Source organism: Acidovorax sp. GW458-11-26-14-TSB4 (genome assembly GCF_059423865.1).
Genome location: NZ_JBWKYR010000010.1, coordinates 166,570 through 224,240, shown reverse-complemented (window position 1 = coordinate 224,240; position 57,671 = coordinate 166,570). Strand labels below are relative to the sequence as shown.

At 68.1% G+C, this 57,671-nt stretch carries 44 protein-coding genes and 1 tRNA gene (2 of these 45 only partly in view); 21 read left to right on the top strand and 24 right to left on the bottom strand.

Annotated features, from left to right (window positions below):
• From orn to AC07X5_RS20715, 3 genes are all read left to right on the top strand, one after another.
• Positions 1–63, top strand: the final stretch of a protein-coding gene (gene orn / locus AC07X5_RS20725; protein WP_409958112.1) for an oligoribonuclease. 525 nt of this gene lie to the left of the window's left edge; only the last 63 of its 588 coding nucleotides appear in the window; its start codon lies beyond the left edge, outside the window; the stop codon is at positions 61–63.
• 336 nt (positions 64–399) lie between these two features.
• A complete protein-coding gene (locus tag AC07X5_RS20720; RefSeq protein WP_494771655.1) occupies positions 400–2,322 on the top strand; it encodes a DEAD/DEAH box helicase in 1,923 nt (640 codons plus the stop codon).
• Positions 2,323–2,475: 153 nt separating this feature from the next.
• Positions 2,476–3,945 (top strand): sensor domain-containing diguanylate cyclase, encoded by a 1,470-nt coding sequence (locus tag AC07X5_RS20715; RefSeq protein WP_494771654.1) that lies wholly within the window; start codon positions 2,476–2,478, stop codon positions 3,943–3,945.
• Positions 3,946–3,975: 30 nt separating this feature from the next.
• On the opposite strand, the gene AC07X5_RS20710 is transcribed toward AC07X5_RS20715, so the two are convergent.
• The 3 genes from AC07X5_RS20710 to AC07X5_RS20700 all read right to left on the bottom strand — a co-directional run bounded on the left by AC07X5_RS20710 (position 3,976) and on the right by AC07X5_RS20700 (position 6,519).
• Positions 3,976–5,208 carry a multidrug effflux MFS transporter gene (locus tag AC07X5_RS20710; protein WP_494771653.1) on the bottom strand — a complete coding sequence of 411 codons (1,233 nt, stop codon included), beginning with the start codon at positions 5,206–5,208 and terminating at the stop codon, positions 3,976–3,978.
• A gap of 236 nt (positions 5,209–5,444) precedes the next feature.
• Positions 5,445–5,520: transfer RNA gene (locus AC07X5_RS20705), tRNA-Lys, on the bottom strand.
• 108 nt (positions 5,521–5,628) lie between these two features.
• Positions 5,629–6,519 carry an NAD(P)-dependent oxidoreductase gene (locus AC07X5_RS20700; protein WP_494771652.1) on the bottom strand — a complete coding sequence of 297 codons (891 nt, stop codon included), beginning with the start codon at positions 6,517–6,519 and terminating at the stop codon, positions 5,629–5,631.
• 125 nt (positions 6,520–6,644) lie between these two features.
• Here AC07X5_RS20700 and AC07X5_RS20695 point away from each other — a divergent pair, with 125 nt between their 5' ends.
• The gene (locus tag AC07X5_RS20695; protein ID WP_494771651.1) at positions 6,645–7,541 is read left to right on the top strand and encodes an alpha/beta hydrolase; all 897 of its coding nucleotides are present in this window, start codon (positions 6,645–6,647) and stop codon (positions 7,539–7,541) included.
• Between the two features lie 23 nt (positions 7,542–7,564).
• On the opposite strand, the gene AC07X5_RS20690 is transcribed toward AC07X5_RS20695, so the two are convergent.
• A complete protein-coding gene (locus AC07X5_RS20690) occupies positions 7,565–8,542 on the bottom strand; it encodes a GMP reductase (RefSeq protein WP_494771650.1) in 978 nt (325 codons plus the stop codon).
• Positions 8,543–8,768: 226 nt separating this feature from the next.
• Positions 8,769–9,485: a hypothetical protein gene (locus tag AC07X5_RS20685; protein ID WP_494771649.1), complete on the bottom strand. Its 717-nt coding sequence runs from the start codon at positions 9,483–9,485 to the stop codon at positions 8,769–8,771.
• Positions 9,486–9,516: 31 nt separating this feature from the next.
• Here AC07X5_RS20685 and AC07X5_RS20680 point away from each other — a divergent pair, with 31 nt between their 5' ends.
• Together AC07X5_RS20680 and AC07X5_RS20675 are read left to right on the top strand one after the other, a co-directional pair.
• A complete protein-coding gene (locus AC07X5_RS20680; RefSeq protein ID WP_494771648.1) occupies positions 9,517–11,973 on the top strand; it encodes a UvrD-helicase domain-containing protein in 2,457 nt (818 codons plus the stop codon).
• Positions 11,974–12,105: 132 nt separating this feature from the next.
• Positions 12,106–12,255 carry a hypothetical protein gene (locus AC07X5_RS20675; RefSeq protein ID WP_494771647.1) on the top strand — a complete coding sequence of 50 codons (150 nt, stop codon included), beginning with the start codon at positions 12,106–12,108 and terminating at the stop codon, positions 12,253–12,255.
• Positions 12,256–12,259: 4 nt separating this feature from the next.
• Here the strand turns inward: AC07X5_RS20675 and AC07X5_RS20670 are convergent, their stop codons facing one another.
• The 5 genes from AC07X5_RS20670 to AC07X5_RS20650 all read right to left on the bottom strand — a co-directional run bounded on the left by AC07X5_RS20670 (position 12,260) and on the right by AC07X5_RS20650 (position 17,338).
• Complete coding sequence (locus AC07X5_RS20670) at positions 12,260–13,243, bottom strand: Bug family tripartite tricarboxylate transporter substrate binding protein (RefSeq protein WP_494771646.1); 984 nt, start codon at positions 13,241–13,243, stop codon at positions 12,260–12,262.
• A 219-nt stretch (positions 13,244–13,462) separates the two neighbouring features.
• The gene (locus AC07X5_RS20665; RefSeq protein WP_494771645.1) at positions 13,463–14,419 is read right to left on the bottom strand and encodes a Bug family tripartite tricarboxylate transporter substrate binding protein; all 957 of its coding nucleotides are present in this window, start codon (positions 14,417–14,419) and stop codon (positions 13,463–13,465) included.
• Complete coding sequence (locus AC07X5_RS20660) at positions 14,416–15,222, bottom strand: citryl-CoA lyase (RefSeq protein ID WP_494771644.1); 807 nt, start codon at positions 15,220–15,222, stop codon at positions 14,416–14,418. Before AC07X5_RS20660 ends, AC07X5_RS20665 begins: the two co-directional genes overlap by 4 nt.
• Positions 15,223–15,253: 31 nt before the next feature.
• Positions 15,254–16,147, bottom strand: coding sequence for a dioxygenase family protein (locus AC07X5_RS20655; protein WP_494771643.1), 894 nt, complete (start codon positions 16,145–16,147; stop codon positions 15,254–15,256).
• A gap of 39 nt (positions 16,148–16,186) precedes the next feature.
• Positions 16,187–17,338, bottom strand: a complete 1,152-nt coding sequence (locus AC07X5_RS20650; protein ID WP_494771642.1) for a CaiB/BaiF CoA transferase family protein — start codon at positions 17,336–17,338, stop codon at positions 16,187–16,189.
• A gap of 120 nt (positions 17,339–17,458) precedes the next feature.
• Between AC07X5_RS20650 and AC07X5_RS20645 the strand changes: the two genes are divergently transcribed.
• Positions 17,459–18,370 (top strand): LysR substrate-binding domain-containing protein, encoded by a 912-nt coding sequence (locus AC07X5_RS20645; RefSeq protein WP_409962964.1) that lies wholly within the window; start codon positions 17,459–17,461, stop codon positions 18,368–18,370.
• On the opposite strand, the gene AC07X5_RS20640 is transcribed toward AC07X5_RS20645, so the two are convergent.
• The 5 genes from AC07X5_RS20640 to AC07X5_RS20620 form a co-directional block, all read right to left on the bottom strand.
• Positions 18,367–19,503: a DUF1513 domain-containing protein gene (locus tag AC07X5_RS20640; protein WP_494771641.1), complete on the bottom strand. Its 1,137-nt coding sequence runs from the start codon at positions 19,501–19,503 to the stop codon at positions 18,367–18,369. The genes AC07X5_RS20645 and AC07X5_RS20640 overlap by 4 nt on opposite strands.
• The gene (locus AC07X5_RS20635; RefSeq protein ID WP_494771640.1) at positions 19,487–20,581 is read right to left on the bottom strand and encodes an imelysin family protein; all 1,095 of its coding nucleotides are present in this window, start codon (positions 20,579–20,581) and stop codon (positions 19,487–19,489) included. The genes AC07X5_RS20640 and AC07X5_RS20635 overlap by 17 nt, the downstream gene beginning before the upstream one ends.
• A complete protein-coding gene (locus AC07X5_RS20630; protein WP_494771639.1) occupies positions 20,578–22,044 on the bottom strand; it encodes a di-heme oxidoreductase family protein in 1,467 nt (488 codons plus the stop codon). The genes AC07X5_RS20635 and AC07X5_RS20630 overlap by 4 nt, the downstream gene beginning before the upstream one ends.
• 26 nt (positions 22,045–22,070) lie before the next feature.
• Positions 22,071–23,273: an imelysin family protein gene (locus AC07X5_RS20625; RefSeq protein WP_494771638.1), complete on the bottom strand. Its 1,203-nt coding sequence runs from the start codon at positions 23,271–23,273 to the stop codon at positions 22,071–22,073.
• Positions 23,274–23,596: 323 nt separating this feature from the next.
• Positions 23,597–25,540 carry a PhoX family protein gene (locus AC07X5_RS20620; protein ID WP_494771637.1) on the bottom strand — a complete coding sequence of 648 codons (1,944 nt, stop codon included), beginning with the start codon at positions 25,538–25,540 and terminating at the stop codon, positions 23,597–23,599.
• A 278-nt stretch (positions 25,541–25,818) separates the two neighbouring features.
• On the opposite strand from AC07X5_RS20620, the gene AC07X5_RS20615 reads away from it, so the two are divergent.
• Complete coding sequence (locus tag AC07X5_RS20615) at positions 25,819–27,849, top strand: PhoX family protein (protein ID WP_494771636.1); 2,031 nt, start codon at positions 25,819–25,821, stop codon at positions 27,847–27,849.
• Between the two features lie 105 nt (positions 27,850–27,954).
• Here AC07X5_RS20615 and AC07X5_RS20610 read toward each other — a convergent pair whose 3' ends face one another.
• From AC07X5_RS20610 to AC07X5_RS20595, 4 genes are all read right to left on the bottom strand, one after another.
• On the bottom strand, positions 27,955–28,803 hold the full coding sequence (locus AC07X5_RS20610; protein WP_494771635.1) for a FecR family protein: 849 nt from the start codon (positions 28,801–28,803) through the stop codon (positions 27,955–27,957).
• Positions 28,766–29,599, bottom strand: a complete 834-nt coding sequence (locus tag AC07X5_RS20605; RefSeq protein WP_494771634.1) for a BPSS1780 family membrane protein — start codon at positions 29,597–29,599, stop codon at positions 28,766–28,768. Before AC07X5_RS20605 ends, AC07X5_RS20610 begins: the two co-directional genes overlap by 38 nt.
• A 178-nt stretch (positions 29,600–29,777) precedes the next feature.
• Positions 29,778–30,731 (bottom strand): homoserine kinase, encoded by a 954-nt coding sequence (locus AC07X5_RS20600; RefSeq protein ID WP_494771633.1) that lies wholly within the window; start codon positions 30,729–30,731, stop codon positions 29,778–29,780.
• Positions 30,732–30,810: 79 nt separating this feature from the next.
• A complete protein-coding gene (locus AC07X5_RS20595; RefSeq protein ID WP_494771632.1) occupies positions 30,811–31,170 on the bottom strand; it encodes a hypothetical protein in 360 nt (119 codons plus the stop codon).
• Positions 31,171–31,245: 75 nt separating this feature from the next.
• Here AC07X5_RS20595 and polA point away from each other — a divergent pair, with 75 nt between their 5' ends.
• Positions 31,246–34,065 carry a DNA polymerase I gene (gene polA / locus AC07X5_RS20590; protein WP_494771631.1) on the top strand — a complete coding sequence of 940 codons (2,820 nt, stop codon included), beginning with the start codon at positions 31,246–31,248 and terminating at the stop codon, positions 34,063–34,065.
• Between the two features lie 41 nt (positions 34,066–34,106).
• Positions 34,107–35,036 (top strand): LysR family transcriptional regulator, encoded by a 930-nt coding sequence (locus tag AC07X5_RS20585; protein WP_494771630.1) that lies wholly within the window; start codon positions 34,107–34,109, stop codon positions 35,034–35,036.
• A 7-nt stretch (positions 35,037–35,043) separates the two neighbouring features.
• On the opposite strand, the gene AC07X5_RS20580 is transcribed toward AC07X5_RS20585, so the two are convergent.
• Positions 35,044–36,255: a D-amino acid dehydrogenase gene (locus AC07X5_RS20580; RefSeq protein WP_409963919.1), complete on the bottom strand. Its 1,212-nt coding sequence runs from the start codon at positions 36,253–36,255 to the stop codon at positions 35,044–35,046.
• A gap of 236 nt (positions 36,256–36,491) precedes the next feature.
• Here AC07X5_RS20580 and AC07X5_RS20575 point away from each other — a divergent pair, with 236 nt between their 5' ends.
• From AC07X5_RS20575 to AC07X5_RS20560, 4 genes are all read left to right on the top strand, one after another.
• Positions 36,492–37,382 (top strand): amino acid ABC transporter substrate-binding protein, encoded by an 891-nt coding sequence (locus AC07X5_RS20575; RefSeq protein WP_494771629.1) that lies wholly within the window; start codon positions 36,492–36,494, stop codon positions 37,380–37,382.
• Between the two features lie 15 nt (positions 37,383–37,397).
• On the top strand, positions 37,398–38,168 hold the full coding sequence (locus AC07X5_RS20570) for an aspartate/glutamate racemase family protein (protein ID WP_494771628.1): 771 nt from the start codon (positions 37,398–37,400) through the stop codon (positions 38,166–38,168).
• 123 nt (positions 38,169–38,291) lie between these two features.
• Entirely contained in the window at positions 38,292–39,188 is an 897-nt protein-coding gene (locus AC07X5_RS20565) for a dienelactone hydrolase family protein (RefSeq protein WP_494771627.1), read from the top strand.
• Positions 39,189–39,356: 168 nt separating this feature from the next.
• A complete protein-coding gene (locus AC07X5_RS20560; protein WP_409963925.1) occupies positions 39,357–40,190 on the top strand; it encodes a ZIP family metal transporter in 834 nt (277 codons plus the stop codon).
• A 56-nt stretch (positions 40,191–40,246) separates the two neighbouring features.
• Here AC07X5_RS20560 and AC07X5_RS20555 read toward each other — a convergent pair whose 3' ends face one another.
• Together AC07X5_RS20555 and AC07X5_RS20550 are read right to left on the bottom strand one after the other, a co-directional pair.
• Positions 40,247–40,996 (bottom strand): LytR/AlgR family response regulator transcription factor, encoded by a 750-nt coding sequence (locus AC07X5_RS20555; protein WP_409963927.1) that lies wholly within the window; start codon positions 40,994–40,996, stop codon positions 40,247–40,249.
• On the bottom strand, positions 40,993–42,168 hold the full coding sequence (locus tag AC07X5_RS20550) for a sensor histidine kinase (protein ID WP_494771626.1): 1,176 nt from the start codon (positions 42,166–42,168) through the stop codon (positions 40,993–40,995). The genes AC07X5_RS20555 and AC07X5_RS20550 overlap by 4 nt, the downstream gene beginning before the upstream one ends.
• 51 nt (positions 42,169–42,219) lie before the next feature.
• Here AC07X5_RS20550 and argH point away from each other — a divergent pair, with 51 nt between their 5' ends.
• The 4 genes from argH (at position 42,220) to AC07X5_RS20530 (ending at position 47,302) form a co-directional block, all read left to right on the top strand.
• Positions 42,220–43,689 (top strand): argininosuccinate lyase, encoded by a 1,470-nt coding sequence (gene argH, locus AC07X5_RS20545; protein WP_494771625.1) that lies wholly within the window; start codon positions 42,220–42,222, stop codon positions 43,687–43,689.
• 121 nt (positions 43,690–43,810) lie between these two features.
• Complete coding sequence (locus tag AC07X5_RS20540) at positions 43,811–44,797, top strand: Bug family tripartite tricarboxylate transporter substrate binding protein (protein WP_494771624.1); 987 nt, start codon at positions 43,811–43,813, stop codon at positions 44,795–44,797.
• A 33-nt stretch (positions 44,798–44,830) separates the two neighbouring features.
• Positions 44,831–46,294, top strand: coding sequence for a diguanylate cyclase domain-containing protein (locus AC07X5_RS20535; protein WP_494771623.1), 1,464 nt, complete (start codon positions 44,831–44,833; stop codon positions 46,292–46,294).
• A 147-nt stretch (positions 46,295–46,441) separates the two neighbouring features.
• Entirely contained in the window at positions 46,442–47,302 is an 861-nt protein-coding gene (locus tag AC07X5_RS20530; protein ID WP_494771622.1) for an SGNH/GDSL hydrolase family protein, read from the top strand.
• A gap of 10 nt (positions 47,303–47,312) precedes the next feature.
• On the opposite strand, the gene opgC is transcribed toward AC07X5_RS20530, so the two are convergent.
• Entirely contained in the window at positions 47,313–48,569 is a 1,257-nt protein-coding gene (gene opgC, locus AC07X5_RS20525; protein ID WP_494771621.1) for an OpgC domain-containing protein, read from the bottom strand.
• 12 nt (positions 48,570–48,581) lie between these two features.
• Positions 48,582–50,690: a catalase gene (locus AC07X5_RS20520; protein WP_494771620.1), complete on the bottom strand. Its 2,109-nt coding sequence runs from the start codon at positions 50,688–50,690 to the stop codon at positions 48,582–48,584.
• A gap of 233 nt (positions 50,691–50,923) precedes the next feature.
• Here AC07X5_RS20520 and AC07X5_RS20515 point away from each other — a divergent pair, with 233 nt between their 5' ends.
• The 3 genes in view from AC07X5_RS20515 to pbpC are tightly spaced (at most 20 nt apart) and all read left to right on the top strand, a layout consistent with a single transcriptional unit that may run on beyond the window.
• On the top strand, positions 50,924–56,893 hold the full coding sequence (locus AC07X5_RS20515) for an alpha-2-macroglobulin family protein (RefSeq protein ID WP_494771659.1): 5,970 nt from the start codon (positions 50,924–50,926) through the stop codon (positions 56,891–56,893).
• A gap of 20 nt (positions 56,894–56,913) precedes the next feature.
• Positions 56,914–57,282 carry a hypothetical protein gene (locus AC07X5_RS20510; protein WP_494771619.1) on the top strand — a complete coding sequence of 123 codons (369 nt, stop codon included), beginning with the start codon at positions 56,914–56,916 and terminating at the stop codon, positions 57,280–57,282.
• Positions 57,275–57,671 carry the 5' portion of a penicillin-binding protein 1C gene (pbpC, locus tag AC07X5_RS20505; protein WP_494771618.1) on the top strand. Its footprint extends 1,904 nt past the window's final position, so 397 of the gene's 2,301 nt are visible here — the first part of the coding sequence; the start codon lies at positions 57,275–57,277; its stop codon lies off the right edge, out of view. Before AC07X5_RS20510 ends, pbpC begins: the two co-directional genes overlap by 8 nt.

The window sequence follows — 57,671 nt, the reverse complement described above, 5'->3', positions numbered from 1 at the left end:
CACGAGTCCATCGACGAATTGGCCCACTACCGTGAGCACCTGCTGTCGGTGGGGGCGAAGTAAGCCACCTGAAGCCGCCCCGCCGCGCCCGGTGACGCCGCCAGGCGGCAGGTGGCAGTGGGCACCACCAGTTTGAAAGTTGAAGGGTATTGCGGGGAAACCCTGATCCGTGCAATAATCGCTGGCTGCGCGGGAATGCCCTCGCAGATTGTGCATCTCCCCTCACACACCGGGCTTGCCAGCCGACTGTCCTTCGACAGTGCAGGACTGGCGAATAACGCCCACCCGCCTTGGCCTCTGACGCCAGCGCAGGTTTCGTTTGATGGTTGATGTTTTTTAACCATTTGACGAAGCCAATCACGGGCAGCGCCCGCGACCGTCTTCGTGAGAGAAAAAATCATGACCGACACCTCTTTGGTGCAGGGCGAATTCGCGCCTGCCGATACTTCCTTTGCTGCCGACATTTCCGTGCAGTCCTCCGCCCTGGACGCTGCAGTGGCCGTTGCCGCTGAAGCCGACGCCGCCGTGACTGCCGAGCCCAATGGCTTCGTGGAACTGGGCCTGACACCCGAACTCGTCCAGGCCGTGGCCGACCTGGGTTACACCCAGCCCACCAGCGTTCAGCTCAAGGCCATTCCCCTGGCCATGGGTGCTGGCGCCGATGCCAAGCATTTCATTGACCTGATGGTCTCCAGCCAGACCGGCTCGGGCAAGACCGCAGCCTTCCTGCTGCCCGTGCTGCACACGCTGATCAACCAGCAGGCCGCAGCCGAAGCCGAAGAGCGCGCTGCTTTCGAGCGCGCCGTGGCCGAGGCCGCCGAGCGTGGCGAGCCCGCCCCCAAGCGCGCCAAGCGCAAGGACCCCACCAGCTCGCGCAACTTCAAGGCCGCCACGCCCGGCGCCCTGATCCTGTGCCCCACGCGTGAACTGGCCCAGCAGGTGGCGCACGACGCCATCGACCTGGTCAAGCACTGCCGTGGCCTGCGCGTGGCCAACGTGGTGGGCGGCATGCCTTACCAACTGCAGATCGCCAAGCTGCAGAACGCAGACCTGGTGGTTGCCACCCCCGGCCGCCTGCTGGACCTGCAGCGCTCGATGCAGATCAAGCTCGACAAGGTGCAGTTCCTGGTTGTCGACGAAGCCGACCGCATGCTCGACCTGGGCTTCTCGGACGACCTGGCCGAACTGAACCAACTGACCGCCCAGCGCAAGCAGACCATGATGTTCAGCGCCACCTTCGCGCCCCGCATCCAGCAACTGGCCATGCGCGTGATGCACGATGGCGGTTCGTCGGTGCAGAAGGTGACCATCGACTCTCCGCAAGAGAAGCACGCCAACATCAAGCAGGTGCTGTACTGGGCCGACAACGCCCAGCACAAGCGCAAGCTGCTGGACCACTGGCTGCGTGACACCACGATCAACCAGGCCATCGTTTTCGCCAGCACCCAGGTGGAGTGCGACGGCCTGGCCAATGACCTGCAGCAGGAAGGCTTCTCGGCCGTGGCACTGCATGGCGCCCTGAGCCAGGGCCTGCGCAACCGCCGCCTGATGGCGCTGCGCGCTGGCCAGGTGCAGATCCTGGTGGCGACCGACGTGGCTGCACGCGGCATCGATGTGCCCACGATCACCCACGTGTTCAACTTCGGCCTGCCCATGAAGGCCGAGGACTACACCCACCGCATCGGCCGCACTGGCCGTGCCGGCCGCGACGGCCTGGCCGTGACGTTCGCCGAGTTCCGTGACCGCCGCAAGATCTACGACATCGAAGCCTACAGCCGCCAGCAGTTCAAGTCGGAAGTCGTTGCCGGCATGGAGCCCACCCAGCGTGCGCCCCAGGCGCCACGTGGTGGCGACTTCGGCGGTGGCCGTGGCGGCCCAGGCCGCTCGTACGACAACCGTGAAAACCCATCGCGCGGCCGCTTCAATGGCCCTGCGCGTGGCAATGACCGCGGTGGTTTCGGTGGCGGCTTTGGTGGCGGTTTCGCCGGCCGTGGCAGTGACAACAACAACCGCGGCGGCTTCCCCGGCGGCGGCCGTGACGGTGGCTACCAGGGTGGCAACGGCGGTGGCGGCTATGGCGCTCCCCGTGAAGACCGTGGTTTCGGTGGTGGCGCTCCGCGCCGCGATGCCGAAGGCTATGGCCGCAAGCCAGGCTTCGGCGATGCCGGCCAGGGCCGCTTCGCCCCCCGTGCCGACGCCGGCGCACCGCGTGGCGACTTCGCTCCGCGCAAGCCCGCGTTCTCCAAGCCAGCCGGCGCTGGCGGCGGCAAGCCCTTTGTGGCCCACGATGCACGCAAGCGTCCCGCCCGTCCCGCACGCTGATTGCAGATCCTCCTGCTGAATGAAACCCGCCCCCGGCGGGCTTCACCAAAGGGCTGGCACCGCAAGGTGCCAGCCCTTTTTTGCGCCGGGATGTCGCGGCGGGCCTGATTTCCGGGGCCGTGTCGTCAATAATTGCCCACGGAGGAATTTGTCGTGGTGTCATCTCTATCCTCGGGGGCCGATTACGAGCACATGTTCGAGCTGACCCCCGTGTCGTTGTGGCTTGAGGACTTCAGCGAGCTCAAGCAACTGTTCGACGGCTGGCGCGCGGAAGGGGTGACCGATATCCGTGCCCACCTGGCCCAGGACCGGGCCCGCCTGCGCCAGTGCAGTGCCTCGCTGCGCGTGCTGCAGGTCAACCGCCGCACGCTGGAGCTGTTCTCCGCCGACAGCCTGGAGCACCTGGTCGCCAACCTCGACAAGGTCTTTCGCGACGACCGGCACGACACGGCATCGCACGAGCTGGCGCAGTTGTGGGATGGGCAACTGGAGTTCTCCAACCAGACGGTGAACTATGCGCTCGATGGCCGGCGCCTGGACGTGCAGGTGCGCGCGCGCATCCTGCCGGGCCACGAGCACGACTGGAGTCGCGTGCTGGTCTCGCTGGAAGACAACACCGCGCAGTTCAACGATGCGCGCCGCATCCAGCGCGGCGAGCAGTACGCGCGCGACCTGTTCGAGCATTCGCCCGTGTCGCTATGGGTCGAGGACTTCAGCGCCGTCAAGAACCTGCTCGATGGCGTGCGTGCCCAGGGCATCGGCGACTTCAAGACCTTCCTCAAGGTGCACCCCGATTTCGTGGGCCGCTGCATGCAGGAGATCCGCGTCATCGACGTGAACCAGCAGACCCTGCGCATGTTCGGCGCCTCCAGCAAGGACATGCTGCTCAACAACATCGGCCGGGTGTTCCGCGGCGAGATGCACGAATCCTTCGGCGAGCAGCTGCAGGACCTGTGGGAGGGCAAGACCTTTCAGCAGCGCGAGGTGACCAACTACTCGCTCTCGGGCGATGCGGTGAACATCCACATGCAGTTCTCGGTGCTCGACAGCCACCGGCACGACTGGGGCCTGGTGCTGCTGTCGCTGGTGGACATCACCGCGCGCAAGAAGGCCGAGGCCTACCTCGAATACCTGGGCAAGCACGACGTGCTGACCCAGCTGCGCAACCGTGCCTTCTATGCCGAAGAGCTCAACCGCCTCACGCGCAAGGGCCCCTGGCCGCTGTCGGTGATCGCCATCGACCTGAACGGCCTCAAGGTGGTCAACGACGAGCAGGGCCACGCAGCCGGCGACTCCATGCTGCGCCGGGTCGGCGAGGTGCTGGCCAAGGCGGTGGATGCGCCAGCCTGCGCCGCGCGCATCGGCGGCGACGAGTTCACCGTGCTGTTGCCGGGCACCGACGAGCGCGGGGCCCTGGCGCTGCAGGAGCGCATCATCTCCATGCTGGAGCTGAACAACCAGTTCTACCCCGGCCAGCACCTGAGCCTGGCCATGGGCATCGCCAGTTGCCAGTCTGGCGATGCGGTGGAGGCCACCATCAACCGCGCCGACCAGGCGATGTATGCGGAAAAGAACCGCTACTACCAGCAAAGGGACCACGACCGCCGGCAATCAGGCTCCTGATGCCGGCGCCGCTGGCCGCGGCGGCGTCGCTCAGAGATTGGCGGGTGTTCTGCCGATGTCGGGCCAACGATGGTGCAGGTAGATCCACGACACCAGGCCGATGCACAGCATCAGCAGTGAAGACAGCGCCAGCCAGAGGGTGGAGTGCATCACCAGCGGGGCGATCACGCCAGCCACCAGCCCGTTTGCCGTGGAGCCCACGAAGGCCTGCATGGACGAGGCCATGCCCCGGCGTTCGGGGTGCAGATCCAGCACCAGCAGCGTCACCACCGGCACCATCAGTGCCCAGCCGAACGAGAAAACGGCGATCGGCAGCAGCGCCCACCAGGCATGGGGCGGGAACAGCAGGTTGGCCGCCAGATTGAGCACGGCCACCGTGAACATGATGAGAAAGCCGTGGCGGATCTGCCGTTTGGGCGGAATGCGCCCGGCCAGGCGGCCGCTGAGCCAGGCACCGCCCATGATGCCCGAGATGGTCAGGATGAAGAACCAGAAGAACTGCGTGGGGGCCAGGCCCAGGTGGTCGCCGAGGAAGGCAGGTGCCGACAGCACGTACAGGAACATGCCATTGAAGGGCACGCCGCTGGCCAGTGCCAGCAGCACGAAGCGTGCGCTCGAACCCAGCTGCACATAGCCCTGCAGCAGGTGGCGCATGTTGAAGGGCTGGCGGTGCTCGATGTGCAGCGTCTCGGGCAGCAGCCGGTAGTTGGCCGTCCACAGCGCCACGCCCACCAGGGTCAGGAACCAGAAGATGCTGTGCCAGCCGGTGTGCACGAACAGCCAGCCGCCGATGATGGGCGCGATCGCCGGGGCCACGCCGAAGTAGATGGTGACCTGGCTCATCACCTTCTGCGCCTGGGCGGGCGGGAACATGTCGCGGATCACGGCGCGCGAGACCACGATGCCGGCACCGGTGGACAGCCCCTGCAGTGCACGGAAGAACACCAGCTGCCCGATGGTCTGCGACAGTGCGCAGCCGGCTGAGGCCAGCGTGAACACCGCGATGCCCCAGAGGATCACCGGCCGGCGCCCGAAGCTGTCGGCCAGGGCGCCGTGGAACAGGCTCATGAAGGCAAAACCGAACAGGTAGGCCGACAGCGTCTGCTGCATCTGCACCGGCGTTGCGCCCAGTGCCGCGGCAATGCCCGAGAACGCGGGGATGTAGGTGTCGATGGAGAACGGCCCCAGCATCCCCAGCACCGCCAGCAGCACCGCCAATGCCCAGCGGGGCGCTTTCCAGAGCAGATGGGCTTGTGGGTTCATGCGAAGAGGGGAGGGCCGGGGGGTCGTGGGGTGCGCCGCAGGTGGGCGGAAATGAGGCCTGGCGTGGTGGGCCCTGCCGTCGATTATGCGGGATGCCGCGCGCCCCGGCGCAACGCCTGCACCAGGTTGGGGCTGATTGGGCATCTGTGGATGGCGCGCACTGCAGGGGGCAAAAACAAGAAAGCCGATGCTCCTGTTCGGATAGCATCGGCGCCTCGTGCCTTGCGGCGTAGATTTGGTGGGTCCTGAGTGACTCGAACACTCGACCTACGGATTAAGAGTCCGCTGCTCTACCAACTGAGCTAAGAACCCAAATCTTTTAGTGATCTGTCTGCATCGCTGCAGAGCCTCGAATTATGCACTAGTTTTTGGGGTGTTGGCAAATCCGGTCAAAAATTTCTTCTTTTTTCATCCGTTCACTCACTGCATCGCGTTGCGACTGGCCAGCTCGATGAACAGCGCGCTGTGGTCCAGCTCGCCCAGGCCATGCTCCACGCCCTCGGCATACAACGCCTCGAACAGGGCGGTGACGGGTGCGTCGAAGCCGATCTCCCCTGCGGTCGCCAGGGCGTTGCGCATGTCCTTGAGCTGCACGGTCATGCGGCCCTGGGGCGCGAAGTTGCGCTCCACCATGCGCTGGCCGTGCAACTGCAGGATGCGGCTGTCGGCAAAGCCGCCGCTGATGGCCTCGCGCACCTTGGCCATGTCGGCGCCACCCTTGGCGGCAAACAGCAGCGCCTCGGCCACGGCGCCGATGGTGATGCCCACGATCATCTGGTTGGCCAGCTTGGCGAGTTGGCCGGCGCCATGCGGGCCCACATGCGTGGCGCGCCCGAAGGCGTCGAAGATGGGCTGGGCGCGCGCGAAGTCCTCCGGCCGGCCCCCGGCCATGATGGCCAGGGTGCCGCTCTCGGCGCCCACGGTACCGCCGGAGACCGGGGCGTCCAGGTGGGCGATGCCCATCTCGCCCAGGCGTGCCGCATGGTCGCGCGCCTCGCGCGGCTGGATGGAGGCCATGTCGATGAACAGCGCGTCCCGGCGCAGGGCCTGCGCCGCGCCCAGTTCGAACAACACATGGCCCACCACGGGGCCGTTGGCCAGCAGGCTGATCACCACGTCCGCACCGGCCACGGCGTCGCGCACGTCGGAATGGACGGTGATGCCGCTGGCGGTGAGTGGTTCGGCCGCCTCGCGCGTGCGGTTCCAGGCATGGACTTCGTGGCCGGCGGTGCGCAGCCGGCGCGCCATGGGGGCGCCCATCATGCCGATGCCCAGGACGGCGGTGCGCAGGGGAGGGGTGTTGTTGTTCATGGGTCTGTCTCCTGGTGCGGATGTCTCGGCCTCCATCATCGGCGCTTTTCGCTGCGCCAGCCTGTCATCGGGCTTGCAGTCGATGCCACTTGCCGGGATGATGTGGCGCGAGAGGAGACATACCCATGGCCCTGGACACCCAAACGCCGCACGACCCCGCCTGGCTCGAGCTGATGTACAACAACCGGGCCCTGGTGCCCGAGCATGTGAACTATTTCGCGCGCTGGGCCAAGGAGTCGGCCCAGGTGCGGGCCGAGCATCCCTGCGTACCCGACCTGGCCTACGGCAAGGGCCCGCGCGAGACCCTGGACGTGTTTCCCACCACCCAGTTGCCGCCCGGGTCGGGCAAGGGGGCTCCGGTGCTGGTCTTCATCCATGGCGGCTACTGGCGCGCGCTCGACAAGTCCGACCACTCCTTCATCGCGCCGGCGTTCAACCGCGAGGGTGTCTGCGTGGTGGTGGTCAACTATGCGCTGTGCCCCGGCACGCCCGAGGCGCCGGTCGGCATCCCCCAGATCATGCGGCAGATGGAAAAGGCCATCGCCTGGATCTGGCAGAACATTGGGCGCTATGGTGGCGATCCGCACCGCATCACGGTGGCGGGCCACTCGGCCGGCGGGCAACTGGCGGCCATGCTGCTCACCAGCGTCTGGCCCCTGATCGGCAACTTGCCCGACGGCGCGGTGCGCAACGCCTTGTCCATCTCGGGCCTGCACGACCTCGATCCGCTGATGCACACGCCCTTCCTGCAGGAAACGCTCAAGCTCACCGAGCAGCAGGTGCTGCAGTACAGCCCGGCGCGACTGCAGGCGCCCGGCCAGGGCATGCTGTACTGCGCGGTGGGCGCCGATGAAAGCCCGGAATTCATCCGCCAGGCGCGCCTGGTGCAGGACGCCTGGGGCTCGCACGCCGTGCCGCGCTGCCAGGTGCAAGAGGGGCTGAACCACTTCAGCATCGTCGATGCGCTGGCCAAACCCGGGCACGATGTGCACCACATGGCCCTCATCCTGCTGAGGGCCTGACGCTCCTTCGGGCCCCTGCGGGCTTACATCAGCAGGTGCTCGCCCGCGTTGTCGCCGCCCAGGATCACGTAGTTCACCTTGCGGATGTCCATCAGCTTCTTGCCGCCGGCGTAGCTGATGGAGCTTTGCACGTCCTGTTCCATCTCGACCAGGGTGCCCGCCAGCTTGCCCTTGATGGGTTCGAGGATGCGCTTGCCTTCCACGTGCTTGTACTCGCCCTTGTTGAAGTCGCTGGCCGAGCCGTAGTACTCCTTGAACAGCGCGCCGTCCACCTCCACGGTGTTGCCGGGCGATTCCTCGTGCCCGGCGAAGAGCGAGCCGATCATGACCATGCTGGCGCCGAAGCGGATGCTCTTGGCGATGTCGCCATGGCTGCGGATGCCGCCATCGGCAATGATGGGCTTGGTGGCCACGCGCGCGCACCACTTGAGCGCCGAGAGCTGCCAGCCACCGGTGCCGAAGCCGGTCTTGAGCTTGGTGATGCAGACCTTGCCCGGGCCCACGCCCACCTTGGTGGCGTCGGCACCCCAGTTTTCCAGGTCGATCACCGCCTCGGGCGTGGCCACGTTGCCGGCGATCACGAAGGCCGTGGGCAGCTTGGACTTGAGGTAGCCGATCATGTTCTTCACGCTGTCGGCATGGCCGTGCGCGATGTCGATGGTCACGTACTCGGGCGTGATGCCCGCGGCGGCCAGTTGGTCCACGGTGTCGTAGTCGGGCTGCTTCACGCCCAGCGAGATCGAGGCATAGCAGCCCTTGGCGTGCATGTCGCGCACGAACTGCACGTTGTCCAGGTCGAAGCGGTGCATGACGTAGAAGTAGCCGTTCTGCGCCATCCAGGTGCAGATGCTCTCGTCCACCACCGTCTTCATGTTGGCGGGCACGACCGGCAGGCGGAAGGTGCGCCCGCCCAGCTCCACGCCGGCATCGCATTCCGAGCGGCTTTCCACCCGGCACTTGCGCGGCAGCAAGAGAACATTGTCGTAGTCGAAGATTTCCATGAGATTTCCAAGCTCCATCAAAGGACGCAGCAAAAGGATTTTTGCTGCGGTGGGCGCTTGGCCTGGAGACCGGCTTCATGGCTGCGACCGTGCTGGCCGCCGCGAACCCTGCAATGCGCAGGCACAAAAAAACCGGGCTTCAAGAAACTTGGGCCCGGTGATTGATTCTACCCGCCCCAGCCAGCGGCGGTATATCCCTACTGTTATCCCTCCAATAGGGCCTGGCCTATGGCACGCAGCGCGATTGCGCCGCGTCGATGATGCGGCCATCCTTGTCCTGCACCCAGCCGACCAGGTGCAGGCGGTCGGTCTTGGTGCCTTCGGGGATGTAGATCGGGCGCGAGTCGCGCCAGCCCGAGCGCTCGCCCTTGGACAGGGTGTGCGGGTTGTCGAGGGAGCGCTGGTAGACGTTGCGCACCAGGTTGCGGGCCACGGGCGAGCCATCGGTGCCCACAGGGATGGACTCCACCAGCAGCAGGTAGAAACCGCCCGCATCGGGCCCGGCGGCAGGAGCCGCCCCGCGCGCAGGCACCGGCGAGAAGGCGATGGACGCGCCCACGTAGTCGTTGAAGGCCGGCCCGTGCGACACGCGCAGCCGGCTGCCCTGCACGCCCTGTACGGGGGCGGTGTTCACGTCGGTCGCCGTCGGGGCGGTGCGGCCCAGCGCGGCCAGCCGTGCCAGGGCATCGCGCGTGGCGGCGGCCGAGAGCGGGGCATCCTCGCCCTGGCTGCCGGGCACGATCCAGTCCAGCACCACGGTGCCGGGCGCCTTGGGGGCGGGCGTGGCCTTGTCGGCCCAGCAGCTTTCGCAGTCGGCACTCACGAAGCGCTCGAACAGGGCAGTGGGGCGGGCCACGCCATCGCTGCTGCAGCTCGACTGGGCTGCGAGGTGGGGGGCGTGCAGGGCCAGCAGCATGGCTGCGGCAAGGGCAATGTTTTTCATGGCAGGTGCTTGCGCTTTCTACAATGCCCCCATGTTCCCACAAGACCTGTTTCCGGGTGCGCCCGAGCCCCTGGTGCCCCCTGCGCCCGCAGCCCCTTCCGCCGCATCGCCCTTGCTGGCGAATCTGAACCCCGAGCAGCTTGCCGCCGTCACCCTGCCGGCAGGGCATGCGCTGATCCTGGCCGGTGCCGGTTCGGGCAAGACACGGGTGCTCACCACGCGCATCGCCTGGCTGCTGCAGAACGGCTATGCCACGCCCGGTGGCATCCTGGCCGTCACCTTCACCAACAAGGCCGCCAAGGAAATGGTGGCCCGCCTGTCGGCCATGCTGCCCGTGAACGTGCGCGGCATGTGGATCGGCACTTTCCACGGCCTGTGCAACCGGCTGCTGCGCGCGCACCACAAGCCCGCCGGCCTGCCGCAGTCGTTCCAGATCCTGGACACACAGGACCAGCTCTCGGCCGTCAAGCGCCTGTGCAAGCAGCACAACGTGGACGAGGAACGTTTTCCGCCCAAGCAACTGGTGTACTTCATCGCCGGATGCAAGGAAGAGGGCATGCGCCCGGGCGACGTGCAGGCCCATGACAGCGATGGCCGCAAGAAGGTCGAGATCTACCAGCTGTATGAAGAGCAGTGCCAGCGCGAGGGCGTGGTCGACTTCGGCGAGCTGATGCTGCGCAGCTACGAGCTGCTGCGCGACCACGACGCCATCCGCGAGCACTACCAGCGCCGCTTTGCGCACATCCTGGTGGACGAGTTCCAGGACACCAACAAGCTGCAGTACGCCTGGCTCAAGCAGCTGGCGGGCAACGACGTGGGCGGGCGCTTCGAGGCGCGCGGCAGCGTGATCGCCGTGGGCGACGACGACCAGAGCATCTACGCCTTCCGCGGCGCGCGCGTGGGCAACATGGCCGACTTCGTGCGCGAATTCGACGTGCGCCAGCAGATCAAGCTGGAGCAGAACTACCGCAGCTACAGCAACATCCTCGACTCGGCCAACGCCCTCATCAGCCACAACAGCCGCCGCCTGGGCAAGAACCTGCGCACCACGCAGGGGCCAGGCGAGCCGGTGCGTGTGTACGAGGCCACCACCGACCTGGCCGAGGCCCAGTGGATGGTGGACGAGATCATGCAACTGGTCAGGAGCGATGGCTTCGAGCGCAAGGAGATCGCCGTGCTCTACCGCAGCAATGCGCAGAGCCGGGTGATCGAGTCGGCCCTGTTCAACGCCAGCGTGCCCTACCGCGTGTACGGCGGCCTGCGCTTTTTCGAGCGCGCGGAAATCAAGCACGCGCTGGCCTACCTGCGCCTCTTGGAGAACCCGCACGACGACACGAGCTTTCTGCGCGTGGTCAACTTCCCGCCGCGCGGCATCGGTGCGCGCAGCATCGAGGTGCTGCAGGACGCCGCACGCGCCGCGGGCTGCTCGCTGCACGACGGCGTGAGCGCCGTGCCCGGCAAGGCGGGGGCCAACCTCTCGGCCTTCGTCGCCATGGTCGACGTGCTGCGCGAGCAGACCGAGGGCATGAACCTGCGCAAGATCATCGAGGCCATGCTGCAGACCTCGGGCCTGGTGGAGCATTTCCGCACCGAGAAGGAAGGCGCCGACCGCATCGAGAACCTGGAGGAACTGGTCAACGCGGCCGAGAGCTTCGTCACGCAGGAGGGCTTTGGCCGCGACGCCGTGGCCCTGCCCGTGGACGAGCTGCGCAACGACCGCCTCACGCAAAGCCCCGCCAGCCAGGGCCTGGACCCGAATGTCCCGGTGACCGACGAAGCCCTGCCCGCCGTGGCCGGCATCGTCGATGCCGACACGGGCGAGACGCTGTCGCCGCTGGCCGCCTTTCTGACCCACGCGGCGCTGGAGGCCGGCGACAACCAGGCCCAGGCCGGGCAGGACGCCGTGCAGCTGATGACCGTGCATGCCAGCAAGGGACTGGAGTTCGACGGCGTCTTCATCGGCGGCATGGAGGAGGGCCTGTTCCCGCACGAGAACTCGGCCAACGAGCGCGAGGGCCTGGAGGAAGAGCGCCGCCTGATGTACGTGGCCATCACCCGCGCGCGCAAGCGCCTGTACCTGAGCCATTCGCAGACGCGCCTGCTGCACGGCCAGACACGCTACAACATCAAGAGCCGCTTCTTCGACGAGCTGCCCGAGGCCGCGCTCAAGTGGATCACGCCCAAGCAGCAGGGCTTTGGCAGCTATGCGCCCAACGCGGGCGGCGGCAACCCGTTTGCCCAGCGCGACCGCAGCGGCTATGGCGCCGTGCGTAGCGAGCACTTCGCCAGCCCGCCGGTGCCGGTGCAGAAGGCGCCGCCATCGCATGGCCTGCGGGTGGGGCTCGCGGTGTTCCACACCAAGTTCGGCGAGGGCAAGGTGCTGGCACTCGAAGGCACGGGCGACGATGCGCGCGCGCAGATCAGCTTCCCGCGCCACGGCACCAAGTGGCTGGCGCTGTCGGTGGCCAAGCTCACCATCGTCGATTGACGGGAGCGCTTTCTTGGCGCCCTTTCTTACAGACAGCGCCGGCCCTGGGGCGCAAGAATGGAGGCCCTAAAGGGCTGCGCCGTGCCGTCCGGCGCATGCCCTCCGTCCCGACGGCCAGGGAGGTCCCCGCCCATGCTGTTCCATCCGTCTCCCCTGTCCCGCGCGGCCGTGGCCGCCGCCTGTGTGCTGGCGCTCGTGGCCCTGGCCGGCTGCGACAAGGTGCCCAAGCCCAAGGCCCAGGAGGCGCCGCCCGCCGCTGCTGCTGTGCCATCCCAGCAGTGAGCGATCAATCGACCTTGATGTTGCGCGCCTTGACCACGCGGCTGTAGATCTCCGCATCGCGGCGCACCATGGCGGCCATCTCGGTGCGCGTCACGCCCAGGGGCTCGCTGTGCAGCTCCTTGATGCGGCGTGACAGGTCCGGGTCCTTGCTGGCCTCCACCATCAGCGCGTTGAAACGGGTGAGGATGGGCTGGGGCGTGGCCGCGGGTGCCCAGATGCCGTGCCAGGACATCATGGAGAAGCCGGGCATCACCTCGGACAGCGTGGGCACATCGGGCAGCGCCGGGTGGCGTGTGGGGCCCGAATAGGCGAGCGCCTGCACCTTGCCGCTGCTGATGAGCTGGTAGCCGGTGGCGATGGGCTCCATCAGCGTGTCCACCTGGCCGCCCACCAGGTCGGCAATCGGGCTGGCGCGGTAGGGAACGTGCAGCATGTCGATGCCCACTTCGTCCTTGAGCGATTCCACGATCAGCTGCGAAGGGCTGCCCGCGCCGTAGGATGCATGCGAGTAGGTACCCGGCTTGGCCTTGGCCGCCGCCACCATGTCCTTGACGGTCTTGGCCGGGAACTTGTTGGTGGCGATCAGCACCAAGCCCTGGCGCATGGTGGTGGCCACGGGCACCAGGTCCTTGTCGGGGTCGAAGGGCAGCTTGCTGTAGATGTAGGGGTTGATGGTGAAGGCCGTGGACAGGTTGTACACGAAGGTGTAGCCATCGGCCGGCGCCTTGGCCACCGTGTCCGAGGCCAGGTTGCCTGCAGAGCCGGGCCGGTTGTCGATCACCACCGGCACGCCCAGCTTCTTGCCCACGTAGTCGCCGTACATGCGGGCAAAGATGTCCGGCGGCGTGCCGGGCGCAAAGCCCACCAGGATCTTGATGGGCTTGTTCGGCCACTCTGCCCCCTGGGCCAGGGCGGTGCCGGCACTGGTGGCCAGCAGCATGCCGCTGGCCAGGCCCAGCAGCGTCTTGATCATCATCGTTCTGCGCATTGCTTGTCTCCTGTTGCGGGTCATTCGTGCCCGCTTGTGTGGTTGCTTGCTTGGAATATCGGCGGTGCCTCGCCGCCATGGCGCGCACTGCGTCGTGTGGATAGCTCCGTCCCTAGGTCAATCGATGGCGTCACTCCTTTCGGACCGGGCATGGCTGCGCCAGAGCCGCCGCCGATCCGGGCGGGCTGTGGGGTCAGTGTTCATGGCTTGCTGCGGGGCTTAATCCACCTGGGCGCCGGAGCGTTTCACGGCCTCGCCCCATTTGGCGATTTCGGCCGTGCCGAAGGTGGCCATTTCCGCCGCGTTCATGGCTGCGGACTCAATGCCCTGTGCCGCGAGCTTGTCGCGCACCTCGGCCTGGGCAAGTACGGCCTGCGTCGCATCGCGCAGTTGGTCGCGCTGCGCGGCCGGCATGGAGGCGGGCGCATACAGCATGAACCAGGCCACCAGGTCGAAGTCCGCCACGCCCTGCTCTGCCAGTGTCGGCACATCCGGGGCCGCAGCGCTGCGCTTGGCGCTCGATGCGCCCAGCGCGCGCAGCTTGCCCGCGCGGATGTGCGGCAGCACGGCGGCCGGGTGGTAGAACATGAACTGCACGTTGCCGCCCATCAGCTCGGTGAGCGCCTGCGCCCCGTCGCGGTAGGGCACGTGCACGAAGTCCTTGGCCAGGCGGATGTTCAGCGTCTCGCCCGCCAGATGGCCCGAGGTGCCGTTGCCCGCCGAAGCGAAGCTCACCGCCTTGCCGCTGGCCTGGCGCAGGTCGGCCACACTTTTCCAGGGCGCGCTGGCCGGCACCACCAGCAGGGTGGGCGTGGCGCCCGCAAAGCCCAGGGGCACGAAGTCGCGCACCGGCTGGTAGGGCAGCTTTTTGTACAGCGTGGGGTTGATGGCGTGCGTGCCCACGGTGCCCATGAGCAGGGTGTTCGCGTCGGCGCCTGCACGGGCCACCATTTCACTGCCGATGGTGCCGCCCGCGCCGGGCCTGTTCTCCACGACCACCGTCTGCCCGAGCTGGCGGCCCAGGGCTTCGGCCAGTACCCGGCCCACGATGTCGGTCGAGGTGCCGGCAGCAAAGGGCACCACCATCTTGATGGGGCGGCCAGCGCTTTGGGCTGCGGCACTGCCCGCCAGCAGGGCCAGGACGGTGGCGGCGAGGATCTGGCGGCGCTTCGTCATGCCGCACCCCCGAAGCCTTCGGGCACCTGGCCGTCGTACTGCAGTTCGCGTGTGGCCTGGTAGGAGAGGGCGAAGCCGCTCGGCGTCTCGGCCTCTTCGGCCAGGTGGGCGATCAGCCCCGCCGTGCGCGCCAGGATGGGCACGCCGCGCAGCGAGGCCACGGGAAAGCCCACGCCCATCAGCACCGCCGGGATGGCGGCCGAGACGTTCAGGCGCAGCTCCTTGCCTACGATGCCCGGGATCACCTTCTCCAGCGCCTGGGCGATCTGCACGTAGCGCAGGTCGGCCCCGGCCTCGGTGGCCACGGCGATGAGCCGGCCCACGCGCGGGTCCACCTCCTTGTGCAGGGGGTGACCGTAGCCGGGGATGGCGCGGCGCGCGGCCTTGAGTTCGGTGATGACCGCCGTGGCAGCCTCATCGAGCGTGGCACCGGCATCGACCCGTGCCGCCACGTCGGCGAACAGGCGACCCGCCGTTTCCGAGGCGCCCAGGATCACCGAGCCGCAGCCCAGGATGCCGGCCGCCACCGCGCCCTGCAATGCGTCGGGCGCCGCCGCAAAGGTCATGCGGCTGGCCTGCACGCTGGGCACCAGGCCGTGCTCGGCAATCGCCACCAGCGTGGCGTTGAGCACCGCGCTGCAGGCCGCGTCGGGCTTGCGCCCTGTGAGCAGCAAAAAGAAATAGTCGGCGAACGACATATGGCCGATCAGGTCCTGGCACAGGTCCTGGCCGCGCACGACGATGGTGTGCTCGTCCGAGGTGCAGATGGCGGTGCGCGGGACGGTGGATTTTCCGATCTTCATTGTGTTGTCTCTTGTTTTTTGTGGTGTGTTGTCAGGCGGGCTGGGGCTCCAGGCGGAAGTCGTAGTGCGCCGACCACCAGGGCGCAGCCTGGGCCGTGCCGTCGGGCGCCTGGCCCGCGGGGTGCTGCTCGAAGTCCACGATCAGGCTGGGCCGTACGCCGAACACCGCGTCCGACTCGATGTAGGGGCTGTTCGCCACGAAGAGGTGGGTCGTCACGCGCGCATGCCCCGGGGCCGAGACCATCATGTGGATATGGCCCGGCCGATTGGGGTGGCGGCCCATGCCGTCGAGCATGCGGCCCACGGGGCCGTCCACCGGCACGGGGTAGAAGCTCGGGCGGATGGACCAGAACCAGTAGCGGCCCTGGTCGTCGGTGCGCACGCGGGCGCGCGCCGCCATGCCCGAGCCCTCGACCTGCATGTCGTACACGCCCTCACCATCGCCCGACCAGATGTCGAGCAGCGCGCCGGCCAGCGGCTGGCCATGCGTGTCGGTCACGCGGCCGCTGTAGAAGGTGGGCTCGCCCTTCACGCCTTCCGACAGGTTGGCGCCCAGCGGCAGCTCGGGCGCGCCCTCCCAGTAGTAGGGGCCCTGCACCGTGGCCTCGGTGGCTTCGGTCATGCGCTGGCTGCCCTGGGCATGGGCGGTGGCGCGCAGCTGGTCGAGCATCACCACCATCATGGATGCACCCAGTGTGTCCGACAGCAGGATGAACTCCTGCCGCTGGCCTGTGCAGGCCTTGCCCACGGCGGTGAGGAACTCGATGCCCTGCATCCATTCCTCGGGCTTCAGGTCCACCTCGCGGATGAAGGCGTGCAGGTGCGTGACCAGCGAGCGCATGATCTCTGCAAAGCGTGGGTCGCTGGCGCCTTCCAGGCGCTGCAGCACGGCCTGGGTCAGTTGGTTCTCGTTCGATGGGGTCATTGTTCTTGTCTCCGGATGGTTTTCTTTTTGAAGTGCTGGTCAGGCGGGTTGCCCCAGCCGCTGGCGTATGGGCCCGAGGATGGCTTCGTTGTCCGCCCCCAGCGTGGGCGGGGCCGTGACTTCCAGTGCGCGTTCGCCGTCGAAGCTCACCGGCGAGCGGATGGTGCGCCAGATGCCGCCCTCGGGATGGTCCGTGCTCACCTCCAGCTGCAGGTGGCGGGCCTGCGGGTCTTCCATGGCCTCGCGGGTGTCGTACATGGGGGCGTGGGGCACGTCCTCGGCTTCGAGGCGCTCGCACCAGGTGGCGCGCGGCTGCTCGCGGAACAGGCCGCCGAGCAGCTCGATCAGGTCTTCCTGGTGCACGATGCGCGCCTCGCGCGTCGCAAAGCGCGGGTCGTCGAACAGGCGCGGGCGCTCGATGGCATTGGCCAGGCCCTGCCAGAACTTTTCGGGCGAGGACATGTGCAGCGCGATCCACAGCCCGTCGGCGCATTCGAGCACGTACGACTGCGAGACGCTGGGCCGGCTGTAGGGCCCCATGACCTCGTCCTCCGAGAAGTAGTGCGTGAACGCATCGAGGTTGAAATGGCACATGGCTTCGAGCATGGACACCTCGACCTTGCGACCCACGCCCGTGCGGCCGCGCTCCACGATGGCGCCGAGCACGCCGTAGGCGGCGTAGAAGCCGGTCATCGCATCGGCCAGCGCCGGGCCCACCACGCGCGGGTTGGCGGGGTTCACCAGCAGCTTGAGGAAGGCGCTCGCGGCCTGGGCCACGGTGTCGTAGGCGGGGCGCCCCGCAGCCGGGCCGGTCTGGCCGAAGCCGCTGATCGCGCAGTACACCAGGCGCGGGTTCAGGCCGCGCAGCCGCGCCTCGCCTGCGCCCAGCCGGTCGGCCGCGCCGGGGCGAAAGTTCTGGATGTAGACGTCCGCATCCTTGACCAGTTCGTCGAACACCGCCGCATCCTCGGGCAGCTTGGGGTTGAGCGTGATGCTGCGCTTGTTGCGGTTGTAGGTCTGGAAGTGCGGGCTGTAGAGCCCGCCGCGGAAGGCGCGGAACGGGTCGCCCGCGCCGGGCTGCTCGATCTTGATGACCTCGGCGCCCAGGTCGGCCAGGAACATGCCTGCCGCCGGGCCCGTGATGAATGTGCCTTGTTCCAGCACCTTGATACCGCTGAGGACTTTGTGCACCTCGTTGTCTCCTGTCGTTGTTGGAGGCGACTGTAGGGGGCGCGCAGAATTCCTGGAAATGATTGTTTTTCATGGATACCATCGATGGCATCGATCAACAAACACTGCCATCAAGCCACCATGGAACTGAGGCACCTGCGCTACTTCATCGCCCTGGCGGGCTCGCTCAACTTCACGCGCGCGGCCGAGCGGCTGCACGTGACCCAGTCCACCCTGTCGCACCAGATCAAGCAGCTCGAAGAGGAGATCGGCGCCACGCTGTTCGACCGCGCGGGCAAGCGCGTGGCGCTGACCGAGGCGGGCGACGAGTTCCTGCATTACTGCACCAAGGCCCTGCACGAGATCGACCTGGGCCTGGGCGCCCTGCGCCAGAACAGCTCGGAGGCCGCGGGTGAGCTGCACATCGGCTCCACGCACACCTTCAACCTGGGCTTCATCCCGGGCTGCATCGCGGCCTTCCACGAGCGCCACCCGCGCGTGAAGGTGGTGGTGGAGGAACTCCCGGCCGACCAGATCGCCGCGCGCCTCCAGCAAGGCACATTGGACCTGGGCATCGCCTACCGGCCGGCCGTGCCGGGGCCGCTGCAGTTCGAGCCGCTGTACAACGAGGAGATGGTGCTGGTGGTCGCGCGCGGCCACCCGCTGGCGCGGCGCAAGCGGGTGCGCATGGTGGAGCTGCACCGCATGCCCATGGCGCTGTTGCCCGCGAGCTTTGCCACGCGGCAGATGCTGGACGAGTGCTTTCGCTCCTGCGGCGCCGAGCCGCAGGTGGTGGCCGAGATCAACACCCTGGCACCCATGATGGAGCTGGTGGGCCAAACGCAGCTGGCCTCCATCGTCGCGGCCAATGTGGTGGCGCCCGGCTCAGGCCTGGTGGTGGTGCGGCTCGAAAGCCCCACCCCCGTGCGCACGCCGGGCATGCTGTGGTCGCCGGTGGCGCGCGAGTCGGTGCCCACGCGTGCCTTCTCCACCATCGTGCGCAAGCTCGCGCTGCACGGCAGCCTGCGGGATGTGGCCCGCAGCCGCGGTTAGCCGAATTTCACCCAGTGATTGTCCATGCGTGCGCCAGTGAGCTCTTTGGCATGGGCGTGGGTGAGCGGCTTGGCCGCGCGTGCATCCTCCAGTGAATGAGAGACCCCTGCCGCCCACAGCCGGCCGCTGCCCACGGCCAGCGCGCAGACTTCCTCCAGCCCCACCAGGCCGCGCCACTGCCCATCGGGCGTGAAGGTGGCCACGCCCTGGCTGCGCGGGCAGCTCACGGCCCAGCCCTCGGCGGTGCTGGCAATGCTGCCGCCATAGCCTGCCATCGACTGGCCAGCCGGGCACAGGCGCAGCGCCTGGCCGTCGAAAAGCGCGAGGATGGGGGCGGCCGCCTTGTCGGCTGCCTCTGCGTGCTCGGCCTGCAGGGCAATGCCCAGCACCGTGCGCTCGGCATTCCAGGCCAGGTGGCGCAGGCTCAGGCGCGCATCGGGCAGGCGCCACTGGCCTTGCAGCTCGCCGCTGTCACCGTGCAGCCGCACGATGCTCGAATCCATGGTGTGCAGGTCGCGCTTGGTGCGGCCCGTCTCGGGCGCCGTGGGCACGCCGCCGTTGGCCACGATGAGCGACGGCTTTTCGCCATGAGCGGCAGGCGCCCAGATCAGTTCGTGCGCATCGATGCCGTGCGTGGCCCACTCGTCAACGGTCTCCAGGCTGCGCGCGTCGCGCCGTGCCACCAGGCTGGCGCCGGTGTCCACATCGGTCTCGGTGGTGTAGAGGGTGCGGCCGTCCGCGCTGGCGATCACATGGCCGTTGAAGGAGCGTGTCGCATCCACCCAGTGCCATTGCGCCTTGTCGGCGGGCTGGCCCGGGTGCCAGCGCACCAGCCAGTCGCCGGGGCGGCGCGCGGTGGCCACCACGCTGCCATCGGGCAACTGGGCCAGGCCGTGGGCGCGCGTGGGCACTTCCAGCACATGGCGCGTGCGCAGGGGCGAGGGGCCGCCGGCCTGGGCCGCCAGCACGCCGATGCGGTAGCTGCCATCGGCCTCTTGCCAGGCGCCCAGCAGCTGCATTTCAGCGCCCTGGGGCGCAGCGTGCGCGGCCAGGGGCACGGCGGCCAGGCTGCCCATCAACACCAGGGCTCGGCGGCGGCTCAGCGGTGCACGCACGTCAATCTCCGTCGGCATCCGAGAAGCCGATGCTGACCTGCAGCGCCGGGGCAATCTCCGCTTCGGCCAGGCGCTTGAGCGCGGCCAGCTCCTTGGAGGCCTGCAGCACCCGCTCGCCACCGGCCTTGCCCGTGGCGCCCGACTGGTCGATGGCCTGCAGGGCCTTGTCCACGCGCTGCGTGGTGGCCAGCAACTGGTCGGCCAGCGGGTTCAGGCCGCGGCCGCGCAAGTAGGTCTCCAGCGGTACCAGGGCTTCGCCGGGCGCGGGCGTGGCCGCGGTTTCGGGCAGCACGGCCAGGGTGCGCAGGGCGTTCCACTCGGCCTTCCAGGCCGCGATGGCCTGGCCGCTGGCGGCGCGCGGGTACTCGGGCGCGCGGCCTTGCGCCGCGCGCAAAGGCTTCTCCATGTGCGCCCAGCGCAGGCGTTCGATGCCACCCACCCACTGGTTGATGAACTCGCCCATGGCGGCGGTGGAGCGTTCCTGCTCTTCCTCGGCCGCCCAGTCGGTGCCGGCGGCGGTGTCGAAGGCACTGGCCAGGGCCACGGCCTCGCGCTCGATATCGAGCGCCACTTCCACGGCATAGCCGCAGGCCGGTGTGCCGGGGGCCACGGGCTGCGCCCACAGCAGCCATTCCAGCGCCGGCAGGCCCTTGGCAGGGGTGCCGATGCGCTCGAAGGCCTTGGCGCCTTGCGGCTGGGTCTTGATGGCGCGTTCGATCAAAGCGGGGCGGGTGGGCGAGAAATCCATCTGCCGCTGCGTGCGCCGTGCGATCACGGGGCCCACGGCCACCGCACCCAGCGTCTCCCAGGCCATCATGCTGCGCTGCCAGGCGCTGCGGGCGTTGGCCAAAGCGGCTTGCGATTGCCCAGCCGGTGCCTCGCACAGCGCGCGCACGGCCGGTGCCAGCGCCTGCGCGGCCGTGGCCAGCTCCTGCGCGCGCGGCTTGCCCCAGTGGCCATACAGGCTTTGCAGCGCGTGCGTGGTGTCGTAGAAGGGCACGGCGTTGAGCTTCCAGCCGGTCTGGGCCTGGGCTGGCAGCACCATGGCGCCCAGGGCCAGGGCGGTCGCTGCTGCGCGAAGGAGATGGTGTTTCATAGCGACTCCACGAACTTGACCAGCGCATCGCGCTCGGCCTTGTTCATCTTCAGGACCTGGTCCTTGGCGGCTTCGGCCTCACCGCCGTGCCAGAGGATGGCTTCGAGCACGCCGCGCGCGCGGCCGTCGTGCAGCAGCCGGGTGTGGCCGTTCACGTCCTTGATCAGGCCCGTGCCCCACAGCGGCGGCGTCTTCCACTGCCGGCCGTTGGCCGCGAAGTCGGGCCGGTTGTCGGCCAGGCGCTCGCCCATGTCGTGCAGCAGCATGTCGGTGTAGGGCCAGATGCGCTGGCCCGACAGGGCCTTGCTCGTCAGGTGCGGGAACGGGCCTTCCTTGGTCACATAGCTCGGCCGGTGGCAGGTGGCGCACTGGGCCTGGGCAAACAGCGCCTGGCCGCGCACGACCTGCGCGTCCTTGATGTTGCGCCGCGCGGGCGGCGCCAGCGTGGCCTGGTAGAACACCACGTCGTCAAAGGTCTTGTCGTCGATCTCCACGCCCGGCTGGCCCTGCGCGGCGGCGCTCTTGCCGCTCGGCGCGGCCAGGCAGTCCTTCTGCGTGGGGGTGCAGGTCTCGTTGGAAAAATGCTTGGAGGTGATGCCCATGTCGCCCTGGAAGGCGCCGCCGGTCTGGTGTGCGATGGTGGCGACATTGCCCTTCCAGCCGAAGCGGCCGAGCGCCATCTGGCCCGAGGGCGCATCCCACACGCGGTTAGGCACGCCCTTGATCGGGCCGCCCGCCGCGGCCTGGTCGGCCGCGTTGGCCAGGATGTCGGCTTCGGCAATGGCTTCGAGCAGGCCCACGCCGATGATCTGCGGCGCGATGCGCGGGCTCACCATGATCTCGGGGTGCATCGGGCCATAGCCGAGGTCGGCAAAGCCGTAGCTCGGGTCGAGCAGTTCGTAGGGTGTGCCGTCGGCGAACTTGCCCTTGATGGTCTTGTAGCGCAGGGTCACGCGGCCCTCGGGCTTGACGCCCTGGACGCCTGCGTTGTTGAACTGGTCGCCGTAGACCGGGTCGTGCTTGGGCCCGCCATGCGCGTCCGTGCCGGGGATGGACAGCCGGATCAGCAGGGCCACGGTCGGGTCCTTGGTCTCGCCCAGGCGGTTGAAGATGGCTGGCGGCTCGCCCCGGCCGTCCTGCACATGGCAGCCGCCGCACGAGCGCGCGATGAAGTGCGGCCCCAGGCCGTCGCGCGCCTTGGTCGAGGCCGGCGCCTCCACCCAATTGCGGCGGAAGAACGAATTGCCGATCACGAAGCGCGTGCGCTCCGCATCGTCCAGGTTGGCGGCGGGGAAGGAAAAGGCATTGCGGCCCGTGGCGAACACCGTGGTGTTGCCGCCGGCCTTCTCGCCGAGCGGGTCGGCAGGGGTGTCGGCCATGAGGCCGCCCAGGGCCGCAAGGCCGATGCTGGCAACCGCCAGGCGCAGGGCGCGCCGGCGGTGAGGGGCTTGCAAAAGGGACATGGAACGCCAGGGAAGCGCAGGGGGCCTCACGGCTGGACCAACGTGAGCTTGGTGATGCCGATGGCGTTGGCGGCTTCCACGAGGTCCTTGCTTTGCTGGGTCAGGCTGTCGATGGTCTTCTGGATGCGCTGGCGGCCCGGCGCATCCTTGCCGCCGATGATCTCACGGTCGAACGGCGCCTGGATGCCTTCGGCAGCCGCCACCGAGGCGGCGATCTGCTGGGTGGTCTTCTCGGCCAGCGCCGGGTTCTTGGCGGCCACCAGGTCGCGCAGCGATGCGCCCTTGACCACGCTGCCGTCGGCGCGCTTGTACTCGCCCAGCCAGACGTTCTGGATGCCCTTGGCATTGGTCACGGCGTCGCGGTGCGTGTTGTCCGAAAAGCACGAGTGCTCGTCCTCCTGGTCCTGGCTGTTCAGGGCCACTTCCAGGCGCTCGCCGGCCAGTTCGCCGCGCGAGAGCGAGCCCAGGCCCACCAGCATCTTGCGCACCGATTCCATGTTGCCCTTGGTGAACTTCGCTCGGTAGTTGGACTTGCCTTCGGGGGCCCAGGACTTCACGAGGAAGGACAGGTCGTCGATCAGCAGTTCGGTCACCACCGTGAGGTACTGGCGGCGGCGGTCGGCGTTCGGCTTCTTGCCGTCCACGAAGTCTTCGAAACTGCGGTTGCCCGGGCCGGTTTCGGACAGGTCCTGGCCCCACAGCAGGAACTCGATGGCATGCCAGCCGGTGGCGATGTTCTCCTCGCCGCCGCGCTCGTTCTGCGCTGCCAGCGCCTTCTTGGTGATGACGATCTTGCGGTTGTTGATCAAGCCGGCCTTGGGCTTGCCTTCCACGCTGTCCACGTAGGACTCGTCCATGGGCCAGGCGTTGAGCTGGCCTTCGGGGCCCTTGTCGTCGTCGATGGGGCCGCCGTAGAAGCGGAAGGCCTCGGTCTGGCCGTAGAACTCGCGCGCGGCCAGCCAGGTCTTGCGCGCCTCGGCCAGGGTTTCGGCCGACGGCTGGGCCGTGAACGCCTTGATCGCGGCCTGCATGGCCTTGGCGCTGGCCAGCGTGTCTTCGTAGTTGGCATGCACCAGCGTGGCGTATTGCGCAGCGACCGCGGCCGGCGTGATGGCCTGCTGGGCTTGGGCGGCCGTGCCTTGCGCCTGCGCCACACCCATCAAGCCCAGGGGACTGGCAGCGATCAGGGCCGCAGCCAGGGTGGTGGTGTGCAACAGCGTGGTTTTCATGCGTTTCTCCTCAAAACGAAAACGGGTGACAAGGCAGACCTGCCCGGAGCGCCCCGGCCTGGCGTGCGCCAGGCGGTGGGTCCGGTGGGTGTCGAGGGGGCGAATGCCCGGAGGTCAACAAACGGTGCACCGCGGTGCGGGCGCCCTTGAACGCATTGATTATAAGAATGGGATTTATTTGCATTGGTGCAAAAAGGGCATTGCCATGCGCCTGGTGCGCTGCCCAACCCCTGAAAAGGCACGGGGCCCTGCATTGCTGCAGGGCCCCGTCCAGCCGCGCCAGGCGCGGCATCCCATGACTTGAGACCAACCGATCTTTGCGATCAGCCCAGGCGTGGCTGCTTGGGGGTGGCCGTGAGGTAACCCACCGCGGAGGCGGTCTTGTTCTTGTAATTGGCGATGATCAACGGATCCAGCGTGGGCTTGACCACGTTGTGGATGGCACCCCAGTCACCGGCGTGCTGGAAGTTGCTCATGATGTAGGTCCAGCCGTTGATCTCGTCCACGGCATGCAGGCCGGTGGATTCGCCGCCTGCGGGGATGGACATCAGGCGCGACAGCTGCTTGGTGTCCACGTTGTAGGCCCACAGGAAGTTGTTCACGTGCTGGCTGCTGTCTTCGCCGATGAACAGCGTGCGCATCTTTTCCGAGAACTTGAGGTTGTCGGGGTTGCCGATGTTGTTCGGGTTGGCCGTGTTGCCCAGGGCGTCGGCCGCGATGTCCTCGCCCACCAGCAGGGCCTTGGTGTCCACGGGCATCCACTCGCTGTTGATGGTGCCGCCGGCCGTGTCCTTCTGGCCGCCGCGCAGGTTCAGCGCCATCACGGCGCCGGCGTTGATGGCCTTGGGCACGGACACGCCGTTGCCCGCCACGTTCAGGGCATTGCCGGCCACCATCGAGGTCTGCACGTTCTGCAGGGCCGAGTAGGCGATCTTGTCCTTGGCGTTGACGGTGGTGCCTTCCATCTTGGTGAAGCCCATGCTCGCGCCCACGAAGGCGGCGTAGCGGTGGGTTTCCAGGAAGGCGGCGGCCTTTTCCATGCCCGGCTTGAGCTTGATCCACTCTTCCTTGCCGTTGGACACGATGCGGGTGTAGCTGGCGTCGTTCGGGTTGGTGGTGGCCACGGTCATGATGTCCGTGGGCTTGAGCGTGTTGGCCAGGTTCTCGATCTCGGCGCTGGTGGCCGAGCCGAGCTTGATCCAGGTCAGCGGTGCGCCGGCGGTGGCTTTGGCATCCACGGTGAAGCCGGCACCGACCTTGGCGGCGTACAGCGTGCCCGAGGACAGGTCCTTCTCGCGGTCGGCCACGAACACGAAGTAGGCGCTGTTGGTGGCGTCGTCACCCATCAGCGCGGTGCGCTGGTCGGGCATGACCTGCACCAGCTCGTGCGAGATGCGGCCCATGCAGAAATGCTTCTTGATGCTGGCGGTGCCGTCGGGGTTCACCGTCACTTCGGGCATGTGGCCGTAGTGGTAGGGGTTGGCGCGGCTCGCGTCGCCGTACAGGTTCTTGGCGTAGGCCTGGAACTGGGTGTTGCTGGCGATGGTGAACGCGTCGGGTTCGTACTCTTCGCTCGACAGGTGGGTGCCCCAGGGAGACAGGCTGGCGCCGCAGGTGATCCACAGGCCGTGCACCTTGGAGGTGTCCACGTTGTGGTACTTCACCAGGCTGAGCTTGCCGGTGTTGGGGTCCTGGTCCAGCGTGAGCACGGCGATGGGCGAAGGCAGCTTGCCGTACATGTCGGTCTTGCCGTCCTGGGCCCAGGTGGTGTATTCGAACTGCACCACGGCGAACACGTGGTTGCCCTTGACGCCGTCGACCTTGGCGTTGGGCACGGTCAGCAGCGAGGTGCCGTCCGGCGAGTCGGAGTAGTACTGGCGTTCCTTGCCAGGCACCGTGGGGTCGATGATGGGCTGGTTGTTGATGTCGAAGTAGCCGCCAGCAACGATGTTGCCGCCCTTGACGTTGGCAACCGAGTCGCCGGTCAGGAAGAAGGGCTGGTAGGCCAGCGCATAGCTCTGCACCGAGTTGTCGCTCAGCGTGACCTGCATGGTCGAGCCCACGGTGTTCGTCGCCATCGCGGCCGGGTTGGCCAGCGTGGGCGCGGCCATCGAGGTGAATGCGGTGGACACGTAGCTGGCGTCATCGCCGCCGCCGCAAGCGGCCAGCAGCGATGCGGCCACACCGCTGGTACCCAGGGGAAGCAGGGGAATGCCGGCCAGGAATTGAAGGGCCTGGCGGCGCGAAGGAATAGACACAGAGGTCATGGAGTGCAGTTTCCGTGGTTTGTTATATGGGTTTTTAGAGAGAGATGCCCGGTGGCCGATCCGCTCTGCGGGCAGTGCCCGGCCGCCTGGCTGCTCTCTTGGTGCGCGATAGTAAGAACACTGTGTGACAGGCATTTGACGGGGCCGTGGCGGGCCTGCGGCGCGCGTCACCGAATCGCCCTGCGAGCCGAATGCTCTTGCGTCACGGATCGGTCATATGCGATTCCTAGACTGCGCACTCCCCATGACTTACCAACACACCGAGGAGTGCGGCTCTCATGAGCAAATCTATTTCTGACAAGGTCGTTCGCAACGACGCTGGCAACACCCCGTTCAGTGCCATCCTGGATGTCCAACTGTCACGCCGCACTGTCACACGTGGTGGCCTGAGCGCGGCGCTGGCGCTGCTGACCGGCACCAGCCTGTCCGCCTGCGGCGGCAGCGACGATGAGCCGCTGAAGCTGGGCTTCACTTCCCTGGCCAACTCCATGACCGACGCCTGCGTGGTGCCTCCAGGCTACGTGGCCCAGGTGCTGGGCGCCTGGGGCACGCCGCTGAACGACAGCGCTGCCGAATGGGACCGCGACGGCAAGAACACTTCGCGCGACCTGCTCAACTCCACCGGCATGCACCACGACGGCATGCACTACTTCCCGCTTGACGGCAGCTCCACCGAAGGCCTGCTCGTGGTCAACCACGAGTACATCGACGAGAAGGCCCTGCACCCCGCCGGCCCGACCACGGTGAACAACAAGCGCCCCGCCGAGGAAGTGCGCAAGGAAATCAACGCCCACGGCGTGGCTGTGATGCATATCCGCAAGACCGGCACGGCCTGGGCCATCGTCAAGAATTCGCGCTACAACCGCCGCTTCACCTCGGCCACGCCCATGGCCATCAACGGCCCGGTCGGTGGCACCGACTGGGTCAAGACGCCGTACTCGCCCACGGGCACCGTGGTGCGCGGCACCAACAACAACTGCGGCAACGGCACCACGCCCTGGGGCACCTACATCACCGCCGAAGAGAACTGGGCCGCCTGCTTCGTCAACACCCAGGCGTCGACCCAGCCAGCGCACCAGGTGCGCGTGGGCGTGCCCACCTCCGCCGGCCGCTACAAGTGGGAAACCGCTGCCGGCGACGCCACCGAAGTGGCAGGCGAGTTCTCCCGCTTCAACGTGACCCCCGGCGGCACCAGCGCCCTCAACGACTGGCGCAATGAAGTCAACGGATTCGGCTACCTGGTCGAGATCGACCCCTACAACCCCGACAGTGTGGCCACCAAGCGCACGGCCATGGGCCGCTTCGCGCACGAAGGCGCGGCCTACGGCAAGCCAGAAGCCGGCAAGCCGCTGGCGTTCTACAGCGGCGACGATTCGCGTTTCGAGTACATCTACCGCTTCGTGTCGGACGCCAACTGGGACCCTGCCGACGCACGCCGTACCGACCGCCTGGCCGTGGGCAACAAGTACCTGGACAAGGGCACGCTGTATGTTGCGCGCTTCAACGAAGACGGCACGGGCACCTGGCTGCCGCTGACGTTGGCCGCCGTGGGCAAGGACGGCACGCGCCTGGGCGACAAGTACAAGACCATCGAAGAGATCCTGATCAACACCCGCGCCGCGGCCGACTTCATGGGCGCCACGCCCATGGACCGCCCCGAGTGGACGGCCGTGCACCCGTCCAACGGCGATGTGTACGTGACGCTGACCAACAACACCAGCCGCAATGCCACCACGGGCGTGAACGCCGCCAATCCGCGCCTGAACAACGCCAACGGCCACATCGTGCGCTGGCACGACACGCCCAACGCGAACACCTTCAAGTGGGAGATCTACGTGTTCGGTTCGGACGCTGGTGCTGCTGCCGACACCAACCGCTCGGGCCTGACGGCGCTGAACCAGCTGGCCAGCCCCGATGGCCTGGCTTTCGACGACCGCGGCATCATGTGGATCCAGACCGACAACGGCATCGACGGCGGCCGCAACAACGCGGTGGCCCGTGCGACCAACGACCAGATGCTGGCCGTGATCCCCGGCGCCATGACCACCGACAGCAAGGGCACGGGCCCGGTCATCAATGCCCAGAACCAGGGCGACCTGCGCCGCTTCTTCGTGGGCCCGAACGAAGCCGAAATCACCGGCTTTGCCTACACGCCGGACTACAAGACCATCTTCCTGAACATCCAGCACCCGGTGAACTGGCCCGCCTATGGCACCAGCGACGCCACGGCGCTGCCTTCGGGTACCGTGCGTCCCCGCTCCTCCACCGTGGTGATCCAGAAGGCCGACGGCGGCCAGATCGGGGTGTAAGGCAGGCCAGCCAGGCCCGGCGCTCGCCCGGGCCAGGGCCTGCCCGAAGGCTGCCACGCTCCGGCGTGGCAGCCTTTTTTCATGGGCGTGCGCGCGCGGCTGGCTTCAGTAGTCGGAGCCGTAGGGCGAGGGGGCTGGCGCGCGCGGGCGCGGTGCAGGCGCTGCACCGGGCGATGCCGCGCCCCGGGGTTGCGAGGCCGTGCCCGCACCGGGCGCTTCGGGGTAGCCGTAGCCGCCGATCTGCCCGCCGCCATCCTTGCTGCCCTTGCGCCCGGCGATCTGCCAGGCCGTGCGCTGGTCCACGAGCCGGGCCAGGAACTCGAGCTCCTCGTCGGTGTGGTTGATGGCGCCGGCCGGCGTCAGCATGCGGCCGTTGCGCGGTGCGACCTCGGCCCAGAAGGCCTGGTGGTAGGAGGCGCGGCTCACGACGGACTCGCCGCCCCCCGCCGCGATGTCCACCGTGCCGTAGCAGTTGCAGAAGTAGCTGCGGAAATCCTGCTCTGGAAACACTTCGGCATACACCCCCGTGCCGCGGATGCCGGCCGTGGCCGTGGGCATGACCACCTGGCGCTCGCTGCCGCGTCCCCAGACGCTGGCGACGGCACCGGTCAGCAGGCGCAGCACCTTCACCGCCGTGGGGGTGTCGCCCTCGAGCGCCATGCGCGTGTTCTGGCGCACCATGAAGGCGTCGTTGCCGACGGTGAACACCACGCTGGAATCCGGGCCGGTTTCGATCCGGTCGCCGGCGCCGATGCTTTCACCTGCAGCCAGGGCCTGGCCGTTGCGGCGCACGTCACCACGCATCTCCACCACGTTGCGGTTCTGCTGGGCGTGCACCGCGCTGATGCCGCCGGCCGCCGTCCAGGCCGCCGCAGCCTGCAGCAGGCTGCGCCTCTGGTACCAGACGACTTCGTCCTCAGTGCGGCCCTGGAGCTGGTGCTGGCTGTTCGTCATGGGATTCTTCCGATGAAGGTTTGGCAGGCGGTTCGAAGCAGTCGCGGAACGTGAAGACGATGGAGGTGAAGAACATGGCCGCCAGCATCATGGCCGTGCCGACCATGACGCCGCTGGCGGCCGCGCCCAGGCCGGCCAGGGCAATCAGGCCCGAGGCCAGGGCCACCAGCACGCCGGCCAGGAGGAACACCCCCATCCAACCCAGGCCGAACACGAAGAAGGCGCCGAAGTTGCGCACGCAGGCCACCAGGCTGAAGAACAGGGCCTTCACGGGAGGGATGCCATGCCAGTGCACCAGCCCCGGCGCATGCCAGAAGGTCAGCGACAGCGGCAGGTAAAGCAGCATCGACAGCCACATGGCGGCCTGGAACGCGCCGTTTTCGGCCACTTCGCGCTTGAGCGGGGTGCCGCCCAGATAGACACTGGCGAACAGGCCGCCATCGATCAGCGCCGACAGCCCCATGATGGAGAGAAAGCCCACGGCGTACAGGGCACCCAGCACCAGCATGTCGCGCAGGCGCTGCTGGCCGGTGCGAAACGCCACCAGCAGCACGGAGGGCGTGGGAAAGCGCCCCATCGTGGTCTCGGCCGCCGCCACCATCATGGCCAGCGTGGCCGAAGGCAGCAGGGCCAGTGCGATGACCGTGCCCACCAGGGGCACCAGGCTGGCCAGCGACATGGCGGCCATGGTCATGAAGAACAACGCCGCCAGCGCCATGGGTTGGCGCCAGAACGACCGGATGCCGAGCTGTACCCAGGTCATGCCGGTGCGGGCGGGGACGATGTTGAGTTTCATGGGGACAAAGGGCTGCTCAGGACAACGGCCCGTGTGCTCGGGCCTGGCAATGGGGTGGGGGAGACAATGCCGAATTTACCCCAGCCCACCATGGCCGGGGTCGCATGGGGGCTTGCGAAAGCCCTCGCAGCGTGACATTCCTCGCGGAATGCCGGTCCATGGGTCGATTGGGGAGCGTTCAGCCCGCGTGCACCGGCTGGGCCACGCGAGAGCGCAGCACGCGCTCGAAGTGCGTCGGGTCGTGCGGTTTGAGCATGGAAGCCTCGCGCGGCAGGTAGAAGTCCCACAGTCGCGAGATCCAGAAACGCAGCGCCCCGGCGCGCAGCATGGCCGGCAGCAGTTCGCGCTCGGCCGCCGTGAGCGGGCGCACGGCCTGGTAGGCGTCCAGCATGCGCCGGGCGCGCTCGGGGTCGTGCGCTCCGGTGGGCAGGTCGATGCACCAGTCGTTCAGGCACACGGCCAAGTCGAACAGCCAGGTATCCACGCCGGCGAAATAGAAGTCGAAGAAGCCGGTGAGCTCTTCCCGGTCGAACATCACGTTGTCGCGGAACAGGTCGGCATGCACCGGGCCGGTGGGCAAAGCGGCATAGGCCGAGGAGGCGGCCACGTGGTTCTGGTAGGCCAGCTCCGAGCGCAGCAGCGCCGCCTGGCTGGCGTCGATGTGCGGCAGCACCACGGGCACGGTCTCGTTCCACCAGGGCAGGCCGCGCAGGTTGGGCTGGTGGCGGTCGTAGTTGCGCCCGGCCAGGTGCATGCGCGCCAGCATGCTGCCCACCGCGGCGCAGTGCACCGGGCCGGGGGCGAGCTGGCTTTTGCCGCGCAGCTTGCTCACCACGGCGGCCGGCTTGCCGCACACCGTGTGCAGGATGTCGCCGTTCTTGTCGCCGCGCGGGTCGGGTACGGGCACGCCGCCGTGCGCCAGGTGCTTCATCAGGTGCAGGTAGAAGGGCAGTTGCGCGGCCGTGAGGCGCTCGAACAGCGTCAGCACGAACTCGCCCTGGTCGCTGGTCAGGAAGTAGTTGGTGTTCTCGATCCCGCCTTCGATGCCGCGCAGTGCGACCAACTCGCCGAGGTTCAGGCGGCGCAGCAGTGCGCTCGCCTCTTCGTTGGAGACTTCAGTGAAAACGGCCATCGCAGAGCAGGGAAAGTGCGGGAAAAGGGGCGAAACAGGGGGGCTGCGCGCACCGCGCGCGGGTGCCAACCAGCGGGCGTCAGAACTTCAGCACGTTCCAGACCCGGGGGCCGGTGTTGGTCTCGGCACCGTTCAAGGCGCCGGTGCGGCCGCGTGCGCCATCGGGCGACTGCACTTCGTAGGCGGGCATGTTGCCGGTCTTGGGCTGCACGTTGATGCTCTGCGTCTGGCCGCCCACGCGCAGTTCATCGACGCGGCTGCCTGCGTCCTCGATCTGGATGCGTTCGGTGCGCTGGTTGGTGCGCCCGGACAGGGATTCGGGCGTGGTGAGCGCCTCGCCTTGCCGGGGGGCGCCCGCAGGGGCATTCTGGCCCGGAGTCTGGGCCAGTACGGGGCCGCAGGCCAGGGCCAGCAGCAGGGAGAGGTGAACAGCGCGCATGGCCCGATTGTAGAGCGCCCCGGGCACCGGTGGTGCAGGGGTGGTTTGGGGCTTTGGCCGTGCACAATGGCCCCCATGAGCAATAAAAAGACCCTGGTGCTGGTGGACGGCTCCAGCTACCTGTACCGCGCCTACCATGCCATGCCCGACCTGCGGGCCGTGCCGGGCGACCCCACGAGCGCGGCCACGGGCGCCATCCGCGGCATGATCAACATGATGCAGGCCCTGCGCAAGGAAGTGCACGCCGACTATGCCGCCTGCATCTTCGACGCCAGCGGCCCGACCTTCCGCGACGAGATCTACCCCGAGTACAAGGCGCAGCGCGCGCCCATGCCCGACGACCTGCGTGCGCAGATCGAGCCCATCCACGATGTGGTGCGCATGCTGGGCTGGACGGTGCTGGCCATTCCCGGGGTGGAAGCCGACGACGTGATCGGCACCCTGGCGGTGACCGCCGCCACCCAGGGCATCGACGTGGTGGTCTCCAGCGGCGACAAGGACCTGTCGCAGCTGGTGGACGAGCACATCACCATCATCGACACCATGAACGGCAAGCGCCGCGACGTGGCCGGCGTGACCGCCGAGTTCGGCGTGCCCCCGCACCTGATGGTGGACTACCAGACCCTGGTGGGCGATGCCGTGGACAACGTGCCCGGTGTGCCCAAGGTGGGGCCCAAGACAGCCGCCAAGTGGCTCATGGAGTACGGCTCCCTGGCCGAACTGGTGGCACGCGCCGGCGAGATCAAGGGCGTGGCTGGCGAGAACCTGCGCAACACTTTGGACTGGCTGCCCACCGGGCGCAAGCTGGTGACCATCCGCACCGATTGCGATCTGGTCGAACACATCGTGGGGCTGCCCGCGCTCGATGCCATCGCGATCGGCGAGCAGCAGGTCGACGGTCTGCGCGAGTTCTATGAAAAATACGGTTTCAAGGGCCTGGCACGCTCGCTGGGCGCTGCGGCCGAGCCCGTCGCCGCCGATGCTGCCCCGGCGCCGCGCAAGAAGGCCGGCGACACGGATACGGCCGACCTGTTCGCCGAGCCATCGGCCGACGCAGAAGGCACACCGGCGGCCGCCGACAAGCCGGCGCGCAACGCGCGCTACGAGACCATCCTGACCTGGGACCAGTTCGACCGCTGGCTGGCCACGTTGCATGTGGCACCGCTGACGGCGCTCGATACCGAAACCACCTCGCTCGACGAGATGCGCGCCGAGATCGTGGGCATCAGCTTCAGCGTGGAGCCGGGCGCGGCCGCCTATGTGCCGCTGCGCCACGAGGGGCCTGATGCCCCCGCACAGCTGCCGCTGGACGAGGTGCTGGCGCGCCTCAAGCCCTGGCTCGAAGACCCACGCCACGCCAAGCTGGGCCAGCACATCAAGTACGACCGCCACGTGTTCGCCAACCATGGCATCGAAGTGCAGGGCTATGCGCACGACACCATGTTGCAGAGCTACGTGCTCGAAGTGCACAAGCCCCATGGCCTGGCCAGCCTGGCCGACCGGCACCTGGGACGCAGTGGCATCAGCTACGAAGACCTGTGCGGCAAGGGCGCGCACCAGATCCCATTTGCCCAGGTGGACGTGGCCAAGGCCGCCGAATACTCGTGCGAAGACTCCGACCAGACCCTGGACGTGCACAAGGCCCTGTGGCCGCTGCTCGAAGCCAACGAGAAGCTGCGCTTCATCTACGACCTGGAGATGGCCAGCAGTGAAGCGCTGTACCGCATCGAGCGCAATGGCGTGCTGATCGACGCACCCACCCTGGCCAACCAGAGCCATGAACTGGGCCAGCGCATCCTGCAGCTCGAAACCGAGGCCTACGAGATCGCGGGCCAGCCCTTCAACCTGAGCAGCCCCAAGCAGCTTGGCGAGATCTTCTTCGACAAGCTGGGCATGCCCGTGGTCAAGAAGACCGCCACCGGCGCGCGCAGCACCGACGAAGAGGTGCTCGAAAAGCTGGCCGAAGACTACCCGCTGCCGGCCAAGCTGCTGGAGCACCGCGGTCTGGTCAAGCTCAAGGGCACCTACACCGACAAGCTGGCCCAGCTGGCGTTGCCGCGCACGGGCCGGGTGCACACCCACTATGCGCAGGCGGTGGCCGTCACCGGGCGCCTGTCGAGCAACGACCCCAACCTGCAGAACATCCCCATCCGCACACCCGAAGGCCGGCGTGTGCGCGAGGCCTTCGTCGCACCCGCAGGCAGCGTGATCGCCAGCGCCGACTACTCGCAGATCGAACTGCGCATCATGGCCCACATCAGCGGTGACCATTCGTTGCTGCATGCCTTCCATGCAGGGCTGGACGTGCACCGCGCCACCGCGGCCGAGGTCTTCGGCGTGGCGGTGGACCAGGTCACCAGCGAGCAGCGCCGCTATGCCAAGGTCATCAACTTCGGCCTGATCTACGGCATGAGCAGCTTTGGGCTGGCCAAGAACCTGGGCATCGAGACCAAGGCCGCGGCCGCCTACATCGACAAGTACTTCCAGCGCTACCCTGGCGTCAAGCAGTACATGGACGAGACCAAGGCCGCCGCCAAGTCCATGGGCTATGTGGAAACCGTGTTCGGCCGCCGCCTGTACCTGCCCGAGATCAACTCGCCCAACGGCCCGCGCCGCAGCGGTGCCGAGCGCGCCGCCATCAACGCCCCCATGCAGGGCACGGCGGCCGACCTGATCAAGCTGGCCATGGTGGCGGTGCAGAAGGAACTCGACGCGCACAAGCCCCAGATCAAGATGATCATGCAGGTGCACGACGAACTGGTGTTCGAGCTGCCCGAGGGCGAGGTGGACTGGCTGCGCAGCCATGTTCCGCGCCTGATGGCAGAAGTGGCGGCGCTCAAGGTGCCGCTGCTGGCCGAGGTGGGTGTCGGCCCCAACTGGGACAAGGCACATTGAAGGGCCGTGGCGCTGGCGCGTTCGTTGCAAGGTAGATCAGCATGCGCCTGCGCCATATCGAAGTTTTTAACGCGGTGATGCTCACCGGCAGCGTCAGCGCTGCCGCGCGGCTCATCAATGTCACCCAGCCAGCGGTGAGCCGTATCCTCGCGCACGCCGAGCTGCAGCTCGGCTTCGCGCTGTTCCACCGCCTCAAGGGGCGGCTGGTGCCGACCACCGAGGCGCAGACCCTGTACCCGCACATCGAGCGCCTGTTCACCCAGCTCGACGATGTGCAGCGCCTGGCTGCCAGCCTCAAGGGCGATCGGCGCGAGGGCGAGCTGCACATCCTGAGCGTGCTGGCACTGAGCTACGAGGTGCTGCCACGTGCGCTGCGCAGCTTTCGCGCACTGCACCCGGACGTGGGCATCACCATCGAGGCGCTGCACTCGCCGCAGATCGTCTCGGCCCTGGTGCTGCAGGAGGCGGACGTGGGCTTCGTCTTCAGCTCCATCGCCCACCCCTCGCTGAGCCAGGAGCACATCGCCGATGGCTACATGGTCTGCGTGGCACCCAAAGGCATGCTGAACTCGGCGCTGGTGCAGGCGGGCAGCGTGCACCTGACGGACCTGGCGGACACGCCGGTGGTGCGCCTGGACGCGCGCGACCCCATCGGCACGGTGGTCAGCCACGCCTGCCGCGAGGCCGGTGTGGGCCTGCGCACGGCCATCACGGTGCAGACCTACCATGCTGCGCTGGCTCTGGCGCGCCATGGCCATGCCGTAGCGCTGGTGGATGCCTGCACGGCCGCCTCGGCCGACCGCAGCCAGGTGGACGTGCTGGCGCTGGCGCCGCACATCCCCGTGCCCATCCAGTCGCTGCGCACCGTCAACCGACCCGCTTCGCTGCTGGCCAGCGCCATGGCCGCCTGCATGCGCCAGGCCGTGGCCGAGACCATGGGCACCGCAGGCCTGCCCGGCCCTGCACCCTGAAGGGGTGTCAGCGCGCCAGCAGTTGGGCGACCTGTGCCGCCGTGCCGAAAGCCAGGGTGAAGCCCAGCGCACCGTGCCCGGTGTTGAGCACCAGATTGTCCGGCGCACCCGCGCGGTGGCCCACCACCGGCAGCCCGGTGGGGGTGGCCGGGCGCATGCCGGTCCAGGGCCGGGTGGCCGCGAAGTCGCTGCAGCGCGGGAACAGGGTGCGTGTGGCATCGCACAGGCTCTGGATGCGCTCGGGGGGGATGCGCGTGTCGTTTCCCACCAGCTCTGCCATGCCGGCCACGCGCAGGCGCTGGCCGATGCGCGCAAACACCACCTTGCGCGCCGCGTCGGTCACGCTCACACGCGGCGCCGCACCGGGTGCATCAATGGTATCGAGCGTGATGCTGTAGCCCTTGAGCGGATAGACCGGCAGGTACAGGCCCAACTGGCGGGCCAGGCCGTGGCTGGCGCTGCCCAGGGCCAGCACGAAATGCTCGGCCTCCACGTTCCCCTGGCTGGTGCGCACCGCGTGGATGCGGCCCTGTCTGGTGGCAAAGCCCTGGATCTCGGTGCCCAGCAGAAAGCGCACACCGCGGGCGGCGAGCAGGGCTTGCAGGCCTTGGCATACCTGCAGGCAGTCGGCCGCGCATTCGCTCTCGGTGTGGATGGCCCCGGCAATCCGGCCCTGGTAGTGGGCAAGGGCCGGCTCCAGCGCCATGCAGCGGTCGGCATCCACGGCCTCCTGCGCGCAGCCCAAGGCGCGCTGCAGTTCCATCTGCCGCTGGGCGGAGGCAAAGGCATCGGCGCTGCTGTACAGCACCAGCTTGCCAGTGGCCGAGAAATCGCAGGCCAGCCGCTCGGCCTGCAGCATGGCGTCGAAATGCCTGCGGCTCATTGCCGCCAGGCCCAGCAGCTCGGCCGTGCTGCGCGCCGAGGTATTCCGGTTGCAGGCCGCCAGGAACTGCAGGCCCCAGCGCCACTGGTGCAGGTCCCACTGCGGGCGCAGTGACAGAGGGGAGTCGGCCGCGAACAGCAGGCTGGGCAGCTGCCGCCAGATGCCCGCGTCGGCCAGGGGCTGCACATAGCTGTAGCTCAGTTGCCCGCCGTTGCCGCCGCTGGCCCCTTCGCCGGGCGCGCTCCGGTCGATCACCGTGACCTCCATGCCACGCTGGTGCAGCGCATACGCGGTGGCCAGTCCCACGATGCCTGCACCCAATACACAAACCTGCATGCTCTTTGCTTTGGTTGATTGCTCTGGCGGCCACTGTAGAAGCCCGCGCCGGTTTTGAACAATGCCGATGAGCACGGGGGCCATGACGGCAGGTTATGGGGCGGATATGCCCCAGGCATAACTTTCCGGCATGGCCTCCCCGGTGAAATGAATTGTTCAAAGCGGCGGCAAATTTCTACAGTGCGTTCACGCCTTGCCTTTTTCTTTCTCATTCACCTCCTCACGAAGGGATTTCCATGCGACTGTCCGCCACCACCCGTGCCGCCCTGCTGGCCACCGGCCTCCTGGCCTGTTCCATCGCCAGTGCCGACACGCTCAAGAAGATCGCCGACACCGGCAAGATCACGCTGGCCTACCGCGAATCGTCCGTGCCCTTCAGCTACCTGGCGGGCCCCGGCCAGCCTGTGGGCTTTGCGGTGGACATTTCCAATGCGGTGGCCGATGCGGTCAAGAAGCGGTTGAACAACCCCGCGATCAAGGTCGAGCTGCAGCCCGTCACCTCGCTCAACCGCATCCCCCTGGTGCAGAACGGTACGGTGGACCTGGAATGCGGCTCCACCACCAACAACAGCGTGCGCGGAAAGGATGTGCAGTTCGCCACCAACTACTTCTATACCGGCACGCGCCTCTTGACCAAGAAGACCTCGGGCATCAAGAACTTCAGCGACCTGGCCAAGCGCAAGATCTCCACCACCTCGGGCACCACCAACGCCCAGGTGGTGCGCAAGTACGACCGCGACAACAAGCTCGACATGGAGATCCTGATGGGCAAGGACCACGAGGATTCGCTGCTGCTGGTGGACACCGGCCGGGCCGATGCCTTTGCCATGGACGACATCCTGCTCTACGGCCTGATGGCCAATGCGCGCAACCCGGCCGAATGGGACGTGGTGGGCGATGCGCTGCAGGTCGAGCCCTACGCCTGCATGCTGCGCAAGGACGACCCGCAGTTCCAGGCCCTGGTCAACGGTGTCATCGGCGGCATGATGAAGTCCGGCGAGTTCGAGAAGCTCTACACCAAGTGGTTCATGTCGCCGATTGCACCGCGCGGCCAGAACCTCAAGCTGCCCATGGGCAAGGAGCTGCGCGACAACCTGTCGGCCCAGAGCGACAAGCCGGCCGTCTGAAGGGAGCCACCGAGCATGTTGTCGGCACGCCATCGCCCCGCCACGCAGACGGTGGGCATCCTGGGCGGCATGGGGCCCGCGGCGGGCGCGGACTTCGCGCGCCTGTTCGTGCAGGCCTGCGGCGAGCGCATGGCGCAGCTGGGCATCCCCGTGCACGACCAGGCCTATCCTGAGCACTGGCTGGCGCAGGTGCCCATTCCCGACCGCACGGCCGCACTGGGCGATACCCGCCCGGGTGCGCACCAGCCGGCCGAACCCATGCTGCAGGCCACCGGCCGCCTGGCAGCGCTGGGGGCCCGTGCGGTTGCCATCGCCTGCAACACGGCCCATGCCTGGCATGGGCTGTTGCAGCAGCGCTTTCCCCAACTGGTGGTGCTGCATGGCGTGCAGGAGGTGGTGGCTGGCCTTGCGGCACACCAGGTGCGCAGCGTGGGCCTGCTGGCCACGCGCGGTGCCTATGACGCGGGCCTGTACCAGGGCGATCTCGGGCGTGCAGGCATCGCGTGCCACCTGCCCACCGATGCCGAGCGCGAGCGGCTGATGCAAGGCATTTACGACGGCGTGAAGGCCGGCGACTATGCGCTCGCGCGGGATCGCTTCGAGTCGGTCGCACTCGCTCTGCAGCAGCGCCACGGCATCGCCACCCTCGTCATGGGCTGCACGGAGATCCCCCTGGCGCTGTCCGAAGGGCCTGCACTGCCGGGCATGGTGCTGGTCAACCCGTCGGCCGTGCTGGCAGCGGCACTGGCGCGGCAGGCCTACGTGGACGCCTTGCCCGGCGGTTGAGCCCAGGCGGCTGCCCGGGCATGCCCATTGCCCGCTGCTGCCTTTGGGAGCGCTCTGGCAGTGTTCCTCTAAACCCCCTAGACTGCGCGCTCGCCTTGTTCCCTTTTCTCCTGGAGATCAACGATGCTGAGCGACGACCACCGACTGGATACCGAGGCCCTGGTGCCCGGCCGCACCACCGAAGCCGGCGCCACGCGCCGCCTGGCCCTGCAGACGGCCCTGGGCCTGGGCTATGCCGCCGCGGCCACGCCGCTGATGGCGCAGACGGCCATCGCCACTCCGGCCGACGGCCTGACCGCCGGCGAGGTCAGCTTCACCGTGGGCGGCTTCAAGGTGCCGGCCTACCGCGCAGCGCCGGAAGGCAAGACCAACCTGCCCGTGGTGCTGGTGATCCAGGAGATCTTCGGTGTGCACGAATACATCGCCGACACCTGCCGCCGCTTCGCCAAGGCCGGCTACCTGGCCATCGCCCCGCAGCTCTATGCGCGCCAGGGCGATCCTTCCAAGTACACCGAGGCCGCCAAGATCACCGCCGAAATCGTCTCCAAGGTGCCCGACGCCCAGGTGATGGCCGACCTCGACGCCGCCGTGGCCTGGGCCACCGCCAATGGCGGTGACGCCGCGCGCATCGGCATCACCGGCTTTTGCTGGGGTGGCCGCATCACCTGGCTGTATGCGGCGCACGGCCCGGTCAAGGCCGGCGTGGCCTGGTACGGCCGCCTCGTGGGCCAGGCCAGCGACCTCACGCCCAAGCACCCGGTGGAGATCGCCCCCATCCTCAAGGCGCCGGTGCTGGGCCTGTACGGTGAAAAAGACACCGGCATCCCCCTTGACACGGTTGATAAGATGAAAACTGCCCTGGCCGGTGGCACCGCCGCCGCCAAGGCTTCGGAATTCGTGGTGTACCCCGATGCGCCGCACGCGTTCCATGCCGACTACCGCCCCAGCTATCGCAAGGAAGCGGCCGATGATGGCTGGAAGCGTGCGCTGGCCTGGTTCAAGGCGAACGGCGTCGTCTGACCGAGCGCTCTCCTACAATCAGCCGCCCCTGCCTTCAGGGGCGGCTTTTTTCACGCCGATGCAGGCCGGCCCCCGAAAGGGATGGCCTTGCGCCGGACCGAGCCCGTGGTGCCCCCCGATTGACATAAGAACCCATACCTATCGCTCAATGGACGGTCACATACAGCTATGACTCTGATAGCAATCATCCTCGCCACCCTGGCTGCCGGGATCGGCAGCGTGTGGCTGGCCGCGCTGCTGATGCGCCTGGGCCTTGGCGGGCGTTCCGACAGCGTGGGCCCCCAGCACCTCCTGAGCCTGGCGGCCGGCGCTTTGCTGGCCACCGCCTTCATGCACCTTTTGCCCGAGGCCTTCGAGAGCCAGGCCGGCGCGCACGACCTGTTTGCCACGCTGCTGATCGGCGTGGTGTTCTTCTTTCTGCTCGACAAGGCCGAGCTCTGGCACCATGGGCATGAGCACAGCCACGCGGCGCCCGCCACGGAGCACGACCACGACCATGCAGGCCACGATCATGGGCATGGTCACCACCACCATCACCATGGCGCTCCCCGCGCCGGCGGCTGGGCCGTGCTCACGGGCGACAGCGTGCACTGTTTCGGTGATGGCATCCTGATCGCGTCGGCCTTCATGGCCGATATCCGGCTGGGCATGATCGCTGCCGTGTCGGTGCTGGCGCACGAAGTGCCGCACCACATGGGCGATCTGGTGGTGCTGCGCCAGACCAGCCCCAACCGGCGCATGGCCCTGGTCAAGGTGTCGCTGGCGGGGGCCGTCACGGCGCTGGGCGGCATCGTGGGCTATTTCCTCGTGGGGCAGCTGCAGGACCTGCTGCCGTACTTCCTGGCCGTGGCATCGAGCAGTTTTGTCTACGTCGCCCTGGCCGACCTGATTCCCCAACTGCAAAAGCGCCTCTCCGCGCGCGAGACCGTGGCCCAGGTCGCCTGGCTGATCGCCGGCATGGTGATCGTCACCTTGGTCAGCGGTGCGGCCCATGGGCATTAGGGCCTGTTAACACCAATTTCGGGGATCGCGTTGCCCGAAATTGGTGTGAACAGGCCCTAGCGCGCCAGCTCCTCGCGCACGGCGGCCACCTGCCGGCGCGAGACAGTGAGCAGCTCCGTCATGCCCTGAAGGCGCACGGCCCAGCCGTCGCCTTCCTCCGGGTCGTAGTGCTTCTCCAGCGCGCGCACGGCGCGCCGGGCCACCAGGGCATTGCGGTGGATGCGCAAAAAGCGCGTGGGGTAGCGCGCCTCCAGCTCGCTCAGGGCGCCGTCCATGATGTAGCTGCGCGTGGCGGTGCGCACCGTCACGTACTTCTGCTCGGCCTTGAAATACAGCACCTCGGCCAGCGGCAGGCGCTCGGTGCGGCCCCGGTCCTGGATCACCAGGGCCTCGCCATCGGCGGCCGAAGGGGCTGCCGGGGTGTGGGTGGGACGGGTGGTGCGCTGCACCTTGGCCAGGGCCTGCTGCAGGCGTTCGCGCCGCACCGGCTTGGTGAGGTAGTCCACGGCATCGAGCTCGAAGGCATTCACCGCATGGTCGGCATGGGCCGTCACGAAAACCACGGCCGGCGGGCGCGCCAGGGCCTGCAGCGCATGCGCCAGGCCCAGGCCATCCTGGCCGGGCATGTGGATGTCGAGCAGCACCACGTCGAAGGCGCTGCCGCCGGTGGGGCCGAGCAGGGCCATGGCCTCGCCGGCATTGCCGGCCTCGGACACCGTGGTGTGCAGGGTGTCGGCGCAGTCGCCCAACAGGGTGCGCAGGCGGCTGCGGGCCAGGGCTTCGTCGTCAACGATCAGGATGTTCATGGCGCGGCATTGCGGGTTGGGGCGGAGGAGGGGGATGGCGACGCGGCCGGCCGTCCAGGGCTGCGGGGGCGGCTGGCCACGCGGGCCGGCCGGTCCTGCACGGGCAGGGTGATGCGCACCTGGTACAGGCCGTCGAGCACGCCGGCCGTGAATTCGCCCTGCACGTCGTGCAGCAGGGCCAGGCGCGCGCGCACGTTGGCCAGGGCGATGCCGTGGCCGCGCGGCACGTCGTGGTAGCGGATGTCGGTAGCGGGCAGGGTGTTGGTGATGCGCACCACCACGCGGTTGCCGCGCAGCTCGGTCATCACCTTGAGCTTGCCGCCCCGCGGGCTGGGCTCCACGCCATGCTTGACCGCGTTTTCCACCAGCGGCTGCAGCAGCAGGGGCGGCAGTCGGGCGCTGTCGGTGCGCGGGTCCAGGCTCCACTGCACCTGCAGGCGCTTGCCGAAGCGCACCTCCTCGATGCCCAGGTAGCGGCGCGCGAGGGTGATTTCCTCGCCCAGCGTGGTCGACTCTCCCTGCTCGACGAGCGCCACGCGGAACAGGTCGCTCAGGTCTTCGAGCAGTGACTCGGCCTTGGCGGGCTCCTTGCGCACCAGCGCGATGGCGCTGTTGAGGGTGTTGAACAGAAAGTGCGGGCGGATGCGCGACTGCAACTCGGTCAGGCGTGCCGTGGTGGCCGCCGGCGTGCGGCCCCGCGCGCGCAGCACCAGGGCTGCGACCAGCAGGGCCGAGAGCAGGGCGCCGGTGGCGGCGCTGGCCACCCAGGGCGAGCGTTCGGCCACGCCGGCCAGCGTGAGCATGGCGCAGGCGTACAGCCCCGCCAGCGCACCGAGCGTCACGCCGGCCGCGTACTGCTGGCCGGTGCCCAGGCCCTGCAGCACGGTCTTCAGGCTGCAGGCGGTGATCAGCCAGGCCAGGGTGGCCGGCAGGGCGCCGCCCGTCACCAGGGCCACGCTGGCCAGCCACTCGGCGGGATCGCGGGCGCCGAACAGGGTGCCCACGCCCACCACCACCTCGACGAACAGCACGGCCCGCAGCACCACGCCGACCTGGCAGGCGTCGAACACCAGCGCCCTTCCGGCAGCGGGTGGACCGCTGCGCGAAGGGCCTCTGGGCGTGCCCGATTCGGCCTCGGGAGGCTGGGTCGATAAAATTTGCGTGTTTTGCATTGCGGCATCCGGATGTTCCGGGTGTCAGAACTACCGGATTATTGCCCTCCCATGTCCAACAGCCAAGCCAACAGCGTGCCGTCCGCGCCCTCCCACAACCAGCTCGACACCAAGGCCCAGGCCTGGTCGGCGCTTTTTTCGGAGCCCATGAGCGACCTGGTCAAGCGCTACACCTCCAGCGTGTTCTTCGACAAGCGCCTGTGGCAGGCCGACATCGCCGGCAGCCTGGCGCATGCCGAGATGCTGGCCGCGCAGGGCATCATCAGCGCCAACGACCACGCCGACATCCAGCGCGGGATGGCGCAGATCGCCTCGGAGATCGAGTCCGGCGGCTTTGAATGGAAGCTCGACCTCGAGGACGTGCACCTGAACATCGAGGCGCGCCTGACCCAACTGGTGGGCGATGCCGGCAAGCGCCTGCACACCGGCCGCAGCCGCAACGACCAGGTGGCCACCGACGTGCGCCTGTGGCTGCGCGGCGAGATCGACCTGATCGCCGACCTGCTCAAGGAGCTGCAGGTGTCGCTGGTGGACGTGGCCGAGCAGAACGTGGAAGTCATCCTTCCGGGCTTCACCCACCTGCAGGTGGCCCAGCCCGTGAGCTTTGGCCACCACATGCTGGCCTACGTGGAAATGTTCGCCCGCGACGCCGAGCGCATGGCCGACGTGCGCCGCCGCGTCAACGTGCTGCCCCTGGGCTCCGCCGCCCTGGCCGGCACCACCTACCCGCTGGACCGCGAGCGCGTGGCGCGTACCCTGGGCATGGAAGGCGTCTGCCAGAACAGCCTGGACGCCGTGAGCGACCGCGACTTCGCCATCGAGTTCACCGCGGCAGCCAGCCTGTGCATGGTGCACGTGAGCCGCCTGAGCGAAGAGCTCATCATCTGGATGAGCCAGAACTTCGGTTTCATCCGCATCGCCGACCGCTTCACCACCGGCAGCTCCATCATGCCGCAGAAGAAGAACCCCGATGTGCCGGAGCTCGCGCGCGGCAAGACCGGCCGTGTGGTCGGCCACCTGATGGGCCTGATCACCCTCATGAAGGGCCAACCCCTGGCCTACAACAAGGACAACCAGGAAGACAAAGAACCGCTGTTCGACACCGTGGACACGCTCAAGGACACGCTGCGCATCTTCGCCGAGATGGTCGGTGGCCAGCTGAACCCCGCCACGGGCAAGAAGGAGGGCGGCATCACCGTCAACGCCCCCGCCATGGAGCAAGCCGCGCTCAAGGGCTATGCCACCGCCACCGACCTGGCCGACTACCTGGTCAAGAAGGGCCTGCCCTTCCGCGATGCGCACGAAACCGTGGCCCACGCTGTGAAGGCCGCCGTATCGCACCAGGTGGACCTGTCGGAATTGCCGCTGGCCGTGCTGCAGGGCTTCCACCCGCAGATCGAGAAGGACGTGTTCGACGCGCTGAGCCTGCGCGGCTCGCTCAATGCGCGCAACACCCTGGGCGGTACCGCGCCGGCCCAGGTGCGAGCCCAGCTGGCACGCCACCGCGCGCGCCTGGGCTGAGCCCCGGCTGGGCGTGCTTCTTGCATAGCGATGGTGCCGCCCACCGGCGGCGCATGACAGCGCAGCGGCGTGCGGCTACGATCCTCGCCTGTTGCATCTGATTACCTGTTGGAGCCCTCGCATGACACCGTCCCGCCGCCGCCTTTTCGTGAATACCCTGCGCACCGGTGCGCTGCTCCTGGGCCTTGCGGCCGCGGGCCTGGCATCCGCCCAGCCCAAGCCGATCCGGCTGCTGGTGGGCTTTCCCGCTGGGGGCGGCACCGACGCCATCGCGCGCACCCTGGCCGACAAGCTCAAGGACGAGCTGGGCACGTCGGTGGTAGTGGAGAACAAGCCTGGGGCGGGCGGCCAGATCGCGGCCCAGACGCTCAAGGCCGGCCCGGCGGATGGCACGGTGTTGTTTCTGACCCACGACCACACCATCTCCATCCTGCCCCAGGTCGTGAAGAACGCCGGCTTCGACCCTGCGCGTGACTTCATCCCCGTGGTCGGCATCGCAACCTTCGTGAATGCCTTCGCGGTCTCGGGCGGCACGCCCGCCAAGTCGTTCAATGAATACGTCACCTGGGTCAAGACCGCCGGTGGTGGCAAAGGTGCGGTGGGCATTCCCGCGCCGGCATCCACCCCTGAATTTCTCGTGAAACTGGTCGGCGGCAAGTTCGGCATCGACCTGGTGTCGGCCCCCTACCGCGGCAGCGCGCCCATGATGGCCGACATGCTGGGCAACCAGATCGGCGCCGGCGTGGCCTCCATCCCCGACTTCATCGAGAACCACAAGGCCGGCAAGGTGCGCGTGGTGGCCGTGCTGGGCAAGAACCGCCAGGCCGCCATGCCCGATGTGCCGACCTTCGACGAACTGGGCCTCAAGGGCTTCGAGGACCTGCCGTACTACGGCATCTATGCGCCCACGGGCACGCCGCAGAAGTTCGTCACGGACTTCTCGAACGCCGTGGCCAAGGTGATCGCCATGCCCGAGGTGCGCGACCACCTCACCGCCATGGGCCTGACCGTGGGGCACATGTCGCCCACACAGTTCGCCGCGCGCGAAAAGGCCTACACCGCCGCCTGGACCAGGATCATCAAGGATACCGGCTTCGTGGCCCAGTAGTCCCGTCTGCGCAGGCCGGCTCCTACCTCCCCTATGCCCACCGCCCGCCTGCCAGCGCACTGGCTGCAGTCCCGCTTCCTGCCCTTGCTGGTGGGGCTGGTCAGCGGCGCGCTGGCCATGCTGCTGGCCTGGCTGGTGATCGGCATCTCGCACACCAAGGCGCGCACCGAGGTCGTGGCCCGCGCGCAAAGCCATCTGCTCGAAATCCGTGACCGGCTGGACCGCCAGCTGCAGAGCACGCTGTCGGTGCCCGAGACGGTTGCTGCCTTCGTGGCGGCGCAGGGCCATATGTCACCCGAGATCTTCGCCACGGTGGTGGGGCGGCTGCTGGAGAGCCAGCGCAACATCCGCAACCTGGCGCTGGCGCCGGACAATGTCATCAGCGACGTCTACCCGCGCCTGGGCAACGAGAAGGCCCTGGGCTTGCGCTACCTGGACAACCCGCAGCAACGCAGCGCGGTGGAGCGCGCCATCCAGACCCGGCGCACGGTGGTGGCCGGCCCCATCCCGCTGGTACAGGGCGGGCTGGGCATCGTGAGCCGCACGCCGGTGTTCCTGCCGGTGGCACCGGGCACCACCGGCGTGGCCGAGCCGCGCTACTGGGGCATCGTCTCGCTGGCCGTGAATGCCGACACGCTGTTCACCGACGTGGGACTCCATGCCGACCAGATGGGCTTCCAGGTGGCCGCGCGCGGCCTCGATGCCATGGGTGCCCAGGGCGCGGTGTTCGTGGGCCGGGCCGGTCTGTTCGATGAAAAGCCGGTCACGCTCGACGTGCCCTTGCCCGGGGGCGGCAGCTGGATCCTGGGCGCCGTGCCGGTGGGCGGCTGGGGGGCCGCAGGCGGCGCACCCACGCTGATCGTGGCGCTGTCCTATGTGTTCGCACTGCTCCTGGGCCTGCTCACCGCCTGGCTGGTCCGCGCGCACCAGCAGGTGCTGGCGCTGGCCAGCCACGACCGCCTGACCGGCCTGCCCAACCGCCGCCTGTTCGAGGACCGGCTGTCGCAGGCCGTGCTTGCCGCCTACCGCGACCGCCGTGCCGGGGCGCTGCTGCTGATCGACCTGGACGGTTTCAAGTCCATCAACGACACCAAGGGCCATGGCTGCGGCGACCAGGTGCTGGTGCGCGTGGGCCAGCGGCTGGCGGGCCTGGCGCGGGCCAATGACACGGCGGCCCGCCTGGGGGGCGACGAATTCGCGCTGGTGCTCAACGCGGTGTCGTCGCCCGAGGCCGCGATGGAGGTGGCCCAGCGCGTGATCGCCGACATGGGGGCGCCGATCGGGCTGGACAACGGGGAACATGTGGCCATTGGCGCCAGTGTGGGTGTCGCCGTGTTCCAGGGCGATGCGGCCGAACCCCTGCCCGCGCTCATCGACCGGACCGACCAAGCCCTCTACGCCAGCAAGCGCGGCGGCAAGGGCATGGCCACGCTGGCAGCGTCGGCCGATTTGCATACCTACAGCACCCAGACGCTCAACGGTCCCGCCCAGCGCTGAATCCATCCGAGCGGATGGTGCAGGTGCAACAGCTGGATGGTGCTGCAGCCAGCCGGGAGGAATGTGTAAAAACAGGTGGCCTGGACCGTGAAATTCCTGAAAATGGCGCCACTTAATGATGATGTGCCACTTCCTGGATTGGTCACGATGAAGAAGTTTCCACGCCTTTCCAAGCTGGCCCGGCGCCTGGCGCTGTCCGGGCTGCTGGTGTCGGGTTCGGCTGCGGTGCACCCGGCGCCCGCCGTTGGTGCCGGGTTGGCGCCCGGACACAAGACTACACAGTCGTCCGCTTCGCACTACGCGCGCTGGCAGGCCAGCATGGATGCCTTTGCCGCATCCGACAAGGCCCAGGCACCGGCCGAGGGCGGCGTGCTCTTCGTGGGCAGCTCCACCATCCGCCTGTGGGCCCAGTTGCCCCAGGATTTCCGCGACGTGCCGGTGCTCATCAACCGCGGCTTCGGCGGTTCCACCATGGCCGACTGCCAGTACTTCGTCAAGCAACTGGTGCTGCAGTACCGGCCGCGTCAGGTGTTTGTCTACGCGGGTGACAACGACCTGGCCGAAGGCCGGTCTCCGCAGCAGGTGCTCGAAAGCTTCGAAGGCTTTGTCGCCGCCGTGCGCGCCGAGCTGCCCGACACCCGCATTGCCTACATCTCCATCAAGCCCAGTCCCCTGCGCGCCGAGCTGATGCCCAGGGCGCGCGAGGCCAATGCCCTGCTGGCGGAGTATGTGCGCACCTTGCCCAACAGCGACTACATCGACATCTTCACGCCCATGCTGGGGATGGATGGCGCCCCCCGGGCCGAACTGTTCGGCCCCGACCGGCTGCACATGAGCGATGCCGGCTACCGGCTGTGGCGCTCTGTGATCGCCGATTACGTGGGGCGCGGCCAGGCCACCCTGCAGGCCGGCGCAGACAAGCCAGCGAAGAAGGGCGTGGACACACCCACCGCAGCGCCGGTGGCCATTCCCGCGGCTGCCGCCGTCCAGGTCAGCACCGGGCGTTGATGCGCCCGGCTCAGCCCGGTATGGGGTTGGCCTTGGTCTGATCGTGCGGGGCCGGCTGCACCGCTGTGCGGGCAGGCGCGGGCGCGGGTGGATACATCGGCGGGCGCCTCTGGCCGGGCGCCAACATGGCCGGTGGCGTGGTGTCCTCCTTCTGGTGCCGTTCCAGCCACAGGGTCGCGCGCGCCACCGCATGGAGCACCGCGAACGAGGCTGCCAGCAGTGCCAGGTCGGTGCCCCAAGGGCGGTCGTACTTTGCCCCCAGTCCCACCAGCACCACCAGCACCAGCACCAGGTGCGCGCAGAACACCGGCAGCGAGGCCGAGCCCAATGTCTCCAGCCAGCGCTGGCGCGGCATGCGGGCTGCCAGGCGGGGGCCGTAGTGGATGGTGAGCAGCACCAGCACGAACACATTGATCATGCGCATGGGCCCCAGCGCCCATTTGTCGAACCAGGGGTTGAATACGGCGTAAGGTCCCTCGGGGTGGAAGGGAATCTGGCCGACCAGATGCCGCCAGCCCATCAAGAAGAGGGCCAGGGCCAGCGCCGCCAGTACCGACCAGCGCGGGAAGGCAAAGGCTGGCGCGTTCGGATCGTTGCGCGTGGCGCCCATCCACAGCCCCAGCATCCACAGGAACTGCCAGCTCCACATCACGAAGGCCCCGGTCTCGTTGAAGGGCACGGGCAGCGGCACCAGGGCGCTCACCCCGTCGTACACCCAGCGTGAGAGCCCGAACTGCGCCAGCAGCCACACCAGCCCGCTCACAGCCATCACCGGGCGCCAGCCCCAGACGAAGGCGATGACCATCACCCAGGGGCTGGCCAGCATGAAGAGCACGTACAGCGGCAGGATGTCCAGCAACGGCGGCTCATAGAGCAGCAGCAAGCCGCCCACCAGGGCTGTGAACGGCTGCTTGACGTAGAAGTTCAGCAGATCCACCACCGCCGGCTGCTCGATGCGGATGCCGATGAAGGCGATCACCGTGAACAGGAACAGCAGCAGCGCCGCGTGGCAGGAGTAGATCTTCAGCGCCCGGCGCCAGAAGGCATGGTGCATCTCCGCCACGCTCTTGCGCCAGGCCACCCGGCCATAGACCATGCCCGCCATGTAGGCCGACAGCAGCACGAAGCCTTCCGCCGCGGAGACGTAGCCGAAAGGCTGGCCCAGGGGTGACGTGAGCCGCGTGGGCAGGTGCGTCACCGTCATCAGCAGCAGCATCAGCCCCCTGACGGCATCGATCTCCCAACTGCGGGCGCTGGCGGGGGGCATGGCAGTGGTGCCTCAGGCGAGGGTACGCACTTTCGGCTCGCGGTCCCACTGGCGCGTCTGCGCGGCCGCGATGAAGGCCTTGCTGTCCTTGGGATCTACCACGCCTGCGTCGGGCTCCACGCCGCCCGCCTGCAGGATCGCGCGCGTGCCTTGGCATGCGGCAATCGCCTTGAGGTGACCGAAGGCATCGCGGAACCAGTCCACGGCTGCGGCCTCGCGCGCCAGCTTCTGCCCCATCTCTGGCGACAGGATGGAAGCCACGGCATCGAACACCGTGGACGGCGTGCCGGCCAGCTGGCCATCGGCCGGCAGGCGGCTGCCATCGTCCATCACAGCGCCGCCCACCTTGGGCGCGACGATCTTCACCGTGGCGCCGGCTTTCTCGATGGCCTTGCGCAGCGCGGCCACCGATTTGGCGTTGGAGCCGTCGTCCACCAGCAGGCCCACGCAGCGGCCCTCCAGCGTGGGCTTCATGCGGTCGATGATGCGCAGTGCAGGCGACAGCGGCAGGTCCTGGGGCTTGACGGCCGCCGGTGGCTTGGGCGGCATGGCTTCCATGCCCAGGCCATCGGCCACACGCTGGGCCAGGGCAGCATCCACATGCTGCAGATGGCCCACCACGGCCTCGCGCACATGCACCGTGGCCACCTTGGAGAGTTCGAACACGATGGCCGAGGCGATGTGCGATTGCTCCAGCTCGCTCTGGCTGCGAAAGAACATGCGCGCCTGGCTGTAGTGGTCGGCAAAGCTCTCGGCCCGGATGCGGCCCTTGGCGCCTTCGTCAGCCGGTTCGGCAAAATGCCGGAAGCCCTGCGCCAGCGATGCGCGCGGCGTATCGCCCTGCAGGCTGCTGGGCTCGTAGTTCACACGGCCCTTGGGCACATTCATCTGCATGTGGCCGTCGCGCTGCATGTTGTGGAATGGGCACTTGGGCGCATTCACCGGGATCTGCGCGAAATTGGGCCCGCCCAGGCGCGACAGCTGCGTGTCCAGGTACGAGAACAGCCGACCCTGCAGCAGCGGGTCGTTCGAGAAATCCACGCCCGGCGGCACGTTGGCCGGGCAGTAGGCCACCTGCTCGGTCTCGGCAAAGAAGTTGTCGGGCCAGCGGTTGAGCACCATGCGGCCGATGGTCTTGAGCGGCACCAGCTCCTCGGGAACGAGCTTGGTCGGATCCAGGTGGTCGAAGGGGAAGGTGGCCGCTTCTTCCTCGGTGAACAGCTGCACGGCGAAGTCCCATTCAGGGTAGTTGCCGGCCTCGATGGCCTCGAAAAGGTCGCGCCGGTGGAAATCGTTGTCCGCCGCCTGCAGCTTCACCGCCTCGTCCCACACCGTGGACTGGATACCCAGCCTGGGCCGCCAGTGGAACTTCACGAAGGTGCTTTGGCCCTCGGCGTTGATGAGCCGGAACGAGTGCACGCCAAAGCCTTCCATCGTGCGCAGGCTGCGCGGAATGGTGCGGTCGCTCATGGCCCACATCACCATGTGCAGGGTTTCGGGCATCAGCGAGACAAAGTCCCAGAAGGTGTCGTGCGCGCTGCCGGCCTGCGGGTAGCCGCGGTCAGGCTCCATCTTCACGGCATGCACGAGGTCGGGGAACTTCATCGCGTCCTGGATGAAAAACACCGGGATGTTGTTGCCCACGATGTCCCAGTTGCCCTCCTGCGTGTAGAGCTTCACGGCGAAGCCGCGCACGTCGCGCGGCGTGTCCACCGAGCCGGCACCGCCGGCCACGGTGGAAAAGCGGGTGAACACGGGCGTCTGCACGCCCACTTCGGTGAGCACGCGGGCGGTGGTGTATTTCTCCAGCGATTCGGTCAGCTCGAAATAGCCGTGCGCCGCCGTGCCACGGGCATGGACGATGCGCTCGGGAATGCGCTCATGGTCGAAGTGCGTGATCTTCTCGCGCAGGATAAAGTCTTCGAGCAGCGTGGGGCCGCGCGGCGTGCTGCGCAGCGAATTCTGGTTGTCGGCGATCGGTATGCCCAGCTGGGTGGTCATGACCGGGTGCGCGCCGCCTGCCTGTTGTTGCAATTCGTCACCATTTCCGCGCTGCTCGGTGGCAGTGGGGAATGGACGTGTCTTGGCCGCAGGGCTGCGGCTGGCGGGGGATTTGGCCATGGATTCTCCGAGATGGGTGGTGCGGGTGGGTTCTCCTCCCATCTTTCTGCGGTGCTGCCCGCAAGCGGGTAGGACCATGAGCCGTTTTGCTGTCGGCCGCGCAAAATGGCCAGGGGCGTGAACTGATGCACGCCACGGACACGTAAGTGCTTGCAACGCAGGTCTCCATGCCATGCCGTTTTGTTACGCTTGCCAGTTCCTTTGGAGGGGATCGCGTGAAAGCCAAGAACTGGATGTTTGCCGCCGGCCTGTCGCTGGCGACCCTGGGGGCCATGGGCACGGCCCATGCCCTGCAGATAACGAGCCTGTCCCCCCAGGGCGAGGTGGCGCGTGTGCGCCAGGTCGTGGTCAAGTTCGATGCGGCCGCTGTCAACTTCGGCGACCCCAAGGCACCGGCGCCGCTGACCCTGAGCTGCAGCGATGCCGCCGCGACCAAGGGCAATGGACGCTGGACGGGCGAAAAGGAGTGGGTGTTCGACTTCGAGAACGACCTGCCCCCCGGCGTGCGCTGTACCACCGCCGCCAAGGCCGGCTTCAAGTCGGCTGCGGGCACGGCGCTCACCGGCACCACCAGCTTCCAGTTCAACACCGGCGGACCCTTCGTGCAGAACATGCGCCCCGGCACCTACCAGGAGATCGACGAAGAGCAGGCTTTCGTGCTGCAGCTCAACGGGCCGGCCACGCTGGACAGCATCAAGGCCAACACCTGGTGCGCGCTCGATGGCGTGGGTGAGAAAGTGCCGGTGCGTCTCATCGAAGGCAGCCAGCGCGACGAGATCCTCAAATCCCAGGGCCTGGACAAGCGGGCCGCCCAGCAGCCCCTGCAGTTCGCCACCCTGGCCTGCAACCGGCGCCTGACCTCCGGCTCGCGCATGCAGTTCGTCTTCGGCAAGGGCGTGGCCACCCCGAGCGGCGTGGCCAATGCGGTCGAAAAACGCTTTGCCTACAAGGTGCGCGAGCCCTTCTCGGCCGAGTTCAATTGCGAGCGCGAGAACGCCCAGGCCGCCTGCCTGCCGATCCGCCCGATGAGCCTGTCCTTCAACGCCCCCCTGGCGCGCAAGCTGGCGGCCGGCATCCGCCTCAAGTCGGGCAAGGAAACGGTCAAGCCGCAGCTTGAAGGCGGAGCCGACGAGGACAAGAACCCCGACTCCGTGGTCACCAGCCTGCAGTTCCCCGCCCCGCTGGCCGAGAACACCCAGTTCACCATCGAGTTGCCCAAGGACTTCAAGGATGCCTCGGGCCGCGCCCTGCGCAATGCCGACAGCTTCCCGCTCAAGGTGGCCACGGGCGGCAGGCCGCCGCTGGCCAAGTTCGCGGCCGCGCCCTTCGGCATCGTCGAGCGCTTTGCCGAAGGCCCCGAGGGCCCGGCATTGCTGCCCGTCACCCTGCGCAATGTGGAGGCGGCCCTCAAGGTGCAAGGCCTGCAGGCAGGTACGGGTACGCCCGCGGCCCCCGCCGGCAAGGTGAGCACCCTGCGGCCCACCAGCGATTCGGACATCATTGCCTGGTTCCGCAAGGTCAAGCGCTACGACAACTACAACGTGGCCCGCGAGGAGGCGCGCCGCGACACCAAGGGCCCGCTGCCCAAGGTGATCGACGACGACCGGGACTATGTGCAGTCGCGCATGGTCTCCCTGCTCGGCGGTCAAAGCGGTGTGAAGACGCTGGAGTTGCCCAAGCCGACGAACAACGACCCGCGCCCCTTCGAGGTGGTGGGCATTCCGCTGGCGCCGGGATTCCATGTGGTGGAAATCGCCTCGAAACTGCTCGGCGCCTCGCTGCTCGACGAGCGCCATGGCGATGCCCGAACCATGTACGTGCGCACTTCCGCCCTGGTGACCAACCTGGGCGTGCACTTCAAGCTCGGCCGCGAAAACGCACTGGCCTGGGTGACCAGCCTGGACAAGGGCCAGCCCGTGGCCGGCGCCACGGTGCGCGTTTCCGACTGCACGGGCCGTGAACTGGCCACCGGCACCACCAATGCCCAGGGCGTGGCCAGCTTGGAAGGCCTGTCATCGGATCCCGAGCAGTGCGGTGAAGAAGGCGAGCGTGCCTACTTCGTCAGCGCCCGCAGCAAGGGCGCTGACGGCGTGGAGGACATGGCCTTCACCTGGAGCGACTGGCAGCGCGGCATCGAACCCTGGCGCTTCAATGTGCCCACCAGCAGCGAACCCAACCCCGACGAGCGCGCCCACACCATCTTCGACCGCACCCTGTTCCGTGCGGGCGAGACCGTGTCGATGAAGCACCTGCTGCGCACCGAGACGCGCAAGGGCTTCGACATCCCCGAGAGCCGGCCCGCCGCGCTGGTGATCACCCACGTCGGCAGCGGCCAGCAGTACACCCAGCCCCTGGCCTGGCGCAGCACGGCCACGGGCGGCTTCAGCGCAGAGAGCAGCTTTGCCGTGCCGCCTGCGGCCAAGCTGGGCATGTACTCGGTCGAACTGCGCAATGCCGGCGGCAGTGAGCGCAGCTTCAGCTCGGGCCAGTTCCGTGTGGAAGAGTTCCGCCTGCCGGTGCTCGAAGGCCGCATCGCGCCCAGCGACAAGAAGGCCCTGGTGCGCGTGCGCTCCGTGCCCACCGACGTGCAGATCAACTACGTGGCCGGCGGCGGCGCGGCCAACCTGCCGGTGCGCGTGTCGGCCATGGTGCGCGGCAAATCGCTGCAGTACAACGATTTCGACGCCTTCAGCTTCAACCCGCCGCGCAAGCGCGGCCAGGGCAACAGCGGCAACAGCGACGACGAGGAGGCCGCCGCCAGCCAGGACAGCCGCGTCATCGCCGACAAGCTGGCCGTGACCCTGGACCGCAATGGCGCCGGCAAGCTCACCATCGAGAACGTGCCCCAGGCGCGCCAGCCCCAGGACCTGGTGATGGAGGCCACCTACGCCGATCCCAACGGCGAGGTGCAGACCCTGCGCAGCACGCAGACCGTGTGGCCCGCGGGCGTGGTGGCCGGCATCAAGACCGAAGGCTGGGTCTCGGCCAAGCAGAAGATCCGCTTCCAGGCGCTGGCGCTGCAGCACAACGGCTCCGTTGCGGCCGACGTGCCCCTGCAGGTCAAGGCCGTGGCGCGCATCACCACCACCACGCGCAAGCGCATGGTGGGCGGCTTCTACAGCTACGACAACCAGACCGAGACCAAGGACCTGGGCACCGTGTGCAGCGGCAAGAGCGACAGCCGGGGCCTGCTGCTGTGCGAGTCCAAGCTCGACGAAGCCGGCGAGGTGGAGCTGGTGGCCATTGCCAGCGACCGCGACGGCAACACCAGCGAGGCTGCGTCCTCGGTCTGGGTCACGCGCCAGGGCGAGCTCTGGTTCGGCGGCGAGGACCACGACCGCATCGACCTGCTGCCCGAGAAGAAGAACTACCAGCCCGGCGAGACCGCCAAGTTCCAGGTGCGCATGCCGTTCCGCTTCGCCACCGCCCTGGTGGCGGTGGAGCGCGAGGGCATCATCGACACGCGCGTGGTGCAGCTCAACGGCCAGGACCCGACCATCGAGCTCAAGATCGAGGACAGCTGGGGCCCCAATGTCTACGTGAGCGTGCTGGCCCTGCGCGGGCGCCTGCGTGACGTGCCCTGGTACAGCTTCTTCACCTGGGGCTTCAAATCGCCGCGCGAGTGGTGGAACTCGTTCTGGTACGAGGGCAAGGAATACCAGGCCCCCACGGCCATGGTCGACCTCTCCAAGCCCGCCTTCCGCCTCGGCCTGGCCGAGATCCGCGTGGGCACCAAGGCGCACCAGCTCGACGTCAAGGTCGTGGCCGACAAGGAGAGCTATGCCGTGCGCGGCAAGGCCCAGGTCACCATCACCGCCACCCTGCCCAATGGCAAGCCCGCGGCCAATGCCGAGGTGGCCCTGGCGGCCGTGGACCAGGCGCTGCTGGAGCTGATGCCCAACACCAGCTGGAACCTGCTCGAAGCCATGCTGCAGCGGCGCAGCTGGGGCGTGCAGACCTCGACCGCGCAGATGGAGATCATCGGCCGGCGCCACTACGGCAAGAAGGCCGTGCCCGCGGGCGGCGGCGGCGGTCGCGCGCAGACGCGCGAGTTGCTGGAGACCCTGCTTCTGTGGGAGCCCGCGCTCAAGCTCGACGCCAACGGCCAGGCCAAGGTGACGGTGCCCCTGAACGATGCGCTCACCACCTTCAAGATCGTGGCTGTGGCCGATGCCTCAGTGGGCCTGTTCGGCACTGGCAGCACCAGCATCCGCGCCACGCAGGACCTGCAGATCATCAGCGGCCTGCCGCCGCTGGTGCGCGAGGACGACCAGTTCCGCGCCCACCTCACGCTGCGCAACACCACCAAGGCAGCCATGAAGGTCGAGGTGTCGCCCCGCGCCACGCTGCTGGACCTGAAGCCCCAGACCATCGACATCCCCGCGGGCGAGTCGCGCGAGGTGGCCTGGAGCGTGACGGCGCCGGCCCAGCTGGCGCAGACCCGCTCCGAAGCCATCCTCTGGGAGATCGATGCCAAGGACACGGTGAGCGGCGCGCGCGATGCGCTCAAGGCACGCCAGCGCATCATCCCGGCCATACCGCTCACGGTACAGCAGGCCACACTGGTGCAGGTGGACGGCAGCTTCAACCTGGACGTGAACCCACCGGCCGATGCGCTGCCCGGCCGCGGCGGCCTGAAGATGTCGCTGCAGCCCAAGCTGGCCGAAGGCCTGCCCGGCGTGCGCGACTGGTGGGCCAACTACCCGTTTGCCTGCCTGGAGCAAAAGACCAGCAAGTCGGTGGGCATGCGCGATGGCAAGCTCTGGCAGACCGTGGTGGCCCAACTGCCCACCTACCTGGACAGCGATGGCCTGGCCAACTACTTCCCACCGCGCGACGGAGATGCCAACCGCGGCAGCGACACCCTCACGGCCTACCTGCTGGCGGCCACGCACGAGGCCTCCAGCATCGACCCGGCCTTCGCGCTGCCCGACGAGGCCCGCGCGCCCATGGAGCGCGGCCTGATCGCCTTCGTCGAAGGCCGCATCCAGCGCGAGTTCTGGAGCCCGCGCAAGGACCTGGACATGCGCAAGCTCGCCGCCATCGAGGCCCTGTCGCGCTATGGCAAGGCCCAGGGCCGCATGGTCAGCAGCATCACCATTGCGCCCAACCAGTGGCCCACGCACTCGGTGATCGACTGGGTCAATGTGCTGCGCCGCGTGGCCGATGTGCCCGAACGCGACAAGCGCCTGGCCGAGGCCATGCAGATCCTGCGCAGCCGCCTGTCCTTCCAGGGCACCAAGGCCCTCTTCAGCACCGAGCAGGACGACTACTGGTGGTGGCTGATGCAGAACGGCGACGTGAACACCGCGCGCCTGATCCTGGCCGTGATGGACGACCCGGCCTGGAAGGACGACATGGGCCGCTTGGCCAACGGCTTCATCAGCCGCCAGCAGGGCGGCGCCTGGCACACCACCACGGCCAACCTCTGGGGCGGCCTGGCGCTGGAGAAGTTCTCGGCCAAGTTCGAGGCCACGCCCGTCGCGGGCAGCACCAAGGCCACCATGGGGGCCAACAGCGCCAGCGTGGACTGGAGCAAGGTCGAGCGCATCAAGACCGCGGATGCCAGCGGCGCCGCGCACCAGACCACCTGGTTCGGCGCGCCGGCGGCGCCCGGCAACCTGCGCAACAACGGCATGTTCCTGCCCTGGGCGGCAGCGGGCGGCAAGGAGAGCCTGTCCGTCGCCCACCAGGGCACGGGCAAGCCCTGGCTCACGCTGCAGTCGGTGGCGGCCATCCAGCTCAAGGCGCCGTTCGCGGCCGGCTACGCCATCAAGAAGACCGTCACCCCGGTGGAGCAGGCCAACAAGTCGCTGCCCGCCGGCCAGTACACGCGCGGCGATGTGCTGCGCGTGACGCTGGAGGTCAACGCCAGCGCCGACATGACCTGGGTCGCCATCACCGACCCCGTGCCCGGCGGCGCCACCATCCTGGGCAGCGGCCTGGGCCGGGATTCCGAGATCGCCACCCAGGGCGAAAAGCGCAGCGGCAGCGGCTGGCCGGCGTTCGAGGAGCGCAGCTTCGAGTCCTTCCGCAGCTACTACCAGTACCTGCCCAAGGGCACGGTGAAGATGGAGTACACCGTGCGCCTGAACAACGTGGGCGACTTCGCGCTGCCCCCAAGCCGCGTGGAAGCCATGTACGCGCCCGAGATGTTCGGCGAGTTCCCCAACGCCCGCGTGAAGGTCGAGGCCGCCAAGTGACATCCCCGGGGGCAGCGGCCATGAACGCCAGCGTCTTCGTCGAACTGCGGTTCTGGCTGCTGGTCGTCTTTTCGCTGGTGCTGCCCGCCGGCATCTACGCGGCGCTGCTGCGCACCCGCGCCATCTCGCGCCTGGCGGTGCTGGGCTTCGGCATTGCGCTGGTGCTGATTGCCGGGGTCGATGTCTACCTGCTGCAGAGCATGGCGGCGCTGGCCCGGCAGACGCTGTCGGCGGCCGATGATGCGGTGTTCGCCTCCGAGGTGTCGATTGCGCTCTACGTGCTGCCGGCCGTGTTCGGCGGTATCGGCGTGAACCTGATTTCGCATGTGCTGCTGCACCACCTGACCGAGGCCGAGAAACGCTTCGAGCGGGAGCATCCCGGTGGCTGATCGAGCCCTTTGGTGGCGCCGTCTGGCGTTGGCCTTGGCGGCCGCAGCGGTGCTGCCCGCCCATGCCATCCCCAGCTTCACCGAGGTGCGCCAGGACTTCAAACCCTCGGACACCCTGGTCCTATCGCAGGAAGGCGAGATCGTGCAGCGCCTGCGCACCGATTCCACGGTGCGCCGCGGCCAGTGGGTGCCGTTGGCGGATATCTCGCCCGCGCTGCGCACGGCCCTGGTGCTCAGCGAGGACAAGCGCTTCTACGAGCACAGCGGGGTGGACTGGCGCGCCGCCTCGGCGGCCGCCTGGGGCAACCTGTGGAACCAGCGCACGCGCGGCGCCAGCACCATCACCATGCAGTTGGCCGGCCTGCTCGACGGCGACTGGCGCCAGGGCC

Excerpts from the sequence above, each read along its gene's own strand:
- AC07X5_RS20635 (WP_494771640.1), bottom strand. The coding sequence starts at position 20,581 with ATGAAACACCATCTCCTTCGCGCAGCAGCGACCGCCCTGGCCCTGGGC.
- AC07X5_RS20690 (WP_494771650.1), bottom strand. The coding sequence starts at position 8,542 with ATGGAAATCTTCGACTACGACAATGTTCTCTTGCTGCCGCGCAAGTGC.
- AC07X5_RS20645 (WP_409962964.1), top strand. The coding sequence starts at position 17,459 with ATGGAACTGAGGCACCTGCGCTACTTCATCGCCCTGGCGGGCTCGCTC.
- AC07X5_RS20625 (WP_494771638.1), bottom strand. The coding sequence starts at position 23,273 with ATGAAAACCACGCTGTTGCACACCACCACCCTGGCTGCGGCCCTGATC.
- AC07X5_RS20720 (WP_494771655.1), top strand. The coding sequence starts at position 400 with ATGACCGACACCTCTTTGGTGCAGGGCGAATTCGCGCCTGCCGATACT.
- AC07X5_RS20535 (WP_494771623.1), top strand. The coding sequence starts at position 44,831 with ATGCCCACCGCCCGCCTGCCAGCGCACTGGCTGCAGTCCCGCTTCCTG.
- AC07X5_RS20555 (WP_409963927.1), bottom strand. The coding sequence starts at position 40,996 with ATGAACATCCTGATCGTTGACGACGAAGCCCTGGCCCGCAGCCGCCTG.
- AC07X5_RS20540 (WP_494771624.1), top strand. The coding sequence starts at position 43,811 with ATGACACCGTCCCGCCGCCGCCTTTTCGTGAATACCCTGCGCACCGGT.
- AC07X5_RS20640 (WP_494771641.1), bottom strand. The coding sequence starts at position 19,503 with ATGCCGACGGAGATTGACGTGCGTGCACCGCTGAGCCGCCGCCGAGCC.
- AC07X5_RS20580 (WP_409963919.1), bottom strand. The coding sequence starts at position 36,255 with ATGCAGGTTTGTGTATTGGGTGCAGGCATCGTGGGACTGGCCACCGCG.
- AC07X5_RS20610 (WP_494771635.1), bottom strand. The coding sequence starts at position 28,803 with ATGACGAACAGCCAGCACCAGCTCCAGGGCCGCACTGAGGACGAAGTC.
- AC07X5_RS20520 (WP_494771620.1), bottom strand. The coding sequence starts at position 50,690 with ATGGCCAAATCCCCCGCCAGCCGCAGCCCTGCGGCCAAGACACGTCCA.
- AC07X5_RS20565 (WP_494771627.1), top strand. The coding sequence starts at position 38,292 with ATGCTGAGCGACGACCACCGACTGGATACCGAGGCCCTGGTGCCCGGC.
- AC07X5_RS20665 (WP_494771645.1), bottom strand. The coding sequence starts at position 14,419 with ATGACGAAGCGCCGCCAGATCCTCGCCGCCACCGTCCTGGCCCTGCTG.
- AC07X5_RS20670 (WP_494771646.1), bottom strand. The coding sequence starts at position 13,243 with ATGCGCAGAACGATGATGATCAAGACGCTGCTGGGCCTGGCCAGCGGC.
- AC07X5_RS20570 (WP_494771628.1), top strand. The coding sequence starts at position 37,398 with ATGTTGTCGGCACGCCATCGCCCCGCCACGCAGACGGTGGGCATCCTG.
- argH (WP_494771625.1), top strand. The coding sequence starts at position 42,220 with ATGTCCAACAGCCAAGCCAACAGCGTGCCGTCCGCGCCCTCCCACAAC.
- AC07X5_RS20605 (WP_494771634.1), bottom strand. The coding sequence starts at position 29,599 with ATGAAACTCAACATCGTCCCCGCCCGCACCGGCATGACCTGGGTACAG.
- AC07X5_RS20575 (WP_494771629.1), top strand. The coding sequence starts at position 36,492 with ATGCGACTGTCCGCCACCACCCGTGCCGCCCTGCTGGCCACCGGCCTC.
- AC07X5_RS20560 (WP_409963925.1), top strand. The coding sequence starts at position 39,357 with ATGACTCTGATAGCAATCATCCTCGCCACCCTGGCTGCCGGGATCGGC.
- AC07X5_RS20685 (WP_494771649.1), bottom strand. The coding sequence starts at position 9,485 with ATGAAAAACATTGCCCTTGCCGCAGCCATGCTGCTGGCCCTGCACGCC.
- AC07X5_RS20550 (WP_494771626.1), bottom strand. The coding sequence starts at position 42,168 with ATGCAAAACACGCAAATTTTATCGACCCAGCCTCCCGAGGCCGAATCG.
- AC07X5_RS20615 (WP_494771636.1), top strand. The coding sequence starts at position 25,819 with ATGAGCAAATCTATTTCTGACAAGGTCGTTCGCAACGACGCTGGCAAC.
- AC07X5_RS20655 (WP_494771643.1), bottom strand. The coding sequence starts at position 16,147 with ATGACCCCATCGAACGAGAACCAACTGACCCAGGCCGTGCTGCAGCGC.
- AC07X5_RS20530 (WP_494771622.1), top strand. The coding sequence starts at position 46,442 with ATGAAGAAGTTTCCACGCCTTTCCAAGCTGGCCCGGCGCCTGGCGCTG.
- AC07X5_RS20660 (WP_494771644.1), bottom strand. The coding sequence starts at position 15,222 with ATGAAGATCGGAAAATCCACCGTCCCGCGCACCGCCATCTGCACCTCG.
- AC07X5_RS20710 (WP_494771653.1), bottom strand. The coding sequence starts at position 5,208 with ATGAACCCACAAGCCCATCTGCTCTGGAAAGCGCCCCGCTGGGCATTG.
- AC07X5_RS20675 (WP_494771647.1), top strand. The coding sequence starts at position 12,106 with ATGCTGTTCCATCCGTCTCCCCTGTCCCGCGCGGCCGTGGCCGCCGCC.
- AC07X5_RS20680 (WP_494771648.1), top strand. The coding sequence starts at position 9,517 with ATGTTCCCACAAGACCTGTTTCCGGGTGCGCCCGAGCCCCTGGTGCCC.
- polA (WP_494771631.1), top strand. The coding sequence starts at position 31,246 with ATGAGCAATAAAAAGACCCTGGTGCTGGTGGACGGCTCCAGCTACCTG.
- AC07X5_RS20515 (WP_494771659.1), top strand. The coding sequence starts at position 50,924 with ATGTTTGCCGCCGGCCTGTCGCTGGCGACCCTGGGGGCCATGGGCACG.
- AC07X5_RS20620 (WP_494771637.1), bottom strand. The coding sequence starts at position 25,540 with ATGACCTCTGTGTCTATTCCTTCGCGCCGCCAGGCCCTTCAATTCCTG.
- AC07X5_RS20595 (WP_494771632.1), bottom strand. The coding sequence starts at position 31,170 with ATGCGCGCTGTTCACCTCTCCCTGCTGCTGGCCCTGGCCTGCGGCCCC.
- AC07X5_RS20510 (WP_494771619.1), top strand. The coding sequence starts at position 56,914 with ATGAACGCCAGCGTCTTCGTCGAACTGCGGTTCTGGCTGCTGGTCGTC.
- AC07X5_RS20695 (WP_494771651.1), top strand. The coding sequence starts at position 6,645 with ATGGCCCTGGACACCCAAACGCCGCACGACCCCGCCTGGCTCGAGCTG.
- AC07X5_RS20700 (WP_494771652.1), bottom strand. The coding sequence starts at position 6,519 with ATGAACAACAACACCCCTCCCCTGCGCACCGCCGTCCTGGGCATCGGC.
- opgC (WP_494771621.1), bottom strand. The coding sequence starts at position 48,569 with ATGCCCCCCGCCAGCGCCCGCAGTTGGGAGATCGATGCCGTCAGGGGG.
- AC07X5_RS20585 (WP_494771630.1), top strand. The coding sequence starts at position 34,107 with ATGCGCCTGCGCCATATCGAAGTTTTTAACGCGGTGATGCTCACCGGC.
- AC07X5_RS20600 (WP_494771633.1), bottom strand. The coding sequence starts at position 30,731 with ATGGCCGTTTTCACTGAAGTCTCCAACGAAGAGGCGAGCGCACTGCTG.
- AC07X5_RS20630 (WP_494771639.1), bottom strand. The coding sequence starts at position 22,044 with ATGTCCCTTTTGCAAGCCCCTCACCGCCGGCGCGCCCTGCGCCTGGCG.